Genomic DNA, 57,671 nt, shown 5'->3' with positions numbered 1-57,671 from the left:
CAGATGGTCAGGGAGATGAGGCATTGGCGGCGTCTGGAGCCTTTCGGGGTTAGGCGGCAGCTCTTTAGGTCAGGAAGGCTCTAGCGGCAAAAGCCGGTCGCGAGCAATGCCGAATCGCGAAGGACGTGGTTGCCATTCGCCAATGCGATTGGCTCGCCGATAGACGGGGCGAAGAAATTCATGCCCAGATCGCCACAGGGATGCCAAAACGGTCGGTGAGCGGCGGATCCGGAAACGGCCTTGCCTCGCCGCTGGCGATGCGGCCGGCGATCAGCATCATCGCTGCGGCGTCGAGAAAGTCGTCGGCAGCAGCGCCTGGCGGCGGCGTCCGGTCGAGAAAGCCCCTGACATAACCGTGCCGGCAAAGCAGCGCCTTGCGTTCCGCCATGCCGGCCGGGTTGACGGCGCCCTTGATCTTCTTCGGCAAGCGCATCGCCTGATCCTCGTTCAGCCGGCAGAAGGCGACTTCCGGATGCGATTCGAAGACGCGGCGGCGCAGTTCGGGACGTGCGATCAGCACGGCATCGATCTCGCGGATCTTGGCAAAGATGCCAAAAGCCTGGATCGAGACGCCGCGCGGCGGATCGGAGGTCGCCTTGGCGACTTCGCTTGCCTGGCGATGCGCGGCATGCCACGCGTCGATCGTGGTGAAGCCGTCCGTATGCGCGTAAAGCGCCGCACGCGAGGGGATGGCGAAGACACTCGATTGCCTGTTGCCAAGCAGCGGCCGCACCAGAGCTTCCGGCCCGCGGCCGCCCTTTTGCGAAACATCGGGCAGGCCGATCGGCATGTCGACGGCGACTGTCGCATCGGCCGGCAATGCGTCGAGCAGTGCTGCGAAGCTTGGAGAAACGGCTGCCGAGGGAGCTGCGCCCGGATCGCGGCGAACGGCGATCCAGCCGGCCCTGCAGCCGTCGACGCCGACAACGGTCACGCTCTTTTGTCCCGCCCCGGATGCAGGAGATGGCGAAGCTGCACCATCGCCATCGGGTGCGACAGGCTCTGTGCATCGGTTTCGAGCTGCAATTCGTCGCCGCCGCGCTTGGCGGTGCGCGCCAGGATCTCGTAGACCGCCGCCGTGGTCGACTGCAGTGCCTTGATCGCCGGTTGGCCGGACAGGATGCGCGCCAGATAGACGGCCGCCGTCAGGTCGCCGAGCCCGTTGGGCGGCTTGTCGATGAGGCGATGCTCGGCGAGCAGCGCCTGGTTGCCGTTGAGCAGCAGATTGCCGGTGCCGCCGGCCATCATCGCCGGCGCCGAAGTGACCAGCATGGTCGACGGCCCGGCCTGAAGGGCGGCCGCCATCACCGCTTTGAGGTCGGGCAGCGGCGCTCCCGCCATCCATTCCAGCTCGTAGCGGTTGGGCGTGGCGATGTCGGCGATCGACATCAGCCGGTCGCGCATCGCAGTGGCGGTCGTCTCCGGCACATAGAGCCCGCCCGAATCGCCCATCACCGGGTCGCAGATATAGACGGCGTCCGGCGTCTTCGCCTTGACCGCGCCGACCAGCGAGGCGACGGCGTCGGCCTGACCGCCTTCGCCGAGATAGCCGGACAGCACCGCGCCGACCTCGCCCAGCCATGGCGCGCGCTCAAGATCGGCCATCAGCGCCCTGAATTGATCGAGCGGCGGCACGATGCGCGTCGCCCGTCCATGGCCCGGATGCCAGGGCAGGATGACGGTCGGCACCGCCCACACCGGAAAGCCCAGCGTCTCGAGCGCAAAGACCGCGGCGCGGTTGCCGACCGAGCCGCGTGCGACATGGCTGGAAATGACGATGACCGCGCGCGGCGCGTCGTGTTCTTCGGTGCTCACGAGGTTCCTAACCCTGGATGATGAAAAGCACGAGCCAGATCAACAGGCCAATGCCGACAATGAGCCCCAGCGCCCGGCCGATGCGCGTGCCCCAATATTCGATCGGGTCGGCCCGGTCGGCGTCTGCAGCAGTGACGTCATCGCGCGCACCCTTCGCGGTCCGCGCAACGGACGAGGCCGGGTCGGTTTCACTTGCCACGCGCTCGATGATGCGGCGCGATTCGTCGTCGCTGTCCTGGCGTCCCGCCATGGCTATGCCCTGTTTTCGCAGCGACTTTAACCTGTTCGCCCGGTCAATCACAGGGCCTGAGAGTGAATGCCAAAGCACCAGCAGCGCCCCAGGTTGAGGTCATGTTCTTGCGCGCGGATTGTGGTAATGCTTCGCCCGTCAGTCTTGTTGAGGGATTTTCCATGCCTGCCCTTTCCTCCCCTTTCGTCTTCCGCAACCTGCCGGCCTTGCTGATGATGGCGATCGTGCTGCCGCTGCTGGCCGGCTGCGGCTACAACACAATTCCGACGGCGGAGGAAAACGCCAAGGCCGCATGGAGCCAGGTGCTGAACCAGTACCAGCGCCGCGCCGATCTCATTCCCAACCTGGTCGAGACGGTCAAGGGCTATGCGGCGCATGAGAAGGATACGCTCGATGCCGTGGTCGAGGCGCGCGCCAAGGCGACGCAGGTGACGGTGACGCCCGACACGCTGAGCGATCCGGAAGCGGTCAAAAGATTCCAGGACAGTCAAGCCGGCCTGACCAGCGCGCTGTCGCGGTTGCTGGCAGTGGTGGAGAATTATCCCGACCTCAAGGCCAACCAGAATTTCCTGGCGCTGCAGGCGCAGCTCGAAGGCACCGAGAACCGCATCTCGGTCGCCCGCCGCGACTATATCGAGGCGGTGCGGGAGTATAATCTGACGCTGCGGACCTTCCCGTCGGTGATTTGGGCGACCCTGTGGTTCCGCGGCAATCAGCCGTTCGCCAACTTCACCATCGAGGAAGACAAGATGCAGACGCCGAAGGTCGATTTCGGTACGCAGCAGGGCGGGTGATCGGCGCTTAGCGAGCGCAGTTCCATTGACCTTGTACTCCGTCCCACCCCCCTCTGTCCTGCCGGACATCTCCCCCTCAAGAGGGGTGGGACGGAACGCAAGCCCTGCATTCCTGCCGGTTGCTCTAGCCCTTCTCTACTTAGCCCTCTTCCTCCCCCTCGCCACCCTTGCCGCCGAATTGCCTGCCCTGACCGGGCGGGTCGTCGACAATGCCGGCATCATCGACGCCGCAACCGAGGCGGCGCTGACCCGCAAGCTTGCGGATTTCGAGGCCGAGAGCTCTGACCAGATCGTCGTCGCGACGCTTCTTGGCCTCGACGGCGAGGAAATCGAGCCCTACGCCAACCGGCTGTTCCGCGCCTGGAAGCTCGGCCAGGCGGGCGAGGACAATGGCGTGCTTTTGCTGGTCGCCAAAGACGACCGCAAGATGCGCATCGAGGTCGGCTACGGGTTGGAAGGCACGCTGACCGACCTGCACACCAGGCTGATCATCGAAAACGACATGGTGCCGGCCTTCCGCGCCGGCGATTTCTCCGGCGGCATAATGAAGGCCGTCGACGACATGGTCATGGTGCTGGAAGGCAATCCGGAAGAGCTGGAAGCGCGCGGGACCCGCAACCAGCAGCCGCCGTTCAACACCGACGATCTGTTCTTTGCGATCTTCATAAGCATCTGGGCGATCATCTTCTTCGGCAGCATCGCCGCCTCCATCCTGCCGCCGATCTTCGGCCGGAAGATCGGCCCCGGTCGCTATCGCTGGCTGGGCATGATTTTCGAGCCGGGCCGGCAATCTTCTGGCGGCTGGTCGTCCGGCGGGGGCGGCTGGTCGTCGGGCGGAGGCGGCTCAGGCGGTGGCGGGTTTTCGGGCGGCGGCGGCTCGTCCGGTGGCGGCGGATCTTCAGGAAGCTGGTGAGACACGACATGGCAACTCGACCGATCAGCCCCGAGGATCATGACCGCATCGCGAAAGCGATCCGCGTCGCCGAATCGAACACCGACGGCGAAATCTACTGCGTGGTCGCCTATGCCAGCGACGGCTATTTCTTTCCGGCGGCCTTCATGGCGACGCTGGCGATGCTCGTCGTCAGCCTCGCCGTCAGCTACGGGCTGGAAGCGTGGTGGCTGTCGATCCGCGTGCCGCATTTCGTCATCGCCCAGCTTCTGGCGATGGCCTCGATACTTGTGCTGTTGTGGGCGCTGCCCGGCTTGCGCATCCACCTGGTGCCGAGACGGCTGCGTTACCAGACCGCGCACGCCAATGCGATAAAGCAGTTCCTCGCCCGCAACGTCCACCGCACCACGGCGCGCACCGGTGTGCTGGTGTTCGTTTCGATCGCCGAGCACTACGCCGAAGTGATCGCCGACAGCGGCATCGACAGCCGCGTCGGCCAGGATGTCTGGGACGGCGTCGTCCGCGACCTTACCGCGCATGCCCGCGACGATCGTCTCGCCGACGGCTTCATCAAGGCGATCGAAGCGACGGCTGCGGTGCTGGCCGAGCATTTCCCGGTTTCTTCCGGCGACAGCAACGAACTCGACGACCATCTGGTCGAAATCTGAGTCGCTACGAACGGTTTTTTCAGCACTCAACGGCACGTCTATCGTCTGTGCGAAAGCTTGGGAGCCGCTGACCGGACTCTTGCAATCGGGCGATGCGGGTTTATGGTTAACCAATCATGAAGACGCTGAGCATCGACATCAGGAAAGCCGAGCCGCGCGACGCAAGCGCCATCGCCGACGTGCATCTGCTGGCCTGGCGCGGCGCCTACTCCGGCATCATCCCGCATCGCACGCTGACATCGATGATCAACCGCCGCGGCGCCGACTGGTGGGCGAACGCCATCCGCCGCGCCGCCACCGTCCTGGTTGTCGAGATCGGCGGCAAGGTTGCCGGCTACGCCACGATCGGCAAGAACCGCGCCCGCGAGCTCAAGCAGCAGGGCGAGATCTACGAACTTTACGTGCGCCCGGAATATCAGGGCATCGGGCTCGGCAGCCGGCTATTCTCGGCAGCACGGGCGCGACTGGCAGACCACGGGCTGAAAGGCATGGTGGTGTGGGCGCTGGAGGACAACCAGAACGCGCTCACCTTCTATGCCGGCGCCGGCGGCCGCGACGTCGCCGAGGGAGTCGAGGTTTTCGAGCAGAAGGCTCTGAAGAAGGTCGCCTTCGTCTGGGAGTGACGGCTCGATACCCCTCTCGCCAGCACCCTCAGCCGATTTCAGTACCATTCGCCGCATTGCACCATGCGCCGCTGCCCGCTATCGGTTTCCAATCGAAAGAGGGACAAAAGCCATGCGTATCGAAGCCATCGCCATCGGAAAGAACCCGCCGGAGGACATCAACGTCATCATCGAGGTGCCGATCGGCGGCGAGCCGATCAAGTACGAGATGGACAAGGAGGCCGGCACGCTGTTCGTCGACCGCTTCCTGCACACCTCGATGCGCTATCCCGGCAATTACGGCTTCGTGCCGCACACGCTGTCGGGTGACGGCGACCCGATCGACGTGCTGGTCTGCAACACGCGGGCGCTGGTGCCGGGTTGCGTCATCAATGTGCGGCCGATCGGCGTGCTGGTGATGGAGGACAATTCCGGCCTCGACGAAAAGATCATCGCGGTGCCGTCGCCCAAGCTTACGCTGCGCTACGAGAACGTCACCGAATACACGCACCTGCCCGACATCACCCGCCAGCAGGTGCAGCACTTCTTCGAGCACTACAAGGATCTCGAACCCGGCAAATGGGTCAAGATCGAGGGCTGGCACGACGCCGCCTACGCCAAGAAGATGATCGTCGAGGCGATCGAACGGGCCAAGGCAAGCAAGTAGCCCAGCGCCTGAAATTTGCGGGCAAACTTCAGGCGTAGCGCCGCCCCTCATCCGCCTGCCGGCACCTTCTCCCCGTGAACGGGGAGAAGCCCGCTGACCTCGACCTTGGCGCCCATTCAGCAACGGTGGTAATTGGCGAAACCATTGATGGCTGCGTCTTTCTCCCCGTCACTATACGGGGAGAAATGCCCGGCAGGGCACTGAGGGGCAGCGCTGACCGACGTTACTTTTCAATGCGACGCGCTCCTAATTATCGACGCGGCCGAAAGCGGGTGCGTTGCCGATAACCACACGCTTGTCCTTGCCGCAGGCAAAGGTCCGCGCCTTCTCGTCGGCGAGCTTGCGTGCCTGGTCGTTGGCGCCGGGGTTGCCGGTGGCCAGCACCAGGCCGACGGTGCAGCCTTCATAGGTCTCCGGTTGGCCGACCTTGGCGACGATCAGCACGTCGGTCGGTTTGTTCTCCACCTCGGGATTGCTGATCGAGCGCCGATGAATGACCGCAAACGGGACGGCGCGATCGCCGTTCGTCTCGATGCGCCACTCGAGTTTGGATGCCGCCGAGTTGAAGGCGACAAAACTTTCCCAGACTGGGGTCATGTTGCTGGGCGGAAAACCATAAAACAGCGATTCCCGCGCGTCGTCGTAGGCGATCAGCACCGGGTAGCCGCGATAGCCCGAACAGGCGAGACTGGCCCAGTCGCCGTCGCCTTCCTCCGCTTGCGCGTAGGTCACGCAGTCCTTCTTCCAGTCGAGATCGGTGTAGGCGCTGGAAATGGCGCCGGCCCGGGCAGGCTGGCAGAGGCCGGCGAGGGCAAGCGGGATCAGCAAAAGAGCACGCATCGCGGGCAACTCCGTTTCGGGGCTGCCGCACGGTATCGTCAAACGCTATTTCTTCAAGCTCGCTTCGATCAGCAGGTCGGCATTGCTGGCCACAGACTTCGCCGGTCCGCCGGCCCCGAACAGCTGGCCACTGATATAGGCGCCTTCGATCAGAAGCAGCAGCCCGTCGCCCAGCGTATCGGCGTCGCCGGCACCCATTGCCGCCGCCATGGCGCGCAGGCGTCGGCGCAATTCCTGCTTGTTGGCCTCGCTCACCACGCGGGCCGGGTGGCCACGTTCGGGATATTCGACGGCCGCATTGGTCATGCCGCAGCCGCGATAGTCGGGCTTTTGCGTGCGCTTGCCGATGCGGGTCAGGAAGGCGGCGATCTGCGCGCGCGGATTGCCGGGATGGGCAGCCACCGCCGCGTCGAAGCGGGCCCAGAACTCGAGGTCGTATTGCCGCAGATAGGACGCGGCCAATTCGTCCTTGGAGGGAAAGCTGCGATAGAGGCTGGGCTTGGTGACGCCAGCGCGCCGCACGATCTCGTCGACGCCGATCGCCCTGATGCCTTGCCGGTAGAACAGGTCGCGGGCAACGCGAAGGATTTTTTCGCCCGCGCGGGGCCGTTCATCCGCTTTGATCGTTGGCTCAATGCTTTTCATTCTTGGACGTGCCGTTGCCTGCTTGACAATGTTACCGATCGGTACGTATGCTCCCATGCATTGAAACGTACCGGTCAGTAACATGATAGCTCGATCCCGCCCGTTTGGCCAGCGCTATGCTTTCGTCGTGGTGGCCGTCATTTTCCTGTGCCTGCTGATCGCGGCGGGCCTGCGGTCGGCGCCGGCCGTCATGATGCTGCCGCTGGAGGAGAGTTTCGGCTGGCGGCGCGATGTCGTCTCGCTCGCCGCGGCCATCGGCATCTTCCTCTACGGCCTGACCGGGCCGTTTGCCGCGGCACTGATGGAACGGATCGGGCTGCGCCGCACGCTGCTGGCGGCGCTGGTGCTGATGTCGGGCTCGACGGCGCTCAGCCTGTTGATGACCCAGCCCTGGCACCTGCTTCTCACCTGGGGCGTATTCTCCGGCGTCGGTTCCGGCGCGGTCGCCACGGTGCTCGGCGCCACCATCGTCAATCGCTGGTTCAAGACCAATCGCGGCCTGGTGATGGGGCTGATGTCGGCCTCGGCCGCCACCGGCCTGCTGGTGTTCCTGCCATTGCTCGCCGCGCTCGCCCAGTCGGGCGGCTGGAAGCCTGTCGCCATCGCCATTGCGGTCGCCACCGCCTGCCTGGTGCCGCTGGTCTGGCTGCTGGTGCCGGAACGGCCGTCCGCGATCGGCATGGTGCGCTACGGCGCGGACGTCGACGACGTGCCGCCGGTTGCGCCGGCCTCGCAGGGCAATTTCCTCACCCACACGTTCAGCACGCTGCGTCGTGCCGCCGGCACGCGGGTGTTCTGGTATCTGTTCGCCACTTTCTTCATCTGTGGCTTCACCACCAACGGACTGGTCGGAACGCACCTGATCGCGTTTTGCGGCGACATGGGCATCGGCCAGGTGCAAGCCGCCGGCCTGCTGTCGCTGATGGGCATCTTCGACCTGATCGGCACGACGCTGTCGGGCTGGCTCACCGACCGTTTCGACCCGCGCAAGCTGCTCGGCGTCTATTATGGCATCCGCGGCCTGTCGCTGATCTATCTGCCTTATTCCGGCTTTTCGTCGACCAGCTTGATCATCTTCGCCGTGCTCTACGGATTGGACTGGATCGCCACCGTGCCGCCGACGCTCAGGCTGTCGAACGAGGCGTTCGGCGACCGCAGCGGGCCGATCGTCTTCGGCTGGATCGTCGCCGGCCATCAGGTGGGTGCAGCGGCGGCTGCCTTCTTCGGCGGCACCATGCGTGAATTGCAAGGCAATTACGAACTTGCCTTCCTCATCGCCGGCATGACGGCAATAGCCGCAGCCTGCATCTCGCTGTTGATCAACACCAGCCGTCCGGCCTTCGAGCCGAACCCGCAGGCGGCTTGAGCTGTGACGGCCGAGCGCTAATCTCCCCCTTGAGGGGGGAGATGGCCGCGAAGCGGCCAGAGGGGGTCGGTCCGACCGGGCTCGGCCCCTTATCGCCGACGCAGGAGGTTGGCGCTCCACGCGACACGACCCCCTCTGTCGCCTTCGGCGACATCTCCCCCTCGAGGGGGAGATTCGCCAGCCTGTTGATCGTCAGAAAACCTTCATGGTTTCGAGATGTGCGTGAAACATTGAGGCTGGACCTTGGCGGCGACGTTTAAGCCATCCAGGAGACAGCCATGAACAAGATTTCGCGCCGCGCTTTTGTCACGTCGGCGAGCGCCGCCGGCCTCGTCGGCGTATCGGGCCTCGCGCTTCCCTATTATTCGCGCGCCAATCAGCGGCCCGCCTTCACCCATGGCATCCAGTCGGGCGATGTCGACGCAACCAGTGGCGTGGTGTGGACGCGGACCGACCGCCCTTCGCGCGTCATGTTCGAAGTCTCGTCGACGGAGAATTTCGCCAATCCCTTGCGCCTTGCGCCGCTCGATACGTCGCCGGCCAGCGATTACACCGTAAAGCGGCTGCTCACCGACCTCACCTCCGACCAGGACATCTTCTACCGCATGGTCGCGGCCGATCTTGCCGACATCAACGCCGTCTCCGAGCCGATCGTCGGCCGCTTCCGCACGGCGCCGGCCTCGAAACGCGACATCCGCTTCGCCTGGTCGGGCGATACCGCCGGCCAGGGCTGGGGCATCGACGACACCGGCATGAAGACCTATGCCACGATCGGCAAGCATACGCCCGACTTCTTCCTGCATTCCGGCGACACCATCTATGCCGACGGCCCGATGAAGGACGAGGTCGAGCTGCCCGGCGGCAGCAAGTGGAAGAACAAGGTCCTCATCGACGAAAAGCGCAAGGTTGCCGAGACGCTGGACGAGTACCGCGGCCAGTGGAAGTACAACATGATGGATAAGAACGTGCTGGGGCTAAACGCCATCTGCCCGACCTTCTACCAGTGGGACGATCGCGAGGTGGTCAACAACTGGTCGGATTCGAAGAACCTGAGCGCCGACGACCGCTACTCGGAAAAAAACATCCATGTGCTGGCGGCACGCGCGGCACGTGCCTTCCACGAGATGACGACGATCCGCTACGAGCCGTCGGAACCGGGCCGCGTCTATCGCAAGATCGCCTACGGGCCGCTGCTCGACGTGTTCTTCCTCGACATGCGCTCCTATCGCGGCGCCAACGGTCCTGGCATGCAGGATACGGTGACGCCGCAATCGCGCATCCTCGGCGAACAGCAGATGAAGTGGCTGAAGCGCGAACTGGCAAACTCCAACGCGACCTGGAAAATCATCGCCGCCGACATGCCGCTTGGTCTCGTCGTCTGGAACGACGCCACCAACAAGGCCGGCGCCGAGGCCGTCAGCAATGGCGACAATGGCCCGGCCAAGGGCCGCGAACTGGAAATTGCCGACCTCCTTCGCTACATAAAGAATGCCGGCATCACCAACACCGTCTGGCTGACCGCCGACGTGCACTACACGGCGGCGCATTACTACAATCCCGACAAGGCGCAGTTCCAGGACTTCAATCCGTTCTGGGAATTCGTCTCGGGTCCGTTACACGCCGGCACCTATGGACCCAATGATTTCGACATGACCTTCGGCCCGGAGCTGAAATTCATCAAGGCGCCCACCGCCGAGCAGGGGCAGAACCTGCCACCCTCGGCCGGCCTGCAGTTCTTCGGCCTCGTCGACATCGATGGCGCCACTGAACAGATGACGGTGCGGCTGATGGATCGCGACGACAATGAACTCTACAAGGTCACGCTCGACCCGGTGCATTCGGCGTGAGGGGACTGGGTCACTTTGTATCAATCCTGGGTGACGTCGCGCTGCCCCTCATGGCCCTGCCGGGCATTTCTCCCCCTAAACGGGGAGAAAGTGGCCCGCATCGAAGATTTCGCTAATCGCGAACGTTGCAGAAGGAGAGCCGACATTTCGCGCAGCGGGCTTCTCCCCGTTTACGGGGAGATGAGGGGCTGCGCCGGCGTTGGCAAAACTTCAGGAAGGGTCGATCCGACCTTTCCGACAATGTGCGGAAAGCAGTCCTAATCCGGATAGCAAACGGTCGGAATATTGGGCCAAACAGCGCTGTCGCAGTTGGCGGCCTCCTGCCTTTGCTTGAAGGCGGCGCTGACCGGCCCGGTCACCACCGGGTCGACGCCATCGGGAGCGTCGGCAAACAACTGCTCCGCCGTTCGGGTGTCGGACGGCGGGGCAGGCTCCTTCGACGTCGCGGCCGACTGTGCCACGCCTGCCGCAAGCAGAACGGCGAGCGCAGCCCATGCAAGGATTGGCCGGTATCTGATGCCCGTTTTGCTCATGAAATTTGAACTGTCCCGACCGTGAAAGGTTCCGCTTTGGTTAATAATTCAATTTCACACCAAGACGCTTAAGATTTGGTGACCATCTATTTGGTGGCACGCCTCCTCTTTCGCAATTGCGAAAAACCCTGTATGAGCCGCCCAACCGAAAGAGGCAGCGCCTTTTGGCCTGCTGCCTGCAACGCTCCCGAGACCACAACATGAAAATTCGTAATATCGCGATCATCGCGCACGTCGACCATGGGAAAACCACCCTCGTCGACCAGCTCCTGAAACAGTCAGGCTCGTTCCGCGACAACCAGCGCGTTGCCGAACGCGCCATGGATTCGAACGACCTCGAAAAGGAACGCGGCATCACCATCCTGGCCAAGGCGACTTCGGTCGACTGGAAGGACACCCGCATCAACATCGTCGACACCCCCGGCCACGCTGATTTCGGCGGTGAAGTCGAGCGCATCCTCTCGATGGTGGATTCGGCCATCGTGCTGGTCGACGCCGCCGAAGGGCCGATGCCGCAGACAAAATTCGTCGTCGGCAAGGCGCTCAAGGTCGGATTGAAGCCGATCGTCGTCATCAACAAGATCGACCGGCCGGACGCCCGCCACGTCGAGGTGGTCAACGAAGTGTTCGACCTGTTTGCAGCGCTCGACGCCACCGACGAGCAACTCGACTTCCCGATCCTTTACGGCTCGGGCCGCGACGGCTGGGTTTCGGAAAACCCCGAAGGCCCCAAGGACCAGGGTTTGGCGCCGCTGTTCGACCTCGTCATCAAGCACGTGCCGGCGCCGACCGTCCACCCCGGCCCGTTCCGCATGATCGGCACCATCCTGGAAGCCAATCCGTTCCTTGGCCGCATCATCACCGGCCGCATCGAATCCGGCACGCTGAAGTCCAACCAGGCGGTCAAGGTGCTGCATCATGACGGCACCCAGGTCGAAACCGGCCGTATCTCGAAGATCCTGGCTTTCCGCGGGCTCGAGCGCCAGCCGATCGACGAGGCGCAGGCGGGTGACATCGTCGCCATCGCCGGCCTGTCGAAGGGCACCGTCGCCGACACGTTCTGCGACCTGTCGGTGACCGAGCCGCTGCATGCGCAGCCGATCGATCCGCCGACCGTGACGATGTCGTTCCTCGTCAACGATAGCCCGCTGGCCGGCACCGAGGGCGACAAGGTGACCAGCCGCGTCATTCGCGACCGCCTGCTGCGCGAGGCCGAAGGCAATGTCGCGCTGAAAATCGAGGAATCGCCTGACAAGGATTCGTTTTTCGTCTCCGGCCGCGGCGAATTGCAGCTTGCCGTGCTGATCGAGACGATGCGCCGCGAAGGGTTCGAGATTGCCGTGTCGCGGCCGCGCGTCGTCATGCAGAAGGGCGAGAACGGCGAGTTGCTCGAGCCGGTCGAGGAAGTCGTCATCGACGTCGACGAAGAGCATGCCGGCGTCGTCGTGCAAAAAATGTCGGAGCGCAAGGCCGAGATGGTCGAATTGCGCCCGTCGGGCGGCAACCGCCAGCGTATCGTCTTCCACGCGCCGACGCGCGGCCTGATCGGCTACCAGTCGGAACTGCTGACCGACACCCGCGGCACAGCAGTCATGAACCGGCTGTTCCATGCCTACGAGCCTTACAAGGGTGAGCTGCCGGGCCGCACCAACGGCGTGCTGATCTCCAACGAACAGGGTGAATCAGTGGCCTATGCCATGTGGAACCTGGAAGACCGCGGCCCGATGGTCATCGATCCGGGCGTCAAGGTCTATCAGGGCATGATCATCGGCATCCATTCACGCGACAACGACCTCGAAGTGAACGTGCTGAAGGGCAAGAAGCTGACCAACATCCGCGCCGCCGGCAAGGATGAGGCGGTGAAGCTGACGCCGCCGATCCGCATGACGCTGGAACGCGCGCTGGCCTGGATCCAGGACGACGAGCTGGTCGAAGTGACGCCGAAGACCATTCGACTGCGCAAGCTCTATCTCGACCCGAACGAGCGCAAGCGTTTTGAGAAATCGGCGAAAGTGGTCGGCGCGGCGTAAGGCGACGTCTCATTGAAGGGGGTCGGCGCTGCCCCTCATCCGCCTGCCGGCATCTTCTCCCCGTGAACGGGGAGAAGACCGCGGAGCGCACCCTCGGCGTTCATTTCTTGCAACGCTGGTAATTGGCGGAACCGTCGATGACAGCGCCCTTCTCCCCGTTGACGGGGAGAAGATGGCGGCAGCCAGATGAGGGGCAGCGCCGACGCCTGTTTAGGGGGCAAAGTTCTCTGCAAGCTGCAGGGGTGCCAAACCGCCGCTGATCGGGTATCCTTGGGCTCTCTGACGCTCGAAGGCACTCACATGCACGTCACCTCGCTTTTGATCTTCGCCGCCGCCCTTTTCGTCGCCGCGGGCTCGCCCGGCCCGTCGATTGCCGCCCTGGTGGCGCGGGTTATCGCAAAGGGCTTTCGCGACGTGTTTCCATTCCTGCTCGCCATGTGGATCGGCGAGGCCATCTGGCTGTCGCTGGCGGTGTTCGGGCTGGCGGTGGTGGCGCAGACCTTCCATCTTGCCTTCGTCGTGCTGAAATGGGTCGGCGTCGCCTATCTCGCCTACCTCGCCTGGAAGATGTGGACGGCCCCGGTCGAGGCGCGCGAAGGCGAGATGCCGCGCGAGGAGTCGGCCGTCAAACTGTTCTTTGCCGGCATGGCGGTGACGCTCGGCAATCCCAAGATCATGATGTTCTACCTAGCGCTGCTGCCGACCATCATCGATCTCGCCTCAGTGACGGTCGTCGGCTGGATCGAGCTGACGCTGACCATGGCCGTGGTTCTGGTCGCCATCGATCTGGCCTGGGTGCTGGCGGCAGCGCAGGCGCGAAAACTCTTGAAGAGCAGGCGGGCGATGAAGATCGCCAACCGCGTCAGCGCCACCACCATGGCCGGTGCCGCGGCGGCGATTGCGGCTCGATCCTGAGCCGGTGCGTCAGCCCATTTCGATGATCGGCGCGATCTCGACGCTGAAACCCGGGTCCTTCAGGATAGGACAATCCTTGGCCTTGGCGACGGCATCGTCGATGTCGTTCGCTTCGATGATTGTGTAACCGGCGGTCGGATTGCTGCCGCCATTGTTCTCGACTTTGCCGCCGGGCAGCACGGTCTTCGACATGCCGACCGGATTGCCACCGTCGACCACGGCCGAGCCAAGCTTGCCGTACCAGCCGTTCCAGGCATCCATCGCCGCTTGCCGTTCGGCGTCGTCGGTCGGCATCTTGCCGGAGCCGTGATAGACATAGAGAAATTTCGCCATGTTCTCCTCCGTTGATCTTCCGTTGATCGGCGGGCGTCGAACCGACATGCGGTCACGCCGCAGGGCGATCATCGGACCAAACCGAAAAACAAGCAACGAGAATGCGAATCACTAATGTGAGGTCCGGTTGGCTCGCAACCGCCATGCTCTCACCGCGCCATCGCGTGGTATGTCGGTGAAGGCGCGCAGCTTCGTCTCATCGAAAGCGTAGGCCAAAAGCACATTGGGAACGAGGCCGAGCCTCTCCTCGCATTTGGCGAAATAGGCTTTCGTCGCTTCGCTCAGTTCCGCAGGCGCGAGGTCAAGTGCGATGATTTTGTCTTTTATGGCGGATTTTCTCCTCATTTTCGGTGACCCACCGGCGAATCCCGACATTTCGTCGCAAGCGGTCAAACCTTTGTCGCCAAATATCGGTCATCTGCTACCATAGTCGCAAAACATATGAGGGAGGGATTTAGCGACATGGCCGGCCTGAAATCTGCAAGCCAGTTGAAAAAGATAAGCACGGCCAAGGGCAGCGAGAAACCCGGCAGGCTTGCCGATTACCTGCTGGCCCGTGCGCCGGCCGAAGATGTGGCCGCCTATGAGGTCACCGCACTCGAACGTGCCGCCGATCTCGCCGGACGCGCCGTCGCCAGGCACAAGAAGGGCGATTGCGTCGTCGCCATAGAGGTTGATTCCGGTGTCGTGCGCCAGGGCAGGCCGATGACGGTGATCACCGTCGTCAACGACAACATGCCGTTCCTGTTCGATTCCATCCTCGGCGAGATCACCGAGAGCGCTGGCGAACCGCTGCTGGTTACCCATCCGGTCATCGTCGTCAGGCACGGCAAGAGCGGCGTCGACGAAATCCTCGGCGATGGCGGCTTCGCCAAGGGCGATCACAGTCATGAACGGCTGAGCGTCATCCACGTCCATATCGGCCGTCTTTCGTCCGAGCAGGCCGAGGCATTGGCTGACCGGCTGAAGAAAATATTGGGCCAGGTGCGCGCCGCCGTCACCGACTGGAAGCCGATGCTGGCCCGCCTCGACCAGGCAATCTCCGAGTTCCGCTACGCTCCGGTGCCGCTCGACAAGGCCAACGTCACCGAAGCGATCGCCCTCCTCGAATGGCTGCGCGACGACAATTTCACCTTCCTCGGCATGCGCGAGTTCAAATATACCGGCGGCGAGAAGAGCGGCACCCTGGAGCGCACCGAAAAGCCCGGCCTCGGCATCCTCTCCGATCCCGACGTGCTGGTGCTGCGGCGCGGCACCGAAGCGGTGTCGACGACGCCGGAAATCCGCGCCTTCCTGCACGGGCCGGAACCGCTGATCGTCACCAAGGCCAATGCCAAATCGTCGGTGCACCGCCGCATCTATCTCGATTACATCGGCGTCAAGACCTACACCGCCAAGGGCGTGCTTGCCGGCGAGCTGCGCATTGTCGGCCTGTTCACCTCGACTGCCTACACGCGCTCGGTGATGAAGATCCCCTATCTCAGGTCGAAAGCCGAAACCATCATCGCCAAATCCGGTTTCAACCCTGAAGACCACTCCGGCAAGGCACTGATCAACGTGCTGGAGAGCTATCCGCGCGACGAGCTGTTCCAGGTTCCGGTGCCGATCCTGCGCAAGCACGCCGAAGCCATTCTGGGGCTGATCGAGCGGCCGCGCGTCAGGGCGCTGGTGCGCGCCGATCAGTTCGACCGTTTCGTCTCGATCCTCGTTTTCGTGCCGCGCGACCGCTACGACAGCGTCGTGCGCGAGAAGATCGGCACCTATCTGAAGACGATGTTCCAGGGCCGGCTTTCGGCCTACTACCCGGCCTTCCCGGAAGGCGGGCTGGCTCGTGTCCACTTCATCATCGGGCGTTCCGGCGGCAGGACGCCGAAGGTCGACCAGGCGACGATCGAGGCAGCGATCCGCGCCATCGTGCGGACCTGGGACGACATTCTGCGCGAGACCGCCGAAGAGACCGGCGCCGATGCGGCGCTCACGGCGATCGCCTCGCGCTTCTCGGGAAGCTATCGCGACAGCTTCTCACCGGCGGAGGCGCTGGCCGATGCCGGGCGCATCGCCAGGATCAGCGCGGCCAATCCGATCGCCATCGACTATTATCGTCATGCCAACCAGGAACCGCATCAGGCGGCGCTGAAGATCTATCACCATGGCAGCCCGGTGGCGCTGTCGCGACGGGTGCCGGTGCTGGAGAACATCGGTTTCCGCGTTATCAGCGAGCGCACCTTCGAGGTCGGGGACGAGGCTTCCGACATGATCAATACTGATCAGCCGGGCATGGTCTTCATCCACGACATGGAGCTCGAAAACAGCTACGGCAAGCCAATCGACCTAAGCGACCGCGGCGCGCTGTTCGAAGACGCGTTCCTTTCCGTCTGGCGCGGCGACATCGACAATGACGGCTATAACGGCCTTGCCCAGACCGCCGGCCTGTGGTCGGGCGAGGTTTCCATCCTGCGCGCCTACGGCCGCTATCTGCAGCAGGCCGGCATCCCACAGAGCCAGGATTTCATTGCCGCCGCGCTCAACCGCTATCCGGAGATCGCGCGTGGCCTGCATGAGCTGTTCGTCGCCCGCCTCGGACCGACGGCGCAGACGGAAGGGGCGGTCGCGGCCAGGCACCTCAAGGCCAAGATCAGGGATGCGCTGGAAGAGGTTCCCAACATCGACGACGACACCATCATCCGTCGCTACCTCAACCTGATAGAAGCCTCGCTGCGCACCAATCATTTCGTTCCCGATCTGAAGGAGAAGGGCCAGTCGCTGGCGATCAAGCTCGATTCGCAAGCGGTCGACGGCCTGCCGGCGCCGCGGCCGTGGCGGGAGATCTTCGTCTACGGCTCCGAGGTCGAGGGCGTGCATCTGCGCTTCGGCCCGGTCGCGCGCGGCGGCCTGCGCTGGTCGGACCGCGCCCAGGACTACCGCACCGAGGTGCTCGGTTTGGTCAAGGCGCAGCAGGTCAAGAACGCGGTGATCGTGCCGGTTGGCGCCAAGGGCGGTTTCTATCCGAAGAAGCTGCCGATGGGCGCCGGCCGCGACGCCATCTTCGAAGCCGGCGCGTCCGCCTACAAGAATTACGTCTCCAGCCTGTTGTCGATCACCGACAATATCGGCCTGGACGGCGTCATTCCGCCGGCTGAGGTCGTGCGGCGCGACCAGGACGACCCCTATTTCGTCGTCGCCGCAGACAAGGGCACGGCGACCTTCTCCGACACCGCCAATGCCATCAGCGAGAAGCATGGCTTCTGGCTCGACGACGCCTTCGCCAGCGGCGGCTCGGCCGGCTACGACCACAAGAAGATGGGCATCACCGCCAAGGGCGCCTGGGAAGCGGTCAAGCGGCATTTCCGCGAGATGAACCGCGATATCCAGACCACACCCTTCACCGTTGTCGGCGTCGGCGACATGTCGGGCGACGTGTTCGGCAACGGCATGCTCCTGTCCGAGCAGACCCGGCTGATCGCCGCCTTCGACCATCGTGACATCTTCATCGATCCCGCTCCCGACATGGCGGTTTCGATGGCCGAACGCCGGCGCATGTTCGCCCTCGCCCGTTCGAGCTGGCAGGACTACGACAAGACAAAACTGTCCGAAGGCGGCATCATCGTCTCGCGCAGCCAGAAATCGATCACGCTGCCGCCGGCCGCGGCCGCGGCGATCGGCCTCGGCAAGACGACCGCCTCGCCGGTCGAGATCATGAGCGCCATCCTCAAGGCGCCGGTCGACCTTTTGTGGTTCGGCGGCATCGGCACCTATCTCAGGGCATCGACGGAAACCAACCAGGACGCCGGCGATCGCGCCAACGATGCTATTCGGGTGACTGCGCTCGAAGTGCGCGCCAAGGTCATCGGCGAGGGTGCCAATCTTGGCGCGACGCAGCGGGCCCGCATCGAGTTCGGGCTGAATGGCGGGCGCTGCAATTCCGATGCCATCGACAATTCGGGCGGTGTCAACTGCTCGGATGTCGAGGTCAACATCAAGATCGCGCTGGCTTCCGCCATGCGCAAAGGGGCGCTGACCCGCCCAGCGCGCAACAAGCTTCTCGCCGAAATGACCGACGAGGTGAGCGCGCTGGTGCTGTCCAACAATTACGAGCAGACGCTGGCGCTGTCCCTTGCCCGCAAGCGTGGCCTCGCCGATATCGCCCATCAGAGCCGTTTCATGGCAGCGCTCGAGACGCGCGGCCTGCTCGACCGCAATGTCGAAGCTCTGCCGTCGCCGGCAGCCCTTGCCGAGCGCGAGGCGCGTGGCGAGCCGCTGACCAGGGCCGAGCTCGGCGTGCTGCTGGCCTATGCCAAGATCGTGCTGTTTTCCGACATCGTCGCCAGCGACGTGCCGGACGATCCGCATTTCGACCGTGACCTGATGGGCTATTTCCCGGACCGTATGGCGAAGAAATTCGCGGCCGAAATCCATGGCCATCGCCTGCGCCGCGAAATCATCGCCCGTGTCGTCGCCAACGATCTGGTCAATCGCGGCGGCCCACCCTTCATCAACAGGCTGCAGGAAGTAACCGGCCGCAGCGCCGCCGACGTGGTCCGGACCTTTGCTGTGGTGCGCGACGGCTTTGGCTTGCCGGCGCTCTATCGCCAGATCGACGCGCTCGACAACCAGATCGACGGACAGGTGCAGCTCGACCTTTATCAAGCCGTCAGTCGGCTTACCTATCTCGCCAGCGGCTGGTATCTCAAGAACGATACCAGTACCGCTCCGCTGAGCCAACGGATCGCCGAATTGCAGAACGCCCGCAAGGCACTGGAGCCGAAGCTCACTTCGCTGCTTCCGGCGTTCTCGCGCGAGCGGATAGAGGAGCGGCGGCATGGTCTGGCTAAGGGCGGCGCGCCCGAACAGCTGGCAGAACATCTGGCGCTGACCGATGTGGTCGGCGTCGTGCCAGACATCGCGCTGACGGCCCGAACGGCCAACGCCGACATCATCGCCGCCGCCAAGGCGTTTTTCGCGGTCAGCGATGCCTTCCGCATTCCGCGCGTCGAGGATGCGGCGCGCTCGATCGCGCCGTCCGACTACTACGATCAATTGGCGCTTTTCCGCGCCACCGACATGATCGGCGCAGCCAGGCGCGGCATCGCCGTGGCGGCGCTCACCGGCCATGCCGGGGCGGCGGACCCGGTGGCGGCATGGCTGGAGGCCGGCGGCGAGAGGGTCGGGCGCATCCGCGAGCGGCTGCAGGCGCTGACCGAGGGCGGCGACATCACCGTGTCGCGGCTGTCGGTGGCATCGGGGCTGATCAGCGACCTGACGTCGCTGTGAGAAGTCTTCCACATCGCGCGCGATTGCCGGCAGGAACTGCGCTATAGAGCGAAACGGTGCCCTGCTTCGGGGCACCGTCTGCGGGAGGGCATATGGCCGAAATAGCAGTGCAGCGGACGTCGGAACGCGGCATCTGGGGATGGATGCTGTTCGACTGGGCGGCGCAGCCGCTCTTCACGGTTATCACCACCTTCATCTTCGGTCCCTATTTCGTCTCGCGTATGGCAAGCGATCCAGTCATGGGCCAGGCGGCCTGGGGCTACGGCATTGCCGCCGCTGGACTAGTCATAGCTGTGCTGTCGCCGGTCCTCGGCTCGATCGCGGACCAAACCGGCCCGCGCAAACCCTGGATCGGCTTTTTCGCGGTGATCCAGATCGCTAGCCTGTGCATGCTGTGGTTCGCCGCTCCCGGCTCCAACGTTTTCCTGGTCGTGCTGTTCTTCTCGCTGGCTTCGGTAGCGGCGGAATTCTCGACGGTGTTCAACGATTCGATGATGCCGCGCCTAATGCCGAAGAGCGAGATCGGCCGCATCTCCAACATCGCCATGGGCCTTGGCTATCTCGGCGGCATGATCGCGCTGATCTTCGTGGTCTTGTTCATGGCCGGTTCGCCAGAAACCGGCAAGACGATTCTCGGCCTTAGCCCGGTCCTTGGCCTCGACCCGCGGCTCGGCGAGGACGCGCGGGCAAGCGGACCAATGGCAGCGGCGTGGTATCTCTTGTTTATCCTGCCGATGTTCTTCTTCACGCCCGATGCTATGAAAGGCATCCCCCTTCGGCCGGCGGTGCGCGAGGGCCTTTCGGAACTGAAGTCGACGCTGGCCGAAGTACGCAAGCGCAGCGGCATCTTCCGCTTTCTCGTCGCCCGCATGATCTATCAGGACGGCGTCAACGCGCTTCTGGCGCTCGGCGGTACGTTCGCGGCGGCAATGTTTCTCTGGTCGATTCCCGAGATCGGCCTGTTCGGTATCATCCTCAATATCGTTGCCATCATCGGCTGTCTTGTTGCCGCCCGTCTCGACACGGTGCTCGGCTCCAAGGGTGTGGTCATGATCGCGCTTGTCATGTTGTCGGTCGCCACGATCGGCATCGTCTCGACCGGGCCAGGCTTCACGCTGTTCGGAGCGCTGCCGCTGTCCACCGCCGATTCGGGTGGCATGTTCGGCACGGCGGCGGAAAAGGCCTACATTCTTTACGGCTTGCTGATCGGACTAGCCTTCGGACCGGTCCAGGCGTCGTCACGCTCTTACATGGCGCGCAGCGTCACCCCAGCCGAGTCGGGCCGCTATTTCGGCCTCTATGCGCTGGCCGGACGGGCTACGAGTTTCCTCGCTCCATTCATGGTGGCGACCATCACCGCCGCCAGTGGATCGGCGCGCCTCGGCATGGCGGCTATCATCCTGTTCCTCGGCGTCGGCCTGGCGATCCTGGTCCGCACTCCGTATCCGGCGGACAACCAGCCGGTGGAGTGAGCTGCACTTCCCTTCTCCCCTTGTGGGAGAAGGTGGATCGGCGCGTGGCGCCGAGACGGATGAGGAGTGCTGGAAGAAACTCAACGTGAAAACATAAAGGATTTGAAGTGTTTACGCCTTCGTCGTAGCACTCCGTCCAGCACCCCTCATCCGACCGAGCTTCGCTCGGCCACCTTCTCCCACAAGGGGAGAAGGCAAGAAGCCTAATGCCTGAAATGCCTGACGCCAGTAAACACCATGGCGATGCCGTGGGCGTCGGCGGCGGCGATGACATCGTCGTCGCGCATCGAGCCGCCCGGCTGGATGACGGCGGTGGCGCCGGCTTCGATCGCCGACAGCAGCCCGTCGGCGAACGGGAAAAAGGCATCCGAGGCGACGACAGAATTCTTGGTCAGCGGCTCGGCCAGGTCGGCTGCCTCGGCCGCGTCGAGCGCCTTGCGCGCGGCGATGCGCGAGGAATCGACGCGGCTCATCTGGCCGGCGCCGATGCCGACGGTGGCACCGTCCCTGACATAGACGATGGCGTTCGACTTGACGTGCTTTGCGACGCGGAAAGCGAATTTGAGATCGGCCATTTCGGCCGTTGTCGGCGCCCGCCGGGTCACCACTTTCAGATCGAGGTCGTCGACCACCGCATTGTCGCGGCCCTGGACGAGCAACCCGCCGGAAACGGATTTCACAGTGGAGCCGGCCGCGCGCGGATCGGGCAAGCCGCCGGTGACCAGCAAGCGCAGGTTCTTCTTGGCGGCGACGATGCGGATTGCTTCGTCCGAGGCGCCCGGCGCGATGATGACCTCGGTGAAGGTTTTGACTATCTCTTCGGCGGCCTCGGCATCGAGGGTGCGGTTCATCGCGACAATGCCGCCAAAGGCCGAGACCGGATCGCAGGCAAGCGCCTTGGCATAGGCCGCCTTCAGCGAAGCGCCCTCGGCGACGCCGCATGGGTTGGCGTGCTTGATGATGGCGACGGTGGCGGAGCGGGCCGGATCGAACTCGCCGACCAGTTCGAAGGCGGCGTCGGTGTCGTTGATGTTGTTGTAGGAAAGCTGCTTGCCCTGAAGCTGGCGCGCCGTCGCGACGCCCGGTCGCTTGTCGCCATCGACGTAGAAGCCGGCGCTCTGGTGCGGGTTCTCGCCGTAGCGCATCACCTGGTCGAGCCTGCCGCCGAAGGCGCGCCAGGTGGGATGCTCGATCTCCAGCGCTTCGGCGAACCAGCCGGAAATCGCCGCATCATAGGTCGCGGTGCGGGCGAAGGCCTTGGCCGCCAGCTTCTTGCGGAAATCCAGCGAGAGCGAGCCGAAATTCATCTCCAGCGCGTTGAGCACCGAGGCATAGTCCTCGGGATCGGTGACGATGGCGACGTAAGCGTGGTTCTTGGCCGAAGCGCGGATCATCGCCGGGCCGCCTATGTCGATGTTCTCGACGATCGAGGCGTAAGCGGCGCCGGAGCGGCGGACATCCTCGAAAGGGTAGAGATTGGAGACGACGAGATCGATCGGCTCAATACCATGATCGCGCATCGCCGCGGCGTGTTCGGGATCGTCGCGCACGCAAAGCAGCGCGCCGTGCACGGACGGATGCAGGGTCTTGACGCGGCCGTCCATGATCTCGGGAAAGCCGGTGAGTTCGGAGACGTCGCGCACAGCCATGCCTGCCTCGGCGATCGCCTTTGCCGTGCCGCCGGTGGAGACCAGCTCGACGCCGGCCGCGGCCAGCGCCCTGGCGAAATCGATGAGCCCGGTCTTGTCGAAAACGGAAAGCAGCGCGCGACGAACGGGAACGAGGTCGGGCGCGGGAATGTTCTTGGCGGCGACGGCCATGGGCTGGCGGCCTTTCACGGCTGGTTGGGACAGTGTCCGCGCGCCGTAGCACATGAGGCCTGGAAATCAAACTGCGGGACTAACCGCAGTCTCAGCTTTTTGCCGGATGACCGGCGATGGCCGTCCGTGTCAGTTGCCAATGGACTTCGGAAATCTCTGACGCCTTGAAGGCCAGCACGATCTGCCGGCTGCGGCGCGGGCCGCCAAGACCGGCGAAATAAATGGATTCTTCGACCTCGGGCGCCACCTCGGTGCAGGTGAACACCCATGTGTCGGCTTCATCGGCGGTCAGCACCAGACGGTCGTGCTCGTCCTTGAGCAGGCCTATGTCGGGATGGATGTGGAAGCGCACGGTGACGAAATCGCGGCCGTTGTTGCGGATCGCAGCATTGCCCGGCCGCAGAAGGCGATCCCTGCCGGCGAGCACATTGCCGTTCGTCGACAATTTCAGTTCGCGCTCATGCAGCAAGCCGAAGCGCGCGACATAGCCGTCATGGCGAGCCAGAAAACCCTGTGTGCCTTGCTGGTCGGTGCGCTTGCAAGGCACATGCTGCGGGCCGCCGATCAACGGCGTGCCGAGCAGATCGTTGACGCGCAGCGAGTGGCTGAAACGCGCCGACGAGGTGTCGTTGATGGTGGCTGTCGAATGGGCGGCCGTGGCGCGGGCAAGCGGCCGGAATTCGGCGGCGCCATAGGTGTCCACGCCGGCGTTGACGACATAGTGGCGGCGGCCGGAAGACAGCTCGAAGGAAAGGCATCCGGCGTGCGCCGCGTTGGAAACATCGATGCGCGGTGGCGGGCCGGTGTCGGCGATCACGGTGACGCCGCCCATGGAGAGGCGCTCGTAGCCCGAATGCGGTGCGTGCAGCAATGGCGCGCCGGCGGTGTCGTCGTGGCGCAGAATGGTGGCGATGCGGTTGTGGATGGTCGCGCCCATGCCGTTGAAGCGGGCGAGGCTGCCGTCCTGGTGGCGAAAGAAACGCAGCGCCGGCAGCATGCGATCGATGGCGCCCATCAGCGCCGCCGGCGGCGTTTCGGCCTGATTGGCATAGGTCTGGCGCAGCGGCAGAAGGTCGGCGAGGATTTCAAGCACGGCCATCGGATTGCGCGAAATATGGCCGCCATCCGGCAGAATCTGACGGTCGAGTTCCTCGGCGAGGTTGCGGGTCGCGCCGCGCAGCGCCGATGCCGGCGCCGGTAGCGACAGAGCGGCAAAGGCAAGCGCGATGCGGGCGCGCAGCCTGTCCTTGCCGTCCGGCATCTCGCGTGCCATCGCCCTGAGATAGCGGATCTGCATGGCCAGCGATTTCAGGAAGGCCCGGTAGAAGGGAAATTCAGCACCCTGCAGCACCACCGAGGAATGCTGCAGCCAGGCAATGACGCGCTTGGCCGTCGTGCCGGGCTCCCAGGCGACACCGGAAATATTGCTGCCATGGATGGTGATCCAGTCGGAGACCAGCGCGCGGGCATTGGCGGCGGCAAGCTCGGTGCCGGCGGCGCGCATATGGCGCAGCCAGCGAAAGCCGTGCAGGGCCATTTGCCAGCCGGGATTGGCCACGGCAATCTGGAAGGGCGACTTGCCGCCGGTCTCTACCAGATGTCCCGACAGCGGATAGCGGCCATAATAAATCTCGAGCGCAATCTGTCGGTCGGCCAGGCGCAGGTCTGGCGGAGCGATCAACACGCGTTCCGGTGTGCGGCCGGAGTAGCGCCAGCGATGGATCGGCCCGCCACGCAGGCGCCGGCGCGTCTTGCGCCAGAACTCCTTCGCGACAAGCGTCCATAGACGCGTCGTGCTGCCGGCAGCGATCGCCAAAAGCCCTCCTCATAGCGCCCAATCCGAAGACAAGCTTATGTGATTCAAGAACTTATGCGAAGGTGAATTCCACGGAGGCCTTGAAATTCAGCCTGTTTTCCGCAGGATTCTTCCTAAAACAGTCTTCAAATTTTCAGCGTTGGCCGGTTCTGCGCATGCGGGCGGCGAAGAAGCCATCCAGGCCGGACCTTTCCGGTGAGCCGAGCTCCAGATCTGCGGGCGTAGTGCGCAGCGTGCCCTGCGGCGTCAGGAACGGATCGATGCCGGCGATCTCGCCCGGGCGGAGCGGATCGTCGACAATGTCAGCCGTCCCGGCGAGGAAGGCGCGGTGAAGCGCCTCGCCTTCGAGCGGGTCTAGCGAGCAGTTGGAAAAGACGATGCGCCCGCCAGGCCTGACCAGGCTGACGGCGCGGGCGAGCAGCCTGCGTTGCAGATCGGCGAGTTTTTCGATGTCGGCCGCCGTCTTCGTCCACGGCACGTCGGGATGCCGCCGCACCGTGCCGGTCGAGGAGCAGGGCGCGTCGAGGAGGACGGCGTCGAACAGTTGTTCCGGCTCGTATTTGAGCAGATCGGCCTGGACAACCTCTGCGGACAAACCGAGCCGTTCGAGATTTTGCGAGAGCCGCGCCAACCGGTTCTTCGAGGAATCGATCGCGGTGACCGTGGCGCCGCCGAGAATGAGCTGAGCGGTCTTGCCGCCGGGGGCGGCGCAGAGATCGGCGACGCGCAAACCCCTCACGTCGCCGAAAAGCCGGGCCGGAAGGCTGGCGGCGGCATCCTGGACCCACCAGGCGCCGTCTTCAAAGCCGGGCAGTTCAGTGACCGAGGCGCTGAGTTTCTCCACGCGCACAGTGCCGGTCGGCAGCACGATGCCGCCGAGCCGCTCGGCCCACAGTGCAGGATCGGTCTTGACCGTGAAGTCTACCGGCGCCACGTATCTGTGGGCGGCGAGGATTTGCCTGGCTTTCTCAGTGCCATAGGCGGCTTTCAGCCGGTCGGAAAACCATTTCGGCGCTTCGTCGGTGGCGGCAAGCGCTGCAGCGAGTTCGGCCTGCTTGGATCGCGCCAGCGTGCGCAGCACGCCATTGACGAGACCGGAGAAGCGCACCGTGCGCGGATCGGACTTGGCGTGGGTCACGGCAAGGTCGACTGCGGCGCTGTCGGGAATATCGAGGAACAGGATCTGCGCCGCTGCTACATGCAGAATATGCGAAAGCGCGGTGGCGTTGGGTGGCAGCGGCTTTTCCAGGCGGCGGGCCAGCAACCCTGATATGGTCATGCGGAAGCGCAGCGCAGTGACCAGTATAGCGCGCACCAGCGCCCGGTCGCGCAAATCGAGCGCCTTGTATTGCGGATGGCCGTTCTCGTGGTCGGTCAGCCCGTCCAGCGGCGTCCTCGCATCGATGACGGCGGCCAGCAATCGTGCCGCGGCCTTGCGCGCGGCCAGGCCGGCAACAGATTCGCCGGGGCTCGCTGCATTGTTTTCATGATCGCCTGAAATTCGGTGCCGGCGTTTCGCTTCGCTCACGACCACGGACCCTTGGGTCCGGTCGGATTGCGGCCCCAGGGATTGGACTTCGGCCTGGCCGGTTCAGCCGGCTGCTCAGCTCTCTCCCACGGGCCCGAAGGCCGCTGTTCGTCTGCCTGCCGCGACATCGGCGTTTGCGGCCGCGCGGAGGCGGATGCGCCACCGGCCATGTCCTGCGCCATCGCCTGCAGGGCGGCAATGCGGTTGTCGGTGCTCGGGTGGGTCGAAAACAGGCTGTCCATGCGCTCGCCGGAAAGAGGATTGATGATGAAGAGGTGGGCAGTTGCCGGATTGCGCTCGGCATCCGGGTTGCGGATGCGTTCGGCGCCGCGAGCGATCTTGTCAAGGGCCGAGGCAAGCCAGAGCGGCTGTCCACAGATCTCGGCGCCGCGCCGGTCGGCCTCGTATTCGCGGGTGCGGCTGACCGCCATCTGCACGATCATCGCGGCAAAGGGCGCCACGATCATCGCCACCAGCACACCGATAATGCCAAGGGAATTGTTGTTGTCGCGGTTGCCGCCGAAAAAGAAGGCGAAATTGCCGAGCATCGAGATCGCGCCGGCAAGCGTGGCGACGATCGTCATGGTCAGCGTGTCGCGGTGCTGCACATGGGCGAGCTCGTGCGCCATCACCGCCGCGACTTCCTCGTGCGATAGTTGCTGCAACAGTCCGGTGGTGGCGGCGACCGCGGCATTCTGCGGGTTGCGGCCGGTGGCGAAAGCGTTGGGCTGCGGGTTGTCGATCAGATAGGTTTTCGGCATCGGCAGGCCGGCCTGTCTGGCGAGGCTCTGCACGATGGCGTAATATTCCGGGGCGTTCCTTTCGTCGACCTCGACGGCGCGATTCATCGACAGCACCATCTTGTCGGCGTTCCAATAGCTGAACAGGTTCATCGCGGCGGCAATCAGCAAGGCGATCACCATGCCGCCCGATCCGCCGATCAGATAGCCGACGCCCATGAACAGCGCGGTCATCGCTGCCAAAAGCATGGCGGTGCGAAGTGTGTTCATTGTCTGCTCCGTTTCTGCCGGCCTTTCGGAAAAAGGGTCGATCCTTGTCGGCTCATCGCTATATGATGGGAAACGTGTGGCCCTGTTTCAATTGGGGCCGGTTTCAATCGCCGGGAATATCGCATGATCGACGAAGCCAATATATCAGGCGAAACCAGCAATGCAGACGCCGGCCCCGGTCACGACGTGCCGCAAAGGACGCTGACACCGGCAGCCCGCCGCGCTTTGGCGGAAGCGGAAGCACGGCGCGAACACTATCGCCAGCAGGAAGCCGCGATGCCCCGGGAACTCGGCGGCCGTGGCGGCAGGGAACCCGGCCGCTATGGCGATTGGGAAGTGAAGGGCCTGACCAGCGATTTCTAAGGGCCAGCGATTTCTAAGGGCCAGCGATTTCTAAGGGTATGTCGATATTCAGGTGATGCCGGCCTGCGAACAGCCGATTCCTGCGCTTCTCACGGACCTGAAAGTCCGCTCCGTTCCGGTTCTCGGAACCCACCTAGTCTGGTCGCTTCGCGCCCGTCTTCGACTCCGGCTCGGCCTGACCTGAATCTCAACATACCCTAAGCCGCAGCGCGCTCCGCGCCGAGGACAATCCAGCCGCGGTCGTCGACGGTGACGCCGATCCCCTCATAACCGGCGATCGCAGCATGCCGCGTTTGCAACGGATGCTGGTGCGTGGCGCTGATCACCACGACGGTGGCTCCCGCGGCCTCGGCCGCCGCTATCCCGGCGGGCGCATCTTCGAAAACGAGGCAGTCGCGCGCGTCGACGCCCAGCCGCTCGGCCGCCAGCCGGAAGCAATCCGGCGCCGGCTTGCCGCGGGAAACGTCCTCGGCCGCGACAAGAGTGGCGGGAAGCGGGATGCCGGCGGCCGCGATGCGCAGCAGAGCCAACTCGCGCGGCGCCGAAGTGACGATTGCCCAGCGCTCGGGTGGCAGCGACGCCAGAAACGCCGCGGCGCCGGCGATTGGAAGGATGCCGTCGATATCGGCCACCTCGGCCTGCAGAAGCGCATCGGCTTCACGCATCGGGTCAACGCCTGGAAGCGCCAGCCGAGCGATGGTCTCGATCGCCCGCACGCCGTGGATCGTTGGCAGGAATGCGGCAACGTCGAGATCTTGCCGGCGTGCCCAGTCTGCCCAGACCCTTTCTGCCGCGGCAATCGAATTGACCACCGTGCCGTCCATATCGAACAGCAAGGCTGCGAATTTTCTGCCTGCGAACATCTGCTATCCCAAGTTGTTTCGGAAGGAACCAAAGCCTGTCGATCGACCGTAACGTCGCACCGGCGGCATGGGAAGGCACGAGATCGCCTTTTTCGACAGACCAGGGAACCACGGCCGGCCATCTCGCGTTAATCCAATCGTCTTCCACGACACTCACAAGAGGGGAACCGCAATGCTGATTCGGCTCGGCTACGAAATCGCCATCGACTGTGCTGAATCCACTCCGGTGATTTCGCTGCTCGAGATCCACAAGCAGCGCCAGGCCGACATCAAGCGGCAAACGCGCGTGCTGACCTCGCCTTCCGTCCCAACCAGGCTCTATCACGATCTTTATGGCAACACCTGCCGCCGCTTCACCGCGCCTGGCGGAGGCTTTCGCATTCTTTACGACGCCGTCGTCGAGGACAGCGGCGAGACCGACGAGGTCAACACGCTGGCCAGGGAAGTGCCGGTGGCGGAGTTGCCCGACGAGGTGCTGTGTTATCTGCTCGGCAGTCGCTATTGCGAAACCGATCATCTCAGCGATCTGGCCTGGCAGGTTTTCGGGCCTGTTCCATCCGGCTGGGCCCGGGTGCAGGCGATCGTCGACTATGTCCACAACCGTCTGTCGTTCGGCTACGGCTATGCGCGCCCGACCCGCACGGCGGCGCAGGCGCATGAGGAGCGCGTCGGCGTCTGCCGCGACTTCGCTCATCTGGCGATCACGCTCTGCCGCTGCATGAACATCCCAGCCCGCTACGTGAACGGTTATCTCGGCGACATCGGCGTGCCGGTCGACCCGGCACCGATGGATTTTTCGGCGTGGCTGGAAGTGTTCCTCGACGGCAAGTGGTACACGTTCGACCCCCGCCACAACATGCCGAGGATCGGCCGCGTCGTCATCGCGCGCGGCCGCGACGCGACCGACGTGCCGCTGCTGCACAGTTTCGGCCCGCACCGGCTCAGCCTGTTCAAGGTCTGGACCTACGAGCAGGAAAGCAATCTGTTCAACCCGCCTCATCGCGGGGTCGACAGGACGGCCAGCGCGCAGATGCTGACATAGCGGCGCAGCGCGTCCAGCGCGTCCGGCTGTTACGATCATCGGGCTGTCCTACGGATATGATGCGCCTGATCCGCTTCGGCACAGACCCTCTGTGCCGGATCGGGATCGGGCTGTTGTGCTCCACGGCAGACGTCGGGATCATGGTAAGCGCTTGGTAAACGAAACTGCCGCAGCGGCTTGTCGTTTACCAGTTGTTTACATTGCCGCATTTCGAAACAAAGTAAAAACAATGGCTTGACGATGAGCCGCTGGCTTTTGCTGCGTTGACGACGCCGTCCGGCCGGAATCCTGCAATGCGGCCTTCACACGGCTTCGAGGTCGTGGCGAATGGAGGCGAAAGCATGCGGCGTTTTGGGGGTCTTGTTCACGCGATCGGCGGCTTTGCCCGAGATCGAAGCGGAAATTTGGCGGTTCTGTTCGGCATGGTCGCGTCGGTGCTGGCGCTTGGCGTCGGCTTTGCCGTCAATGTTTCGCAGCTCTACAACACCAAATCGAGCTTACAGGGCGTGGTCGATGCGGCGGTGACCTCGACGGCACGCGACCTGACCACCGGCGTCATCAACGAGGCCGACGCCAACAAGTCGGTGCAGGCGTTTCTCGATGCCAACAGCCGAGCGGGCATGCTGCAGGCTGATCGGATCGTCCTCGACAAATTGACCATCGACAAAATCGCCAAGACGGTTCAGGCGGAGATCCATGTCGATCTTGGCCTCTATTTTCCAATCTTCGGCATGGGCGACATGAAGCGCATTGCCGCATCGACGACGGCAGTCTATTCGGACAAGACGATCGAAGTGGCGATGATGCTCGACGTCACAGGTTCAATGGCCGGCCAGAAAATAATCGACCTGAGGACGGCCGCAGCGAACGCGGTCGACAGCTTTCTGGGCGGTCAGGACCCCGCCAGCCCCCGAGTGCGAGTCTCCATCGTGCCCTACGCCAATTCGGTGAATGCCGGCGCGCTTGCCGGCAGCAGCGTCTACGTCGAAGCCTCGACCAGCCAGCGCAAACAGGCGCCCGGCAATGGCGCTATACAGTATGTCTCCGGCTTAACGCGTCCGGACAATTGCGCCACTGAGCGCAAGGGCACCTATCAATATTCGGATGTAGGTCCCGACATCAGCATGATCAATCGCGATTACCTGTTGTCGTTCTTCGCCTGGCCGACCGGCACGGCTGCCTGCCCGGTCGCCGCGTTGAAGCCGCTGACGGCGGACGCCGTGGCGCTCAAGAACGTCATCAAGAACTTTGTCGCATCGGGCGGCACCGCGGGCCATATCGGCGTGCAGTGGACCTGGTACATGCTTTCGGAAAACTGGGGCAGTGTGATGAACGCGTCGCAGCGGCCGGCCAAGGCGGATCCGAAAAAGGTCGCCAAAATCGCGATCCTGATGACCGACGGCGAGTTCAACCTGTCCTATTTCGATGCCAGTACTGTCGGTGAGGTCTACAATGATGCCGGCAAGGAACCGACCCGCACGGCAGCCAAGACGCTCTGTACCGCCATGCGCGACAAGGGCATCGAAATCTTCACCATCGGTTTCGATCTCAACGAGGAGAATGCCCAGGCGACACTGCAGAATTGCGCGAGCCCGGATACCGGCAAGATCAAGCACTTCTATCAGGCCGCGAACGGGACGGAGCTCAACCAGGCTTTCCAGGACATTGCGCGCAACATCGAAAGCCTGGCATTGACCAAATAGAGGGCATTGACTAGGCAGGATCCGGACAAGGAAAAGGCCGCCGCTTCTTTCGAAGCCGGCGGCCTTCCGTGTTTCCGTCCATGGCGCGGCTCATGGCAGCGACGTGACTTAAAGTGCTGGTGCGTCCTTTGCGCATCCAAAGGACGCGCGGCGCTCCAGGCGTCGCCAGCCGCGCATCTCGCGCCTTAACGGGAAGACTGCTTCCCGAAAGTGCAATCCGCTGAGGCCACGTTCTGGAAAACGAAATCACTCGACATCGGATCACCTCCTTTCGATTTGTTGAACACGCCCTCATGATGGGGTGTCGATCTGCAAATGGCAAGGCGCCATCGTGAAAATGCGGTGCGCGTTTGGCGCTAACTGCTTGCGGCTATCCGATCGGACAGGCAATGTCGCTGCCGGACCGCCAGGGGCTGAGCAGGAGGAACGCGGATGGAGGCAGCCGAGAGAGCCGCACGGATCGTTCGAACGGTTATCGAGACGTTGAAGCCGGGCTTCGCGGTCAAGCTGTGGAACGGCGAGCGGATCGGCCCCGCCACCGGCCCCGTGGTCACCATCAACGACCAGGACATCGTCTGGCAGGTGATGCGGCGGCCCAACCTCTCGACGCTGATCGAAATGTGGATTTCCAAGACCATCGACGTGGAAGACGGGTCGCTGTTCGATTTCTACGCTCTGCCTGCGCAGGGCAAGCTCAGGGCGAAGCTCAAGTCGTTGCCCAAGCTCGCGGTCCTGCGCGACCTGCCAGCCGTGCTGTTTTCGCGAAAACAGATGACGGCGCGGACCGACCTTTCCGGGCGCAACCCCTTCGTCAGCGGGTCGAACAGGCAGGCAATCCAGCACCACTACGACATTTCGAACGCCTTCTACCGGCTCTTCCTCGACGAACGCATGGTCTATAGCTGCGGCTATTTCACCGATTTCGCCAATGGCATCGACCAGGCGCAGAAGGACAAGCTCGATCATATCTGCCGCAAGCTGCGGCTGAAGCCCGGCGAAAGGCTGCTCGACATCGGCTGCGGCTGGGGAGCCATGCTCATCCATGCCGCGAAAAATTACGGCGTCGTCGGCCATGGCGTCTCGCTGTCGGAAGCCCAGACCCAGCTCGCCCGCGAGCGCATCCGTGCTGAGGGACTGGAGGATCGCATCACCATCGAGATAAAGTCCTATGCCGAGCTGTCCGGCTCCTTCGACAAGATCTCGTCGATCGGGATGTTCGAGCATCTGGGGCTGGCCAACCACGCCGCCTATTTCTCGACCATTCGTCGCCTGCTCAAGCCGGGCGGCATCTATCTGCATCACGCCATCACCCGGCGCGACAAGGGCAGCATCAAGAAGACCTTGCGCAAGGGCCCGGAATTCAAAGCGCTGATCAAATACATCTTTCCCGGCGGCGAACTCGACACGATCGGCATGACGCTCGGCAATCTCGAAGCGCACGGCTTTCTTGTCTACGATGTCGAGAATTTGCGCGAGCACTACGCCCGCACCTGCCGTCTGTGGGCCGAGCGCCTCCACGCACGCTTCGATGAAGCGATCGCCGAGGTCGGCGAAGCCAAGGCGCGCCTCTGGCTGCTTTATCTCACCGGCTGTTCGATCACTTTCGAACGCGCCTCGGCGCAGATTTTCCAGACCGTCGTCACCAAGCGCGCGCGGGGCCCGAGCGGACTGCCGCCGACGCGGGCGGACCTTTATCGGTAGAGCGGGAGCGAGCGATCTCATCCGATCGGGTTTCCGCCGAACGTCGACCGGATGTTTCTTATGCCCGCTTGTTCTGCCGGTTGGCGATGAGGTCGTCGACGACCGCCGGGTCGGCCAGCGTCGAGGTATCGCCGAGCGCGGCAAAATCGTCCTCGGCGATCTTGCGCAGGATGCGACGCATAATCTTGCCCGAGCGGGTTTTCGGCAGGCCCGGAGCGAACTGAATCTTGTCGGGCGTGGCGATGGCGCCGATGTCCTTGCGGACGTGGGCGACAAGTTCCTTGCGCAACTCCTCGTTCGGCTTCTCGCCAGCCATCAATGTGACGTAGCAGTAGATGCCCTGGCCCTTGATGTCGTGGGGGTAGCCGACGACGGCGGCTTCGGAGACTTTCTCGTGCGAAACCAGCGCGGATTCGACCTCGGCCGTGCCCATGCGGTGGCCGGAGACGTTGATGACGTCGTCGACGCGGCCGGTGATCCAGTAGTAGCCGTCGGCGTCGCGGCGGCAGCCGTCGCCGGTAAAATACTTGCCCTTGTAAGTCGAAAAATAGGTCTGCACGAAGCGCTCGTGATCGCCATAGACGGTACGCATCTGGCCCGGCCACGAATCGGCGATGCAGAGATTGCCGCTGGCAACGCCTTCCAGCACCTTGCCATCGCCGTCGACCAGTTGCGGCTTGACGCCGAAGAACGGCTGCGTCGCGGAACCTGCCTTGAGCGGGGTGGCGCCGGGCAGCGGCGTGATCAGGATGCCGCCGGTCTCGGTCTGCCACCAGGTGTCGACAATCGGCACCTTGCCGTTGCCGACGACATCGAAATACCACTCCCAGGCTTCCGGGTTGATCGGCTCGCCGACCGTGCCGAGCACGCGCAGCGATTTGCGCGAGGTTTTGGTGACATGGGCGTCGCCGCCACCCATCAGCGCGCGCAAAGCCGTCGGCGCGGTGTAGAAGATGTTGACCTTGTGCTTGTCGATGACCTCCCAGAAGCGGGATTGCGACGGATAGTTCGGCACGCCTTCGAACATCAGCGTGGTGGCGCCGTTGGCGAGCGGCCCGTAGACGATATAGCTGTGGCCGGTGACCCAGCCGACATCGGCGGTGCACCAGTAGATGTCGCCGTCGTGGTAGTCGAAGACATATTGGTGGGTCATCGAGACATAGACGAGATAGCCGGCGGTGGTGTGCAGCACGCCCTTCGGCTTGCCCGTCGAGCCCGATGTGTAAAGGATGAACAGCGGGTCCTCTGCCTTCATCTTCTCCGGCTTGCATTCCGCCTCAACTGTCGCGATCTCGTCATGGTACGAGACGTCGCGCCCCGGAGCCCAACCAACCTTGGCGCCGGTGCGGCGCACGACCACGACCTTGTTGACCATCACGAAGTTCTTCGCGGCGATGTCGATCGCCTTGTCCGTGTTCTCCTTCAAGGGAATGGACTTGCCGCCGCGCAGGCCTTCATCGGCGGTGATGACGAAAGTCGATTCGCAGTCGACGATGCGGCCGGCCAGCGCGTCCGGCGAAAAGCCGCCAAAGACCACCGAATGGATGGCGCCGATGCGCGTGCAGGCAAGCATCGCATAGGCGGCTTCCGGGATCATCGGCATGTAGATGGTGACGCGGTCGCCTTTCCTGACGCCGTGCTTCTTCATCACATTGGCGAGCCGGCAGACATGCGCGTGGAGCTCGTTATAGGTGATCTTCCTGTCGTCGTAGGGATTGTCGCCTTCCCAGATGATGGCGGTCTGGTCTCCGCGCTTCTTCAGATGCCGGTCGATGCAGTTCCACGAAACATTGGTCTCGCCGTCCTCGAACCATTTGATCGAGACCTTGCCGTCGAAGGAGGTGTTCTTGACCTTGCTGTAGGGCTTGAACCAGTCGATGCGCTTGCCGTGTTTGCCCCAGAACTTGTCCGGGTTCTTCACGCTGTCGGCGTACCATTTCAGGTAGGTGTCATTATCGATCAGCGCATTCTTCTTCCACGCCGGCTGGACGCGATGGACATGAACCTCGGACATATCTTTGCCTTCCTCCCGAAACCAGGCCGCCCGGCTTGCTCGCCGAGCGGCATCGCGGCGAAGCGGCCGCGAATTCGCGCGCATTATTAACAGTTCCGCGGTGACGGCAACATTAGACGTTGGATTCGCGCGGCGGGATGCCGCAGAGGTCGTTTTCGCCACTATCAGCACTCGACCACGATCGCTGCTAACTGCATGTTTTTGTGTCGTAAATCCGGCCTTTAACTACGAAATATCAATAGACGATTAAGCAAATAGCGCGCACAATTTCAAATTGGGAGGAAAGGAGAATCAACCAGGGGACCGCGATGCGCGACCATTCCGAAATGGACCTGATGCTCAAGGGCTACGGCTTGACCACGGCCAAGATCCTTTATCATTTTCCCGATCACCCGCATCTGCTGCAGAGCTTCATCTGGCAGGACTACGACATCGCTCCGAAATTTCCGGTGCTGATCCGGTTCATCGAATTCTGGCAGACCAAGCTCGATGGTCCGCTGCATTCGGTGAGCTATACGCACCAGAAGCTGATCGCGCCCAATGAGTGGCGGAAGCTCGATGGCGAGTTCGTGCTGCATTAGGGCAACGGCGCAGGATGTCAGCTTACAATCGTATTGGGTGCTGAGGTCGGCGCTTTGCGGTGTCCGGCAGGACAGAGGGCCCGCGCGCATTAGACCGCAGGTGGGCTCAGCCGGGCAAAACCCTCCTGCCGGCGATACGGAAAATACGGATAGGCTGCGGTCACCGCACTTGCCGCGTCGAGCGTCTTGATTTGGTCGGATGTCAATGACCAACCGACGGCACCAAGATTCTGGCGCAGCTGTTCCTCGTTGCGCGCGCCGATAATGACAGAGGCGACGGTCGGCCGCTGCAGCAACCAGTTGATGGCGATCTGCGGCACGGTCTTGCCGGTTTCGCTGGCCACGGCTTCGAGCGCATCGACAACCCTGTAGAGCAGCTCGTCTTCGACCGGCGGCCCGAAGCTTGCGGTGTCGTGCAGCCGGCTTTTTTCCGGCAGTGGCTCGCCGCGGCGGATCTTGCCGGTCAGGCGGCCCCAGCCGAGCGGGCTCCACACCAGCGCGCCAACGCCCTGGTCGAGGCCGAGCGGCATCAACTCCCATTCATAGTCGCGCCCGACCAGCGAATAGTAGACCTGATGGGCGACGTAGCGCGGGTAGCCGTGCTTGTCCGCCAGCCCGAGCGATTTCATCACTTGCCAGCCGGAAAAGTTGGAGACGCCGACATAGCGCAGCTTGCCGGCACGCACGAGACTGTCCAGCGTCGACAGCACCTCCTCGATCGGCGTTGCGGCGTCGAAAGCGTGCAGCTGCAGCAGGTCGATGTAATCGGTGCCGAGACGCTTGAGCGCGTCCTCGACCGCCTTGATGAGGCGCGAACGGGAGGAGCCGGCATCATTGGGCCCGTCGCCCATCGGCAGCGAGGTCTTGGTCGAAATCAGCACGGCATCGCGGCGGCCCTTGACGGCCGCGCCGAGCACTTCCTCGGAGGCGCCGTTCGAGTAGACGTCGGCGGTGTCGAACAGATTGACGCCGGCCTCCAGGCAGATGTCGACCAGCCGCCGCGCTTCCGTCGCATCGCTGTTGCCCCAGGCGCCGAACAGCGGCCCCGAACCGCCGAAGGTTCCAGCGCCGAACGAGAGCGCCGGGACCTTCAGGCCCGAGGCGCCAAGACGTCGATAATCCATCTTTTTCTCCTGTGATGTCTAAGGGGTTCGTCGGGTTGCTATGAGCGGGCAGATGCCGGTTCTCCAAGCGCCGGGCGATCGAGGCGCAGCGCCAGCCACGCCACGGCGAGCGCCGAGAGCGGCAGCAGGGCGGCGACCCAGGTGACGGCGCCAAGGCCGGGGCCATGAGCGATGACCATGCCGCCGAGCCAGGCGCCGGCGGCGTTGCCGAGGTTGAAGGCGGCGATGTTGAAGGACGAGGCGAGGCTCTGGGCGGCGCCTTCAGCCTTTTCCAGCACCCACATCTGCAGCGGCGCTACGGTGGCGAAGGCGGCGGCGCCGAGCAGGCCGACATAGATGACGGCCATCGCCCGGCTGTGCAGGGCAAAGGTCATCGTGCCGAGCACCAGCGCCAGCACAACGAGACTGCCGAGGACGGAAGGCACCAGCCAGCGGTCGGCGAACTTGCCGCCGGCGAGATTGCCGGCGATGAGGCCGCCGCCGAAGACAAGCAGGATCGGCGACACCGCCGCTTCCGCAAAACCGGTGATCTCGGTCAGCAGGGGGGCGATATAGGTGAAGACGGCGAAGACGCCGGCATAGCCCAGCACGGTGACGGCGAAGCCAAGCAGAACCGGGGCGCGGCCGAGCAGGGCGAGATCGCCGCGCAGGTCGCTCTTTTCCAGCGCTGCCGGGCTGCGCGGCACCAGCAGGAGAATGATGGCGAAGGCGACGATGCCGACCAGGGTTACAGCCCAGAAGGTCGCCCGCCAGCCGAAGGCCTGGCCGAGCCAGGTGCCGAAGGGCACGCCGAGGATGTTGGCGATGGTCAGGCCGGTGAACATCAGGGCGATCGCCGAGGCCTTCCTGTTGGGAGCGACCAGCCCGGTCGCAACCACCGCACCAACGCCGAAGAAGGTGCCGTGGGCGAAGGCGGTGAGCACGCGGGCAGCCATCAACGTCCAGTAGTCGGGGGCCAGCGCGCATGCGAGGTTGCCCAGCGTGAAAACCGCCATCAGCGCCAGAAGCACGGCCTTGCGCGGCCAGCGGCCGGTGGCGATCGTCAGCAGCGGCGCGCCGATGACGACGCCCAGCGCATAGCCGGAGATCAACTGGCCGGCGGCCGAGATCGAGACGCCGAGATCGGCGCTGACGTTGAGCAGCAGGCCCATGATGACGAATTCGGTGACACCGATGCCGAACGCACCGGCGGCGAGAGCATAAAGTGCAAGAGGCATTGCGGTTCCTACTCCGATGACAGCAGTTTTGACGACAGGACGCCGTGTCCTCCTGCGCCCCGACCCGGAAGATCGTGTTGCCATGTGCTGTGAACCAGCCTTGCGTCGGGCACATTGTCTGTGAAATAGATTCACGAATGGCGAGGCCTGACATCAACCGCTCCGGCGAGATCGAAGTGTTTGTCCGTGTCGTCGAAGCGGGCAGATTTTCGGCTGCGGCGCGGATGCTGCGGATGACGCCGTCGGCGGTGAGCAAGCTGATTGCGCGGCTTGAGGCGCGGCTTGGCGCGCGGCTGATCAGCCGTTCGACGCGCAAGCTCCAATTGACTCCAGAAGGCGCGGCCTTCTTCGACAGCGGCGTGCGCATCCTGGCCGACATGGCGGCAGCCGAGCGCGAGGCGGCGGCCGGTGCTGCGCCGCGCGGCCGGCTGCGGGTCAACAGCTACGTGCCGTTCGGGCAGCACCGGCTGATCCCGCTCTTGCCGCGCTTTCTCGAACGCTATCCGGAAATCGCCATCGATCTGGTTTTGACCGACAATGTCATCGACTTGATGGAGGAGCGCGCCGATGTCGCCATCCGCGCCGGGCCGCTCGGCGAATCACGTTTGGTGGCGCGCAAGCTCGGGCAGAGCCGGCTGGTCGTCGTCGCCGCGCCATCGTACATCAGGACGCATGGCGCGCTCCAAACGCCGGCCGATCTCGATCATCACAACCGGATGGGTTTCTGCTTCGTGCGCCATGTCGACGGCTGGCCCTTCGTCGCTGCGGCCGGCGACGCCTTCATCGTCCCGATCACCGGAAACGCGCTGGTCAGCGACGGCGAGGCGATGCGGCTGATGGCGCTTTCGGGCACTGGCATCGCCCGGCTGGCGCGCTGGCATGTCAAGCCCGACATCGCCGCCGGCCGGCTGGTCCCGCTTCTGGAGGACTTCAACCCCGGCGACGAGGAGCTTACCCACGCTGTTTACGTCGGCCAGGGCAAACATTTGCCGGCGCGAGTGCGGGCCTTTCTCGACTTTCTGGTCGAGACGGTCCGGCTGAGCTGAGCCCAAGAAAGATCGGGAGCCCGCCGGCTCCCGAAATCGAAGATGAGATTGAATTACTTTTTCGCCGCAAAGGGTGCCGGACGCCGGCCAGCCGCCTGGCGCTCGAGCATCCAGCCCGGATATTCGGATGGCAGCGCGCTGACTTCGTCGAGACGAGCAAGATCGTCGCTGTCGAGCTTCAACGCGGTGGCGGCAAGGTTCTGTTCGAGTTGCTCCATGCGGCTGGCGCCGATGATCACGCTCATCACGAACGGCTTGGCCAAGACATAGCCAAGTGCCACCGTGGCGACGCTGACGCCGTGCTTGCCGGCGATCTCGCGCATGACGGCGACCGCCGCCCAGGCGCGGTCTTCATTGACGGGCGGGAAATTGAAGCTGGCGCGGCGGCCCTCGCCATTGCCAGGCGCGCCGGGCCCGTATTTGCCGGAAAGCAGCCCGCCCGCCATCGGCGACCAGACCATCAGTCCAAGCTTCTCCTCGTTGAGCAGCGGCACGATCTCGCGCTCCAGATCGCGGCCGGCGATCGAATAGTAGGACTGGACCGTCTCAAAACGGGCAAAGCCCTTGCGTTCGGCGATGCCCAATGCCTTGGCGATGCGCCAGGCCGCCCAGTTCGAGACGCCGACATAGCGGACCTTGCCGCTGGTAACCAGATCGTCGAGCGCCCGCAGCGTCTCGTCGATCCGTGTCACCGCGTCGGTGCCGTGAAGCTGATAGAGATCGATATGGTCCAGTTGCAGCCGCTCGAGACTGCCGTCGACCGAATCCATGATGTGGCCGCGCGAGGAGCCGCGCTGGTTGGGGCCGTCGCCCATGGCGCCATGGACTTTGGTGGCGATGATCACGTCCTGCCGCTCGATGCCGAGATTGCGCAGCGACTGGCCGAGAAACCGTTCCGATGCGCCGAAGGAATAGACATCGGCCGTGTCGAAGAAATTGATGCCGGCGGCGAGCGAGCGCCGGACGATCCTGTCGACGCCATCCTGGTCAAGGCTGGCGATCAGGCCCCATTGGTTGTTTTGGTCGGCGGCGCCGAAGGTCATGGTGCCGAGACACAGTTCGGAGACAAACATCCCCGTGTTTCCAAGTTGACTGTAGCGCATGGTGCGGCTCCGGAAAGTTTTGGAATGACCCGGTCGATATAGGAACGATACGTTTCGTTTCTACTTGTTGGCGTAACGGCCGGGTGGCTCTGGACCAACAGTCCGCTAGCGGCTGCCGAAGATCGCCGAGCCGACCCTGATGCTGGTTGCACCGAAGGCGATCGCGGTTTCGTAGTCGCCGGACATGCCCATCGAAAGCGCCTCCACACCTGCCTCCGTGCCGAGCTTTTCCAGCAGCGCGAAATGCGGGCCGGGATTCTCATCGGCCGGCGGAATGCACATCAGGCCTTCGATGGCGAGACCATGGACCTCGCGGCAGCGCGTAACGAAGGGTACGGCTTCGCGCGGCTCGATCCCTGCCTTTTGCGGTTCCGAGCCGGTGTTGACCTGAACGTAGAGTTTTGGTGACCGGCCTTGCCTGGCGATTTCCTTGGCGAGTTCGGCGGCGATCTTCTCGCGATCGACCGTCTCGATGACGTCGAACAGGGCGACTGCTTCCTTCGCCTTGTTCGATTGCAGCGGACCGATCAGGTGCAGCTCGATGTCGGGGAAGGCTTGCTTCAGCGCTGGCCATTTGGCTTGTGCTTCCTGGACGCGGTTCTCGCCGAAGACGCGCTGGCCGGCGTCGATGACCGGGCGGATATCGTCGGCGCTGAAGGTCTTCGAGACCGCGACCAGCGTCACCGCGCCGGCTTGCCGTCCTGCCTCGCGCTCGGCGGCGGCGATCCTCGCCTTGACCGTGAAAAACTGTTCGACGGCGCTCGCCATGCCTATATCCTGACTCTGGTTTTTGTCCTGGCCGGGGCGTCGCAGTTGACGGGTCCGGCAATCCATGGTGAACACCGCGACGACATTTCCTGAGCCGCCGGGCATGTCCGGCTGTTCGCGCATGCTTTTTAAGTGAAAAACACCCAATGGCAACCGAACGATACAATCCGCGCGCATCAGAGCCCAAATGGCAGAAGGCCTGGGACGCCAAGAAGCTGTTCGAGGCTGACAACGACGACCCGCGTCCGAAATACTACGTGCTCGAGATGTTTCCGTATCCGTCGGGGCGCATCCATATCGGCCATACCCGCAACTACACGATGGGCGACGTGGTGGCGCGCTACAAGCGGGCCAAGGGTTTCAACGTGCTGCACCCGATGGGCTGGGACGCCTTCGGCATGCCGGCCGAGAACGCGGCGATGCAGAACAAGGTCCATCCCAAGGACTGGACCTATCAGAACATCGCCGCCATGCGCGAGCAGCTCAAGGTCATGGGCCTGTCGCTCGACTGGGCGCGCGAATTCGCCACCTGCGATGTCGACTACTACCACCGCCAGCAGATGCTGTTCCTCGATTTCGTCGAGAAGGGGCTGGTGACGCGCAAATCCTCCAAGGTCAACTGGGATCCGGAGGACATGACGGTGCTTGCCAACGAGCAGGTCATCGACGGACGCGGCTGGCGCTCCGGTGCGCTGGTCGAACAGCGCGAGCTGACGCAGTGGTTCTTCAAGATCACCGACTATGCGCAGGACCTGCTGGACTCGCTGGAAGGCCTCGACGAATGGCCGGAAAAAGTGAAGCTGATGCAGGCGAACTGGATCGGCCGTTCGGAAGGCCTGCTGATCCGCTGGCCGCTGGCCACTCCAGTTGACGGCGAAGATGAGCTGGAGGTCTACACGACGCGGCCCGACACCATCTTCGGCGCCTCCTTCATGGCGGTCGCAGTTGACCATCCGCTGGCCAAGAAGGCGGCCGAAAACAATCCGGCGCTGGCCAAGTTCATCGACGAGGTTCGCCACATGGGCACTTCGGTGGCGGCGCTGGAAACGGCCGAAAAAAAGGGCATGGATACCGGTATACGAGTCGTCCATCCGTTCGACGCGAACTGGACGCTGCCTGTCTATGTCGCCAATTTCGTGCTGATGGAGTACGGCACCGGCGCCATATTCGGTTGCCCGTCCGGTGACCAGCGCGACCTCGACTTCGCTAACAGATATGGCCTGCCGGTCATTCCGGTGGTGATGCCGGAAGGCGAGATCCAGGGAAACTTCCAGATCATCGACGAGGCCTATGTCGGCGACGGCGTGATGATCAATTCGCGCTTCCTCGACGGCATGAAGCCTGATCAGGCGTTCGACGAAGTGGCCAAGCTGCTGGAACAAAAGACCGTCGGCAACCGGCCGATGGCCGAGCGCAAGGTCAACTTCCGCCTGCGCGACTGGGGCATTTCGCGCCAGCGCTACTGGGGCTGCCCGATCCCGATGATCCATTGCGAGGATTGCGGCGTCGTGCCGGTGCCGAAGGCGGACCTGCCGGTCAAGCTTCCCGACGACATCGAGTTCGACCGGCCCGGCAATCCGCTCGACCGCCATCCGACCTGGCGGCACGTCAAATGCCCGCAATGCGGCAAGGATGCACGCCGCGAAACCGACACGATGGACACGTTCGTCGATTCGTCCTGGTATTTCGCGCGCTTCACCGCGCCCTGGGCGAACGACCCGACCGATCCCAAAGCAGCTACCGAATGGCTGCCGGTCGACCAGTATATAGGCGGCATCGAGCATGCCATTTTGCACCTTCTCTATTCGCGCTTCTTTACCCGCGCCATGCGCGAGACCGGCCATGTCGATCTGGCCGAGCCATTCAAGGGCCTGTTCACGCAAGGCATGGTGGTGCACGAGACCTATCGGGTCGGCAGTGGCGCGAACGGCCGCTGGCTTGCGCCCAGCGAGGTGCGGCTGGAGGACGTCGACGGCAAACGCCGCGCCCTCGAAATCGCGACCGGCGAAGAGGCGGTGATCGGCCCGCTCGAAAAAATGTCGAAGTCGAAGAAGAACACGGTGAGCCCCGAAGAGATCACCGACGGCTACGGCGCCGACACCGCGCGCTGGTTCATGCTGTCGGACTCGCCGCCCGAACGTGACGTCGAATGGACCGACGAGGGCGCCGCCGGCGCGCACCGCTTCATCCAGCGTATCTGGCGCCTGGTGTCGACAGCCGCCGAATCGCTCGCCGGAATCCAGCCGGCAGCGGCGAAGCAGGGCGAGGCAGGGACTGTTTCCAAGGCCGCGCACAAGATGCTGAAATCGGTGGGCGAGGACATTGAAAAGCTCGCCTTCAACCGCGCCATCGCCCGCGTCTACGAACTCGCCAATGCGCTCAACACGCCGCTCAACGAGGCGGCCGAAGGCAAGGCCGATCCGGCGCTCAAGGCTTCTTGTCGGCAAGCCGTTGACATCCTCGTGCATTTGATTGCGCCGGTCATGCCGCATCTGGCCGAGGAATGCTGGCAGGCGCTCGGCGGCACCGATCTGGTCGCCGAACGGCCCTGGCCTGTCTTTGATCCGTCGCTTGTCGTCGACAGCGAGATCGTGCTGCCGGTCCAGGTCAACGGCAAGAAGCGCGGCGATTTGACAATTGCCCGCGACGCGGACCAAGGTGCCGTCGAAAAAGCGGTTCTGGCTCTCGACTTCGTGCAGAAAGCGCTCGAAGGTAAGGCACCGCGCAAGGTGATCATCGTCCCGCAGAGGATCGTCAATGTCGTTGCCTGATCCGAGGAAGACAGAAGTGACGCATTTGCTGCGCCGTGCCGCGCTGTATGGGCTGGTCGCTTCGGTTGCGCTGGTTTCGGCCTGCACGGTGCGCCCGCTCTATTCGAGCGCGCCGCTGTCGGCCGGTTCGCAAGTTGGCGCTGCCGCCGAACTCGGGTCCATCTCGGTCAAGCCGGTCAACACGCGCTACGCCCAGCAGGTCCGCAACAATCTGATTTTCGCGCTCGGCCAGGGTGCGGGCGAGCCGGCGTCGCCCGCCTATTCGCTCGATCTCGGCGTTACCGAACTTGTTGAATCCGCTGCAAAGGTGCAGGTCACGACCGATGACGACGAACCAACCGCGGGCACGGTGACACTGACCGCGAATTATGTGCTGACCGACGCCAGGACCGGCACGACGATCGCGACCGGCAAGCGCTCGATAGCGTCGTCCTTCGACCGGCCCCGTCAGGAGTTCGCCTCCTACCGGGCGCAAATCGACGCCGAGAACCGCGCGGCGCGCGAACTGGCGGACCTGCTGCGCCTGTCGATCGCCCAGGCTCTGGTCAAGCACGGCAAGACGGTGGCGGGTTAGCGCCGTTCGGCCTGGATCGAGACGTTCCGGCTACCGCCGAGGCCTGATTGCTGGCGCAAAAAAAGGCCGATTGCTCGGCCTTTTTTACGGGAACACGGGCGTTTTGATTTCAGCCGATCTTCTTGATTTCAGCCGATTTTCTGGCCGGTCTTGGCCCAGTCGGCGAGGAACTGCTCCAGGCCCTTGTCGGTCAGCGGGTGCTTGACCAGCGCCTTCAGCGTCGCCGGCGGCGCGGTGATGACGTCGGCGCCGATCAGTGCGGCCTGCTTGACGTGGTTCACCGTGCGCACCGAGGCGGTCAGGATCTCGGTCTGGAAATCATAATTGTCGTAGATGGTGCGGATATCGGCGATCAGCTCCATGCCGTCCCAGCCGCTGTCGTCGATGCGGCCGACGAAGGGCGAGATGAAGGAGGCGCCGGCCTTGGCGGCGAGCAGCGCCTGGGTAGCCGAGAAGCACAGCGTGACATTGACCATGCGGCCGTCCGAGCGGATGTCCTTGCAGGCCCTCAGGCCGTCGAGCGTCAGCGGCACCTTGATGCAGACGTTGTCGGCGATCCTGGCCAGGATCTTGGCCTCCGCCATCATGTCCTTGTATTCGGTGGCGACGACTTCGGCCGAGACCGGTCCCTTGACGATCTCGCAGATCTCTCTGGTGACTTCGGCGATCTTGCCGCCGGATTTGAGGATCAGCGAAGGATTGGTGGTGACGCCGTCGAGCAGCCCCAAATCATTCAGTTCACGGATTTCCTTGACATCGGCGGTGTCGACAAAAAATTTCATGACGGTCTCCTGAAGATTTTTATCGCATCGGCCCGAAAATCGAATCGATTTTCGGAAGCACGATGCGAGGTTTAAAGTTCTAGAGCGTACTTTGTGCGTCCGGATGGACGCACGTCGCTCTAGTGCATGTCATGCACCTCTGGGGGTCGGACTTTGATCTAGACGAAAGTCGGGGCAAGGTCACGCCTCATGATCGAAGATTCGCCCTTTGTCGCGGCCGCACCGGTGCTGGTGCCGATGCCCGCCGAGCGGCCCTACACCTATGCCGTGCCCGCCGGCATGCGCGTGGTGCCGGGCTCGATCGTGCGCGTGCCGCTCGGTCCGCGCCAGGTTGCCGGCATCGTCTGGGACGGCGCCGTCGAAAAGGTCGATGCCAAAAAACTGCGCTCGATCGAGCAGGTCTTCGACTGCCCGCCGATCGACCGCGCCATGCGCCGCTTCGTCGACTGGATTGCGCAATACACGCTGTCGCCGCCCGGCATGGTGGCGCGCATGCTGCTGCGGGCGCCGGAGGCCTTCGACCCGGAACCGTGGATCGAAGGCCTGCAACGCACCTTGGCCAGACCCGACCGTGTGACGGATGCGAGGATGCGCGTGCTGGAGACAGCCGAAGGCGGGCTCGCCTGGACGCGGTCCGGGCTGGCGCATGCGGCCGGCGTGTCGTCGACGGTCATCGACGGGCTGAAGGCGCAAGGCGTGTTCGAGACCGTCATGATCCCGCCGCGACCGGTGGTCGCAGCACCCGACCCAGGCTACGCCCAGCCATCGCTGATGCCGGACCAGCGCGATGCAGCCGAGATGCTGCGCAGCAATGTCGCGGCCGGCGCATTCGGCGTCACGCTGCTCGACGGGGTGACCGGATCGGGCAAGACCGAGGTCTATTTCGAGGCGGTGTCGGCGGCGCTCGACCGCGGCAAGCAGGTGCTGATCCTGCTGCCGGAGATCGCGCTGACCCACGCCTTCCTCGAGCGCTTCCAGGAACGGTTCGGCGCCAAGCCGGCCGAATGGCACTCGGACCTGCCGCCAAGGATGCGCGAGCGTGTCTGGCGGCAGGTGGCGGAGGGTGGCGTGCGCGTCGTTGCCGGCGCGCGTTCGGCGCTGTTTTTGCCGTTCAGGGAGCTTGGGCTGATCGTCGTCGACGAGGAGCACGACCCCGCCTACAAGCAGGAAGACCGCGTCTTCTACAATGCCCGCGACATGGCGGTGGTGCGCGGCCACATCGGCGGCTTTCCGGTCGTGCTCGCCTCGGCGACACCGTCGGTCGAAAGCCGGGTCAATGCGAGCCAAGGCCGCTATAGCAGGGCGGTGCTTTCGGCGCGCTTTGCCGAGGCGGCGCTTCCCGACCTGAAGACGATCGACATGCGCCGCGCCCCGCCGGCACGCGGCGGCTTCCTGTCGCCGGTGCTGCTTGGCCATATGCGCCAGACACTGGAGAAGAAGGAACAGTCACTGCTGTTCCTCAACCGGCGCGGCTATGCGCCGCTGACGCTGTGCCGGGTCTGCGGCCATCGCTTCGGTTGCCCGGTCTGCTCGGCCTGGCTGGTCGAGCACCGCTTTCGCGGCCAGCTCGTCTGCCACCATTGCGGGCACAATGAGCGGCGGCCCGAGGCCTGCCCGGAATGCGGCACGCTCGACCATCTGGTCGCCTGCGGGCCGGGCGTCGAGCGCATCGCCGAAGAGGTCGTCGCGCATTTCCCCGACGCCCGCACCATCGTCCTGTCGTCCGACCTGATGGGCGGCGTGCGGCGGCTGAGGCTTGAGCTTGAAGCCATCGCAAATGGCGAGGCCGACATCGTCATCGGCACGCAGCTCGTCGCCAAGGGCCACAATTTCCCCAACATGACACTGGTTGGCGTGGTCGACGCCGACCTCGGCCTGGCCAATGGCGATCCGCGCGCCGCCGAACGCACCTTCCAGCTACTCAGCCAGGTGACCGGCCGCGCCGGCCGCACCGGCAAGAAGAGCCTTGGCCTGCTGCAGACCTTCCAGCCCGACCACCCGGTCATGCGGGCGATCGTCTCCGGCGACGCCGAGGCTTTTTACGAGCGCGAAATCGCTGAGCGCGAGCGGGCGGTGCTGCCGCCTTTCGGCCGGCTCGCCGGCGTCATCGTCAGTGCTGCGACGCGGGCGGAAGCGGAGGGCCATGCGCGGGGTTTGCGGCGCGCCGCACCTCAGGCCGCCGATCTGTTCGTGCTCGGCCCGGCCGAGGCGCCGCTGTCGCTGATCGGCGGCCGCCATCGCTTTCGCCTGCTGATCCAGGGCGAGCGGCGCGCCGACATGCAAGGGTTCATCCGCACCATGCTGGCCGAGGGACCGAAGCTGCGGGGCTCGGTGCGCGTGCAGGTCGACATCGACCCGCAGAGCTTTTTGTGAGGCGTTTGGAGTTAGTCTAGTCGGCCGCAGGCGGGTCTTGCAATATATTCCAGCACCACACCTCGAGCGCCTCACTCCCTGTGTGGTCTCATGTGGTCATAATGCATAGCGTTCCATAAAGGAGGAACAGCCCGTCATGAAGCTCTTGGTACGACGCGCATCCATACCGAGGCGGCGGTCGTGTTCGCGTTGGACTGATGCGCGCCCGTAATTCGTGACGCGCATCTGGCGCATGGCTCTTGCTTCGCTAGAATGCCCGAAATTTCGAAACAGCCATTTGCGAGGGGACAGTATGGAATTTGCGTTTCCGTGGCCGATGAGCCAGGGCGAGTGGCTGGCGTGGTCGAGCGCCGTCGTGACCTTGCTGTTCGGGCTGATGTTGTTCCTGGCGCCGGCACTGGCTTTCCGGATACTCAGACTGCAGGTCAAGCCCGAAAAGGCGGCGGCGATCGCCGAAGGGCGCGGCAGGATGTCAGGCTTCTATCTCGGCGTCGGCCTGTGCTGCATTCTGCTGGCGCAACCGCTGCTCTACATGGCGCTTGGCTTTTCCTGGCTGTTCACCGCCTTCGGTCGCCTGCTGTCGATGATGTCGGACAGCGCCAACACACCTTTCAACTGGGCGTCCATCGTGGTCGAACTGGTGCTGGCGGCGCTGCCGCTTGCCTTCGCTTTCGGCTTTGTGCCTTGAATCAAAGGCTAATTCGGGACCGGCGGTCGAACCGCGCCGCCGGATGCGACAATAGTGCCTGAAAACCATGCGGGGCGACGCATTGCGGTCTTAAAATGCCTGTGCTAGACGGCAATCGACTTTCGGCCGGGGATAGCGGAAGCCGCGTCTTCGTGCTTGGAAAAATGCAGTAAGGTCAAAGATTTAGCCAGAGTTTTCGCTCGCGCCAATAATCTGCGGCCTGTCAGACAAGAGAAAAGACGGTCCGTGGCCCAATCGTCATCGCCAATCTCAGGTGTCGCAGAGCGCTATGCGGGTTCGCTGTTCGAGCTCGCGCTCCAGGCGAATTCGGTCGGCCAGGTCGAGGCCGACCTCAACAGTTTCGCGGCGATGCTCGAAGGCAGTGCTGATCTGACCCGCCTGATCAATAGCCCGGTGTTCTCCAGCGAGGACCAGGCCAAGGCCATTGCGGCGATCGCCGACAAGGCAGGGATCACCGGCCTCACCGGCAATTTCCTGCGCGTCGTCGCCCAGAACCGCCGTCTGTTCGCCATTCCCGGCATGATCAAGGCATTCCGCCAGATCGCCGCCGAGCATCGTGGCGAGACCGCCGCTGAAGTGACCTCGGCGCATGCGCTGACCGACGCCCAGCAAACCGAGCTGAAGGCGGCGCTGAAAAGCGTTGCCGGCAAGGATGTCGCGATCACCGTGACCGTCGATCCGTCGTTGCTCGGCGGGCTGGTGGTCAAGATAGGCTCGCGCCAGATCGATACGTCGCTCAAAACCAAACTCAATTCGCTCAAGCTTGCACTGAAAGAGGTCGGCTGATGGACATCCGCGCCGCGGAAATTTCCGCAATTCTGAAAGACCAGATCAAGAATTTCGGCAAGGAGGCCGAGGTCTCCGAAGTCGGCCAGGTTCTGTCCGTCGGTGACGGCATCGCCCGCGTCTACGGCCTCGACAATGTCCAGGCCGGCGAGATGGTCGAATTCCCCGGCGGCATCCGCGGCATGGCGCTCAATCTCGAAGCTGACAATGTCGGCGTCGTCATCTTCGGCGCCGACCGAGACATCAAGGAAGGCGATATCGTCAAGCGCACCGGCGCCATCGTCGATACGCCGGTCGGCATGGGCCTGCTCGGCCGCGTCGTCGATGCGCTCGGCAACCCGATCGACGGCAAGGGCCCGATCCTGGCGACCGAGCGCAAGCGCGTCGACGTCAAGGCGCCCGGCATCATTCCGCGCAAATCGGTGAACGAGCCGATGTCGACCGGCCTCAAGGCCATCGATGCGCTGATTCCGGTCGGCCGCGGCCAGCGCGAGCTGGTCATCGGCGATCGCCAGACCGGCAAGACCGCGATCATCCTCGACACAATGCTCAACCAGAAATCGGTGCACGAGCACGGCCCGGAGAAGGAAAAGCTCTACTGCGTCTACGTCGCCGTCGGCCAGAAGCGCTCGACCGTTGCGCAGTTCGTGAAAGTTCTCGAAGAGCGAGGCGCGCTCGATTATTCGATCATCATCGCCGCCACCGCTTCCGATCCGGCGCCGATGCAGTTCCTGGCGCCGTTCACCGCCTGCACGATGGGCGAATATTTCCGCGACAACGGCATGCACGCGCTGATCAGCTACGACGATCTGTCGAAGCAGGCTGTCGCCTATCGCCAGATGTCGCTGCTGCTGCGCCGCCCGCCTGGCCGCGAAGCCTATCCGGGCGACGTCTTCTACCTTCATTCGCGCCTGCTGGAGCGGGCCGCCAAGCTCAATGACGACAATGGCGGCGGCTCGTTGACGGCTCTGCCGATTATCGAGACCCAGGCCAACGACGTGTCGGCCTATATCCCGACCAACGTCATCTCGATCACCGACGGCCAGATCTTCCTGGAAACCAATCTGTTCTTCCAGGGCGTCCGCCCGGCGGTCAATGTCGGCCTGTCGGTGTCGCGCGTCGGCTCCTCGGCGCAGATCAAGGCGATGAAGCAGGTCGCCGGCTCCATCAAGGGCGAGCTCGCGCAGTACCGCGAAATGGCGGCCTTCGCCCAGTTCGGCTCCGACCTCGACGCCGCGACGCAGCGCCTGCTCAACCGCGGTGCACGCCTGACCGAACTCCTGAAGCAGCCACAGTTCTCGCCGCTCAGGGTCGAAGAACAGGTCGCGGTGATCTTCGCCGGCGTCAACGGCTATCTCGACAAGTTGGCGATCGACCAGGTCAGCAAATTCGAGCATGGCTTGCTCAGCCACATGCGCTCGGCCGGCAAGGAGGTGCTCGACGGCATCCGCAAGGAGAAGGCGCTGTCGGACGATCTGCGCGCCAAGCTGAAGGCGGAGATCGACACCTTCGCCAAGACCTTTGCTTGAACGACGGCCGGACGGACGGGATCAGGTTTGAAGCATGCCTTCACTAAAAGACCTTCGTAACCGTATCGCCTCGGTCAAGGCGACGCAGAAGATCACCAAGGCGATGCAGATGGTCGCCGCGGCGAAGCTGCGCCGCGCGCAGGAGGCGGCGGAAGCAGCGCGCCCCTATTCGGAGCGCATGGGCGCGGTGCTGGCCAACATCACCCAGGCGATCGGCGGCGGCGGCGAGGCCCCGGCGCTGATGACCGGCACCGGCAAGGACGACGTGCATCTGCTCGTCGTCTGCACCGCCGAGCGTGGTCTGTGCGGCGGCTTCAATTCGCAGATCGCACGCCTTGCCCGCGACCACATCCGCAAGCTTTTGGCCGACGGGAAACAGGTCAAGATCATCTGCGTCGGCAAGAAGGGGTTCGACATCCTGCGTCGCGACTATGCGGCGCTGATCCTCGAGCGCGTCGACTTGCGCGAGGTGAAGACGCTGGGCTTCGTCAATGCCGATGGCATTGCCAAGAAGGTCATCCAGCTCTTCAACGAGGGCGGCTTCGACATCTGCACGCTGTTTTACTCGCAGTTCAAATCGGTGATCAGCCAGATCCCGACAACCCAGCAGATCATCCCGGCAGGCGTGCCTACCGCTACCGCCGAAGCGACGGACGGCGGCAGTGCCGTCTATGAATACGAGCCGGAGCCGGGCGAAATCCTCTCCGATCTCATTCCGCGCAACATTTCCGTACAGGTTTTTCGCGCCCTGCTCGAAAACGCCGCCGGCGAGATGGGCGCCAAGATGAGCGCCATGGACAATGCGACGCGCAACGCAGGCGACATGATCAACAAATTGTCGATCACCTACAACCGCCAGCGGCAGGCGCAGATCACCAAGGAATTGATCGAAATCATTTCGGGCGCCGAGGCGCTCTAGGCGCGCTCCCATGAAGGTCGGCGACCTTCAGGCGGATCGCGTGAGAAACAAAGAGACGAAAAGGGTAAAGACGATGGCGAAAGCAGCGACCCCCCAGAAGGCGGCCCCGAAGACCGCCGCGACGGCGGCAGCACCGGCTCCGGCAGCGGCAGCGAAGGCGGCTCCGGCCAAGAAGGCGGCAGCGCCCGCCAAGGCTGCCGCGGCGAAGGCGCCGACCGTTGCCATCAACAAGACCGGCTTGGCCGGCAAGGTTCGCCAGGTCATCGGCGCCGTTGTCGACGTTCAGTTCGGCGAACATCTGCCGGCGATCCTGAACGCCCTGGAAACGTCCAATGTCGGCAATCGTCTCGTGCTCGAGGTGGCTCAGCATCTCGGCGAGAACACGGTGCGCTGCATCGCCATGGACTCGACCGAAGGTCTGGTTCGCGGCCAGGACGTCTATGACACCGGCGCGCCGATCACCGTGCCGGTCGGTCCGGGCATGCTCGGCCGCATCATCAACGTCATCGGCGAGCCGGTCGACGAGGCAGGCCCGGTCGACGGCATCGAGATGCGCTCCATCCACCAGCCGGCGCCGACCTATGTCGAGCAGTCGACGGAAGCACAAATCCTGGTCACCGGCATCAAGGTTCTCGACCTGCTGGCACCCTATGCCCGCGGCGGCAAGATCGGCCTGTTCGGCGGCGCCGGCGTCGGCAAGACGGTGCTGATCCAGGAATTGATCAACAACGTCGCCAAGGCGCATGGCGGCTTCTCGGTGTTCGCCGGCGTCGGTGAGCGCACCCGCGAAGGCAACGATCTCTATCATGAGTTCATCGAGTCCGGCGTCAACAAGAAGGGCGGCGGCGAAGGATCCAAGGCGGCGCTCGTCTATGGCCAGATGAACGAGCCGCCGGGCGCGCGCGCCCGCGTCGGCCTGACCGGGCTGACTGTTGCCGAATATTTCCGCGACCAGGGCCAGGACGTGCTGTTCTTCGTCGACAACATCTTCCGCTTCACGCAGGCTGGCTCCGAAGTGTCGGCGCTGCTCGGCCGAATTCCTTCGGCCGTGGGCTATCAGCCCACACTAGCCACCGACATGGGCGCGCTGCAGGAGCGCATCACGACGACGACCAAGGGCTCAATCACCTCGGTGCAGGCGATCTACGTGCCGGCCGACGATCTGACCGATCCGGCGCCGGCGACCTCGTTCGCCCACCTTGACGCGACGACCGTGCTCAACCGCGCGATCTCGGAAAAGGGCATCTATCCGGCCGTCGATCCGCTCGATTCGACCTCGCGCATGCTCGACCCGATGGTCGTCGGCGAAGAGCACTACCAGGTCGCCCGCCAGGTGCAGTCGATCCTGCAGCGCTACAAGTCGCTGCAGGACATCATCGCCATCCTGGGCATGGACGAGCTGTCGGAAGAGGACAAGCAGACGGTGGCCCGCGCCCGCAAGATCGAGCGCTTCCTGTCGCAGCCCTTCTTCGTCGCCGAAGTGTTCACCGGCGCGCCGGGCAAGCTGGTCGATCTCGCCGACACCATCAAGGGCTTCAAGGGCCTCTGCAACGGCGACTACGACCACCTGCCGGAAGCCGCCTTCTACATGGTCGGCGGCATCGAAGAAGCGGTCGAGAAGGCACAGCGCCTGGCGGCCGAAGCGGCGTGATTGGTGAATGGTCAATAGTGAATTGTGAATGGGGAGCAGCGGACAGGAAATCGAGGCTGAGTGAAGGTCTTTCGGACCATTCACCATTCACCATTCACCATTCGCTGAGTTGATCATGCCTGAAGCTTTCAAATTCGAACTGGTCTCGCCGGAGCGCCTGCTGGTTTCCGAGCAGGTCGAATCCGTCGTCATTCCCGGCGCCGAAGGCGAAATGACCGTCATGGCCCATCACGCGCCGGTCATGACCACGATCAAGCCCGGCGTCGTCACGGTGAAGACCGCAGAAGGCAAGGCAGAGCGCTACGTCGTGTTCGGCGGCTTTGCCGACATTGTTCCGGCCGGCTGCACGCTGCTGGCCGAATCGGCTGTAGCCGTCGGCGACATCGACCGCGCCGACCTCGCCCGCCGTATCCAGGAAGCCAGGGAAGACGTCGCCGACGCCAAGGACGACGAGACGCGCAGCAAGGCCGAGCAGTTCCTTAGCCAGCTCACCACACTCGAAGGCGCGATTTTGCCGGCATAGGGCGGGGCGCCCTCTTGCCTTCTCCCCTTGTGGGAGAAGGTGGATTGGCGCGCAGCGCCAAGACGGAAGAGGGGTGTTGGACGGAGTGCTGTCGGCGCCAAGCTGGAGCACCCCTCATCCGACCTCGCTTCGCGAGGCCACCTTCTCCCACAAGGGGAGAAGGTAAGTGCCTCAGCCCGTTCGCGATCTACCGCGCGCATGGCGCGTTGCAGGCCGGCCTCAGAGCTTTTCGCCCTCAATGCCCAGCGCTGTGAAAGCAGCAGCCACGCCGCCCTGGCGCAGGCGTTCGAGATGGGCGGCCGCGAGGTCGATCAGCGTCAGGCGCTCGGCACCGCCCTTGGCGAAGCCGGCCAGGTCGAACACCGCCACCACCGCTTCGCCAGCCGACAGATGCCGAGTGTCGAGTGCGGCCAAAGCCAAGTCGAGCGGGTCGGTGAAGTGGTTTTCCGGCAAGGCTTTGCCGCGCGCCTCGCAAGCCGCGATCCAGGCGGCCACCACCAGCATCAGATAGGCGGGCGGGGCACCGTTACTCATCCGCTCCATTGCCGAGGCAATGATGCGCTGAGGCAGTTTCTGGCTGCCATCATTGGCGATCTGCGCCGTCCGATGGGCGAGCGCGGTGTTCGAATAACGCTTGGCGAGCTGGGCCGTGTAGTCGGTCGTATCGAGCCCGGCGTCTTTCGGCAGTGTCGTGATCGCCTCGGCCCACAATCCGTCGACGAATTGCCGGATCGCCGGATCGGCGAAGGCGCGGTCGACCGTCTCATAGCCGCTGAGCAGGCCAAGATAGGCGATCGCCGAATGCGAGCCGTTGAGCAAGCGCAGTTTCATGTCCTCGAACGGCCCGACGTCACCGACCATGGTGACGCCGAACCTTTCCCAGGCCGGCCTGCCCGCCGGGAAATCGTCTTCGACCACCCATTGGCAGAACGGCTCGGTCATGACAGGCCAGGCGTCGACGACGCCGAGCTGGCCCGATATCCGTGCCCGGTCGGCATCGGTGGTCGCCGGCACGATGCGATCGACCATGCTCGACGGAAATGCCACCTCGTCAGCGATGTGGCGGGCGAGATCGGTACCGCGCAAAGCGCCGAATTCGACCAGCAGCCGGCGCAGCGTGGCGCCATTGGCAGGGAGATTGTCGCAGCACAGCACGGTGAATGGCTGGATACCGGCGACGCGGCGGCGCGCAAGCGATTCGGCCAGAAAACCATGCGCCGTCCGCGGCATTTGCGGGTTGGCCAAATCGTGGACGATGTCGGGATGGGCTGTGTCCAGTCCGCCACCCGCCGCCCTGAGATAGGCTTTTTCGGTGATCGTCAGTGTGACGATGGCGGTGCGCGGATCAGTCAGCGCGGCCAGCACCGCACCGGGATCTTCCGGCGCCACCAGCATCGACAGGATCGAGCCGACGACGCGCAGGCTTTCGCTGTCGCTGCTCCTGGCCGCCAGCGTGTAAAGTCCGTCCTGCGGCGCCAGCGCGTCGCGTGTGTCGGCGCTTCGCAGCGAGACGCCGACAATGCCCCAATCCGTCTCTCCTGCCTCCAGGCAGTCGTCGACATAGGCTGCCTGATGGGCGCGGTGGAATGCGCCGACGCCGAGATGGACGATGCCGGGTACGACACGGTTGCGGTCGTATCCGGGGACCGCGACCGAGGCCGGCAATGCCTGCCGCGTGCTGTTGGAAAGGCGTCTGTCTGTCATCGTGCGATGGGTCTGATCGAGCTCGTGCCGGGCGTGGCAGGCATGCGGCGTAACATCCGTTTCGTTCCCGCACAATGGGCTGACGTTGCGTTAAAGTCATCATACAACAATCTATTTTTTGTATGTTGACATTATTTCTTTCCGACCCTACCGATGGCCGGGTTGGGAGGAACGACGTGGCCGCATTGACCGATCCGGATCTGCTGTTTCCGTCGGAGGCGCGTCCGCTGTCGTTCGCCCGCGATCTTTACGCAGCTGTCAAGGATCTGCCGATCGTCAGCCCGCACGGTCACACCGATCCGCGCTGGTATGCGCTCAACGAGGCGTTTTCCGATCCAGCGCAATTGCTTGTTGTGCCGGACCATTACATCTTCCGCATGTTGTTCAGCCAGGGCGTCCGGCTCGAGGATCTCGGCGTGCCAACGCTCGACGGCTCACCGGTGGAGACCGACGGCAGAACGATCTGGCGGCGCTTCGCCGAGCACTATTATCTGTTCCGCGGCACGCCGACGCGGCTGTGGTTCGACCATGTGCTTGCCCATCTGTTCGGCATCGAAGAGCCGCTGACGGCCGCAACCGCCGACGGCCATTACGACTCGATCTCGTCCTTGCTGCAGTGGGAGAATTTTCGCCCGCGAGCCCTGTTCGAGCGCTTCAACATCGAGGTCATCGCGACGACCGAAGGCGCGCTCGACGATCTCAGATGGCACCAGATGATCCGCGACAGCGGCTGGGAGGGCCGCGTCGTCACCGCCTATCGGCCGGACGCCGTCGTCGATCCCGATTTCGAAGGCTTTTCTGCCAATCTCGATCGGCTCGGCGACATCACCGGCTGCGACACCGGCAGCTGGGCCGGCTATCTCGATGCGCATCGCCAGAGAAGGGCCTTCTTCAAAAGTTTTGGCGCGACCGCGTCGGATCACGGCCATCCGACAGCGGAGACCGCCAATCTGTCGGATGCCGCCGCGCAGGAGCTGTTCAACCGCATCCGCCGGGGCTCGGACGACGAGCGTGAGCGAAAACTGTTTCGCGCCCAGATGCTGACCGAGATGGCCAAGATGAGCCGCGACGATGGGCTCGTCCTGCAGATCCATCCCGGCTCCTGGCGCAATCATTCGCCTGCCGTCTTCCACAAGTTCGGCAGGGACAAGGGTTTCGATATCCCGACCAGAACCGACTATGTGACGGCGCTGAAGCCGCTGCTCGATTGCGTCGGGCTGGAGCGCGACGTCACCGTCATCCTCTTCACGCTCGATGAGACCAGCTATGCGCGCGAACTGGCGCCGCTCGCCGGCGTCTATCCGGCGCTGAAGCTCGGGCCGGCCTGGTGGTTCCACGACAGCCCGGAGGGCATGCGCCGGTTCCGCGAGATGACCACCGAGACAGCCGGCTTCTACAACACCGTCGGCTTCAACGACGACACCCGCGCCTTTCCATCCATCCCGGCTCGCCACGATGTGGCGCGTCGGGTCGATTGCGCCTTTCTTGCGCGTCTCGTCGCCGAGCACCGGCTCCGCGAGGACGAGGCGCACGAGCTGGCGCAGGAACTTGCCTATACGCTCGCGAAAAAGGCGTACCGGCTCTAACGGCGCTTGCCGCCATCGTTCAAACGGGAGGAACCAATGCTGCATTTTTCTAGACTGGCGGGAGCTACGCTACTGGCCGCCGCACTGATGGCCGGAACGGCAAGCGCCCAGACGGTCCTGCGCTCGTCCGACACGCACCCGGACGGCTATCCGACGGTCGAGGCTGTCAAATATTTTGGCGAGCTGGTGAAGGAGCGCACGGCCGGCCGCTATTCGGTCGATGTCTATCATTCCGCGCAACTCGGCGAGGAAAAGGACACGATCGAGCAGGTGCGCTCCGGCGTGATCGACCTCAACCGCGTCTCGATGGCGCCGTTCAACGGACTCATCCCCGAAACCACCGTGCCCTCGCTGCCCTACATCTTCCGCTCGGAAGACCATATGCACAAGGTCATGGACGGACCAGTCGGCGACCAGATCGCGGCGGCGTTCGAACAGGTCGGGCTGGTGCTGCTCGCCTTTTATGACGGCGGCGCGCGCTCCTTCTACAATTCGAAGAAGCCGATCAACACTGTAGCCGATATGGCCGGCTTGAAATTCCGCGTCATCCAGTCCGACATCTTCGTCGACATGGTGGCCGCACTCGGCGCCAACGCGACGCCGATGCCGTATGGCGAGGTGTATTCGGCGATCGAAACCGGGGTCATCGACGGCGCGGAGAACAATTTTCCGAGCTACGACACCGCCAAGCATGCGGAAGTCGCCAAGCACTATTCGCTCGACGAGCACACGATGGTGCCGGAAGCCTTTGTCATGGCGAAGTCGAGCTGGGACAAGCTGACGCCGGAAGACCAGGCGATCTTCAAAGCGGCCGCCAAGGAAAGCGTCGCCAAACAGCGTGAGCTGTGGGCCGCCAAGGTCAAGGAATCGCGTGCCAAGGTCGAGGCGGCCGGTTCGCAGATCACGACGCCGGACAAGCAGCCCTTCATCGACGCGATGGGACCGGTCTACGAAAAGCACGTCAAGGACGACAAGCTGAAGGCGATGGTCGAAGCCATTAGGGCCGTGCAGTGATCAGCGGCGGCGCGGGCATTGACCGCCCCCCCACTTGCGGGGCGAACCACTGACCACCCGCGAAGAACAGAGACCGGCCCGGTGCGGCATCGCGCGCGTGTTTTAGCGGGG

At 63.9% G+C, this 57,671-nt stretch carries 48 protein-coding genes and 1 pseudogene (1 of these 49 cut by a window edge); 28 read left to right on the top strand and 21 right to left on the bottom strand.

Translation table 11 applies throughout. The features are described 5' to 3' along the window. The 4 genes from AC0L2M_RS27575 to AC0L2M_RS27560 all read right to left on the bottom strand — a co-directional run. A protein-coding gene (locus AC0L2M_RS27575) for a carbonic anhydrase (RefSeq protein ID WP_023800486.1) crosses the window boundary here: on the bottom strand, window positions 1-24 show its beginning. The gene continues 621 nt to the left of window position 1, outside the view; 24 of the gene's 645 nt are visible here — the first part of the coding sequence; the start codon lies at window positions 22-24; its stop codon lies beyond the left edge, outside the window. Between the two features lie 154 nt (window positions 25-178). Then, window positions 179-934 carry a DUF429 domain-containing protein gene (locus AC0L2M_RS27570; RefSeq protein WP_473536407.1) on the bottom strand — a complete coding sequence of 252 codons (756 nt, stop codon included), beginning with the start codon at window positions 932-934 and terminating at the stop codon, window positions 179-181. Next, window positions 931-1,815 carry a pyridoxal kinase PdxY gene (pdxY, locus tag AC0L2M_RS27565; RefSeq protein WP_473536406.1) on the bottom strand — a complete coding sequence of 295 codons (885 nt, stop codon included), beginning with the start codon at window positions 1,813-1,815 and terminating at the stop codon, window positions 931-933. The genes AC0L2M_RS27570 and pdxY overlap by 4 nt, the downstream gene beginning before the upstream one ends. Before the next feature lie 7 nt (window positions 1,816-1,822). Further along, complete coding sequence (locus AC0L2M_RS27560) at window positions 1,823-2,065, bottom strand: hypothetical protein (protein ID WP_128248090.1); 243 nt, start codon at window positions 2,063-2,065, stop codon at window positions 1,823-1,825. 161 nt (window positions 2,066-2,226) lie between these two features. Between AC0L2M_RS27560 and AC0L2M_RS27555 the strand changes: the two genes are divergently transcribed. From AC0L2M_RS27555 to ppa, 5 genes are all read left to right on the top strand, one after another. Then, the gene (locus AC0L2M_RS27555; RefSeq protein ID WP_473536405.1) at window positions 2,227-2,859 is read left to right on the top strand and encodes a LemA family protein; all 633 of its coding nucleotides are present in this window, start codon (window positions 2,227-2,229) and stop codon (window positions 2,857-2,859) included. 85 nt (window positions 2,860-2,944) lie between these two features. Continuing rightward, window positions 2,945-3,772: a TPM domain-containing protein gene (locus AC0L2M_RS27550; protein WP_473536404.1), complete on the top strand. Its 828-nt coding sequence runs from the start codon at window positions 2,945-2,947 to the stop codon at window positions 3,770-3,772. Window positions 3,773-3,780: 8 nt separating this feature from the next. Further along, complete coding sequence (locus AC0L2M_RS27545) at window positions 3,781-4,419, top strand: TPM domain-containing protein (protein ID WP_473536403.1); 639 nt, start codon at window positions 3,781-3,783, stop codon at window positions 4,417-4,419. A 116-nt stretch (window positions 4,420-4,535) separates the two neighbouring features. Next, complete coding sequence (locus AC0L2M_RS27540) at window positions 4,536-5,042, top strand: GNAT family N-acetyltransferase (RefSeq protein WP_023800479.1); 507 nt, start codon at window positions 4,536-4,538, stop codon at window positions 5,040-5,042. Between the two features lie 112 nt (window positions 5,043-5,154). Beyond that, window positions 5,155-5,688 carry an inorganic diphosphatase gene (gene ppa / locus AC0L2M_RS27535; RefSeq protein ID WP_023800478.1) on the top strand — a complete coding sequence of 178 codons (534 nt, stop codon included), beginning with the start codon at window positions 5,155-5,157 and terminating at the stop codon, window positions 5,686-5,688. Between the two features lie 246 nt (window positions 5,689-5,934). On the opposite strand, the gene AC0L2M_RS27530 is transcribed toward ppa, so the two are convergent. Further along, complete coding sequence (locus tag AC0L2M_RS27530) at window positions 5,935-6,528, bottom strand: hypothetical protein (protein WP_023800477.1); 594 nt, start codon at window positions 6,526-6,528, stop codon at window positions 5,935-5,937. A 45-nt stretch (window positions 6,529-6,573) separates the two neighbouring features. Then, window positions 6,574-7,173: a TetR/AcrR family transcriptional regulator gene (locus AC0L2M_RS27525; protein ID WP_473536402.1), complete on the bottom strand. Its 600-nt coding sequence runs from the start codon at window positions 7,171-7,173 to the stop codon at window positions 6,574-6,576. Between the two features lie 82 nt (window positions 7,174-7,255). On the opposite strand from AC0L2M_RS27525, the gene AC0L2M_RS27520 reads away from it, so the two are divergent. Next, window positions 7,256-8,539, top strand: a complete 1,284-nt coding sequence (locus AC0L2M_RS27520; protein WP_473536401.1) for an MFS transporter — start codon at window positions 7,256-7,258, stop codon at window positions 8,537-8,539. A gap of 278 nt (window positions 8,540-8,817) precedes the next feature. After that, the gene (locus AC0L2M_RS27515; protein WP_473536400.1) at window positions 8,818-10,386 is read left to right on the top strand and encodes an alkaline phosphatase D family protein; all 1,569 of its coding nucleotides are present in this window, start codon (window positions 8,818-8,820) and stop codon (window positions 10,384-10,386) included. 257 nt (window positions 10,387-10,643) lie between these two features. Here AC0L2M_RS27515 and AC0L2M_RS27510 read toward each other — a convergent pair whose 3' ends face one another. Next, window positions 10,644-10,919 (bottom strand): hypothetical protein, encoded by a 276-nt coding sequence (locus AC0L2M_RS27510; RefSeq protein ID WP_128168604.1) that lies wholly within the window; start codon window positions 10,917-10,919, stop codon window positions 10,644-10,646. Window positions 10,920-11,119: 200 nt separating this feature from the next. On the opposite strand from AC0L2M_RS27510, the gene typA reads away from it, so the two are divergent. Both typA and AC0L2M_RS27500 read left to right on the top strand, forming a co-directional pair. Then, a complete protein-coding gene (typA, locus tag AC0L2M_RS27505; protein WP_027154593.1) occupies window positions 11,120-12,949 on the top strand; it encodes a translational GTPase TypA in 1,830 nt (609 codons plus the stop codon). A 300-nt stretch (window positions 12,950-13,249) separates the two neighbouring features. Continuing rightward, window positions 13,250-13,864, top strand: a complete 615-nt coding sequence (locus tag AC0L2M_RS27500) for a LysE family translocator (RefSeq protein WP_023800471.1) — start codon at window positions 13,250-13,252, stop codon at window positions 13,862-13,864. A 9-nt stretch (window positions 13,865-13,873) separates the two neighbouring features. Here AC0L2M_RS27500 and AC0L2M_RS27495 read toward each other — a convergent pair whose 3' ends face one another. Beyond that, window positions 13,874-14,197 (bottom strand): YciI family protein, encoded by a 324-nt coding sequence (locus AC0L2M_RS27495; RefSeq protein WP_023800470.1) that lies wholly within the window; start codon window positions 14,195-14,197, stop codon window positions 13,874-13,876. A gap of 159 nt (window positions 14,198-14,356) precedes the next feature. Next, window positions 14,357-14,524: pseudogene (locus tag AC0L2M_RS27490) on the bottom strand (peroxidase-related enzyme); the annotation flags it as partial. A gap of 135 nt (window positions 14,525-14,659) precedes the next feature. Between AC0L2M_RS27490 and AC0L2M_RS27485 the strand changes: the two are divergent. Continuing rightward, the gene (locus tag AC0L2M_RS27485; protein WP_473536399.1) at window positions 14,660-19,468 is read left to right on the top strand and encodes an NAD-glutamate dehydrogenase; all 4,809 of its coding nucleotides are present in this window, start codon (window positions 14,660-14,662) and stop codon (window positions 19,466-19,468) included. Window positions 19,469-19,560: 92 nt separating this feature from the next. Then, window positions 19,561-20,940 carry an MFS transporter gene (locus AC0L2M_RS27480; protein ID WP_473536398.1) on the top strand — a complete coding sequence of 460 codons (1,380 nt, stop codon included), beginning with the start codon at window positions 19,561-19,563 and terminating at the stop codon, window positions 20,938-20,940. 203 nt (window positions 20,941-21,143) lie between these two features. Here AC0L2M_RS27480 and purH read toward each other — a convergent pair whose 3' ends face one another. The 4 genes from purH to htpX all read right to left on the bottom strand — a co-directional run bounded on the left by purH (window position 21,144) and on the right by htpX (window position 27,114). Next, window positions 21,144-22,760, bottom strand: coding sequence for a bifunctional phosphoribosylaminoimidazolecarboxamide formyltransferase/IMP cyclohydrolase (purH, locus tag AC0L2M_RS27475; RefSeq protein WP_128168600.1), 1,617 nt, complete (start codon window positions 22,758-22,760; stop codon window positions 21,144-21,146). A 91-nt stretch (window positions 22,761-22,851) separates the two neighbouring features. After that, a complete protein-coding gene (locus tag AC0L2M_RS27470) occupies window positions 22,852-24,576 on the bottom strand; it encodes a heparinase II/III family protein (RefSeq protein WP_473536397.1) in 1,725 nt (574 codons plus the stop codon). A 133-nt stretch (window positions 24,577-24,709) separates the two neighbouring features. Beyond that, complete coding sequence (locus AC0L2M_RS27465; RefSeq protein ID WP_473536396.1) at window positions 24,710-26,110, bottom strand: RsmB/NOP family class I SAM-dependent RNA methyltransferase; 1,401 nt, start codon at window positions 26,108-26,110, stop codon at window positions 24,710-24,712. Beyond that, window positions 26,101-27,114, bottom strand: coding sequence for a zinc metalloprotease HtpX (gene htpX / locus AC0L2M_RS27460; protein ID WP_473536395.1), 1,014 nt, complete (start codon window positions 27,112-27,114; stop codon window positions 26,101-26,103). Before htpX ends, AC0L2M_RS27465 begins: the two co-directional genes overlap by 10 nt. Before the next feature lie 123 nt (window positions 27,115-27,237). On the opposite strand from htpX, the gene AC0L2M_RS27455 reads away from it, so the two are divergent. Next, window positions 27,238-27,477, top strand: coding sequence for a DUF1674 domain-containing protein (locus AC0L2M_RS27455; protein WP_287063409.1), 240 nt, complete (start codon window positions 27,238-27,240; stop codon window positions 27,475-27,477). 197 nt (window positions 27,478-27,674) lie between these two features. Here AC0L2M_RS27455 and AC0L2M_RS27450 read toward each other — a convergent pair whose 3' ends face one another. After that, window positions 27,675-28,340: an HAD-IA family hydrolase gene (locus tag AC0L2M_RS27450; protein ID WP_287171786.1), complete on the bottom strand. Its 666-nt coding sequence runs from the start codon at window positions 28,338-28,340 to the stop codon at window positions 27,675-27,677. Between the two features lie 172 nt (window positions 28,341-28,512). Between AC0L2M_RS27450 and AC0L2M_RS27445 the strand changes: the two genes are divergently transcribed. The 3 genes from AC0L2M_RS27445 to AC0L2M_RS27435 all read left to right on the top strand — a co-directional run bounded on the left by AC0L2M_RS27445 (window position 28,513) and on the right by AC0L2M_RS27435 (window position 32,786). Then, entirely contained in the window at window positions 28,513-29,382 is an 870-nt protein-coding gene (locus AC0L2M_RS27445) for a transglutaminase-like domain-containing protein (protein WP_023800101.1), read from the top strand. A 341-nt stretch (window positions 29,383-29,723) separates the two neighbouring features. Then, complete coding sequence (locus AC0L2M_RS27440) at window positions 29,724-31,085, top strand: pilus assembly protein (protein ID WP_128168594.1); 1,362 nt, start codon at window positions 29,724-29,726, stop codon at window positions 31,083-31,085. Window positions 31,086-31,517: 432 nt separating this feature from the next. After that, window positions 31,518-32,786, top strand: coding sequence for an SAM-dependent methyltransferase (locus AC0L2M_RS27435; protein WP_023800100.1), 1,269 nt, complete (start codon window positions 31,518-31,520; stop codon window positions 32,784-32,786). A gap of 58 nt (window positions 32,787-32,844) precedes the next feature. Here the strand turns inward: AC0L2M_RS27435 and acs are convergent, their stop codons facing one another. Beyond that, complete coding sequence (acs, locus tag AC0L2M_RS27430; protein WP_473536394.1) at window positions 32,845-34,800, bottom strand: acetate--CoA ligase; 1,956 nt, start codon at window positions 34,798-34,800, stop codon at window positions 32,845-32,847. Between the two features lie 308 nt (window positions 34,801-35,108). On the opposite strand from acs, the gene AC0L2M_RS27425 reads away from it, so the two are divergent. Then, window positions 35,109-35,381, top strand: a complete 273-nt coding sequence (locus tag AC0L2M_RS27425; protein WP_027154578.1) for an usg protein — start codon at window positions 35,109-35,111, stop codon at window positions 35,379-35,381. A gap of 89 nt (window positions 35,382-35,470) precedes the next feature. Here AC0L2M_RS27425 and AC0L2M_RS27420 read toward each other — a convergent pair whose 3' ends face one another. Together AC0L2M_RS27420 and AC0L2M_RS27415 are read right to left on the bottom strand one after the other, a co-directional pair. Then, complete coding sequence (locus AC0L2M_RS27420; RefSeq protein WP_473536393.1) at window positions 35,471-36,505, bottom strand: aldo/keto reductase; 1,035 nt, start codon at window positions 36,503-36,505, stop codon at window positions 35,471-35,473. Between the two features lie 38 nt (window positions 36,506-36,543). After that, window positions 36,544-37,722 carry an MFS transporter gene (locus tag AC0L2M_RS27415; RefSeq protein WP_473536392.1) on the bottom strand — a complete coding sequence of 393 codons (1,179 nt, stop codon included), beginning with the start codon at window positions 37,720-37,722 and terminating at the stop codon, window positions 36,544-36,546. Window positions 37,723-37,859: 137 nt separating this feature from the next. Here AC0L2M_RS27415 and AC0L2M_RS27410 point away from each other — a divergent pair, with 137 nt between their 5' ends. After that, complete coding sequence (locus tag AC0L2M_RS27410; protein WP_473536391.1) at window positions 37,860-38,768, top strand: LysR family transcriptional regulator; 909 nt, start codon at window positions 37,860-37,862, stop codon at window positions 38,766-38,768. Window positions 38,769-38,821: 53 nt separating this feature from the next. Here the strand turns inward: AC0L2M_RS27410 and AC0L2M_RS27405 are convergent, their stop codons facing one another. Next, window positions 38,822-39,871: an aldo/keto reductase gene (locus AC0L2M_RS27405; RefSeq protein WP_473536390.1), complete on the bottom strand. Its 1,050-nt coding sequence runs from the start codon at window positions 39,869-39,871 to the stop codon at window positions 38,822-38,824. A 105-nt stretch (window positions 39,872-39,976) separates the two neighbouring features. Further along, window positions 39,977-40,639 (bottom strand): YggS family pyridoxal phosphate-dependent enzyme, encoded by a 663-nt coding sequence (locus tag AC0L2M_RS27400; RefSeq protein WP_473536389.1) that lies wholly within the window; start codon window positions 40,637-40,639, stop codon window positions 39,977-39,979. Window positions 40,640-40,785: 146 nt separating this feature from the next. On the opposite strand from AC0L2M_RS27400, the gene leuS reads away from it, so the two are divergent. Together leuS and AC0L2M_RS27390 are read left to right on the top strand one after the other, a co-directional pair. After that, window positions 40,786-43,410 carry a leucine--tRNA ligase gene (gene leuS / locus AC0L2M_RS27395; protein WP_473536388.1) on the top strand — a complete coding sequence of 875 codons (2,625 nt, stop codon included), beginning with the start codon at window positions 40,786-40,788 and terminating at the stop codon, window positions 43,408-43,410. Beyond that, window positions 43,397-43,984 carry an LPS assembly lipoprotein LptE gene (locus AC0L2M_RS27390; RefSeq protein ID WP_236384720.1) on the top strand — a complete coding sequence of 196 codons (588 nt, stop codon included), beginning with the start codon at window positions 43,397-43,399 and terminating at the stop codon, window positions 43,982-43,984. Before leuS ends, AC0L2M_RS27390 begins: the two co-directional genes overlap by 14 nt. Window positions 43,985-44,112: 128 nt before the next feature. On the opposite strand, the gene fsa is transcribed toward AC0L2M_RS27390, so the two are convergent. Further along, window positions 44,113-44,766, bottom strand: a complete 654-nt coding sequence (gene fsa, locus AC0L2M_RS27385) for a fructose-6-phosphate aldolase (RefSeq protein ID WP_027154569.1) — start codon at window positions 44,764-44,766, stop codon at window positions 44,113-44,115. 189 nt (window positions 44,767-44,955) lie between these two features. On the opposite strand from fsa, the gene AC0L2M_RS27380 reads away from it, so the two are divergent. From AC0L2M_RS27380 to AC0L2M_RS27350, 7 genes are all read left to right on the top strand, one after another. Further along, on the top strand, window positions 44,956-47,139 hold the full coding sequence (locus AC0L2M_RS27380) for a primosomal protein N' (protein WP_473536387.1): 2,184 nt from the start codon (window positions 44,956-44,958) through the stop codon (window positions 47,137-47,139). 292 nt (window positions 47,140-47,431) lie between these two features. Beyond that, window positions 47,432-47,827 (top strand): AGROH133_08824 family phage infection protein, encoded by a 396-nt coding sequence (locus AC0L2M_RS27375; RefSeq protein WP_023800088.1) that lies wholly within the window; start codon window positions 47,432-47,434, stop codon window positions 47,825-47,827. 246 nt (window positions 47,828-48,073) lie between these two features. Then, window positions 48,074-48,634 (top strand): F0F1 ATP synthase subunit delta, encoded by a 561-nt coding sequence (locus tag AC0L2M_RS27370; RefSeq protein ID WP_023800087.1) that lies wholly within the window; start codon window positions 48,074-48,076, stop codon window positions 48,632-48,634. Next, window positions 48,634-50,163 carry a F0F1 ATP synthase subunit alpha gene (gene atpA, locus AC0L2M_RS27365; protein WP_473536386.1) on the top strand — a complete coding sequence of 510 codons (1,530 nt, stop codon included), beginning with the start codon at window positions 48,634-48,636 and terminating at the stop codon, window positions 50,161-50,163. The genes AC0L2M_RS27370 and atpA overlap by 1 nt, the downstream gene beginning before the upstream one ends. 34 nt (window positions 50,164-50,197) lie before the next feature. Further along, window positions 50,198-51,082 (top strand): F0F1 ATP synthase subunit gamma, encoded by an 885-nt coding sequence (locus tag AC0L2M_RS27360; RefSeq protein WP_023800085.1) that lies wholly within the window; start codon window positions 50,198-50,200, stop codon window positions 51,080-51,082. A gap of 73 nt (window positions 51,083-51,155) precedes the next feature. Then, complete coding sequence (atpD, locus tag AC0L2M_RS27355; RefSeq protein WP_473536385.1) at window positions 51,156-52,733, top strand: F0F1 ATP synthase subunit beta; 1,578 nt, start codon at window positions 51,156-51,158, stop codon at window positions 52,731-52,733. A 115-nt stretch (window positions 52,734-52,848) separates the two neighbouring features. After that, a complete protein-coding gene (locus AC0L2M_RS27350) occupies window positions 52,849-53,256 on the top strand; it encodes a F0F1 ATP synthase subunit epsilon (protein ID WP_027154563.1) in 408 nt (135 codons plus the stop codon). A gap of 219 nt (window positions 53,257-53,475) precedes the next feature. Here AC0L2M_RS27350 and AC0L2M_RS27345 read toward each other — a convergent pair whose 3' ends face one another. Beyond that, a complete protein-coding gene (locus AC0L2M_RS27345; RefSeq protein ID WP_473536384.1) occupies window positions 53,476-54,960 on the bottom strand; it encodes a mannitol dehydrogenase family protein in 1,485 nt (494 codons plus the stop codon). Between the two features lie 176 nt (window positions 54,961-55,136). On the opposite strand from AC0L2M_RS27345, the gene uxaC reads away from it, so the two are divergent. Continuing rightward, entirely contained in the window at window positions 55,137-56,546 is a 1,410-nt protein-coding gene (gene uxaC, locus AC0L2M_RS27340; RefSeq protein WP_473536383.1) for a glucuronate isomerase, read from the top strand. Between the two features lie 36 nt (window positions 56,547-56,582). Then, on the top strand, window positions 56,583-57,560 hold the full coding sequence (locus tag AC0L2M_RS27335) for a TRAP transporter substrate-binding protein (RefSeq protein ID WP_287050659.1): 978 nt from the start codon (window positions 56,583-56,585) through the stop codon (window positions 57,558-57,560). Window positions 57,561-57,671 lie beyond the last annotated feature (111 nt).

The sequence above is a fragment of the Mesorhizobium sp. WSM4806 genome (assembly GCF_055811635.1).
Note: the sequence above shows the minus strand (reverse complement) of the source record. Positions and strands in the feature narration are given on the sequence as shown.

Coding starts and splice junctions, on each gene's coding strand:
- AC0L2M_RS27400 (WP_473536389.1), bottom strand. CDS start 40,639: ATGGCGAGCGCCGTCGAACAGTTTTTCACGGTCAAGGCGAGGATCGCC.
- AC0L2M_RS27530 (WP_023800477.1), bottom strand. CDS start 6,528: ATGCGTGCTCTTTTGCTGATCCCGCTTGCCCTCGCCGGCCTCTGCCAG.
- AC0L2M_RS27515 (WP_473536400.1), top strand. CDS start 8,818: ATGAACAAGATTTCGCGCCGCGCTTTTGTCACGTCGGCGAGCGCCGCC.
- AC0L2M_RS27500 (WP_023800471.1), top strand. CDS start 13,250: ATGCACGTCACCTCGCTTTTGATCTTCGCCGCCGCCCTTTTCGTCGCC.
- AC0L2M_RS27510 (WP_128168604.1), bottom strand. CDS start 10,919: ATGAGCAAAACGGGCATCAGATACCGGCCAATCCTTGCATGGGCTGCG.
- AC0L2M_RS27520 (WP_473536401.1), top strand. CDS start 7,256: ATGATAGCTCGATCCCGCCCGTTTGGCCAGCGCTATGCTTTCGTCGTG.
- AC0L2M_RS27485 (WP_473536399.1), top strand. CDS start 14,660: ATGGCCGGCCTGAAATCTGCAAGCCAGTTGAAAAAGATAAGCACGGCC.
- htpX (WP_473536395.1), bottom strand. CDS start 27,114: ATGAACACACTTCGCACCGCCATGCTTTTGGCAGCGATGACCGCGCTG.
- fsa (WP_027154569.1), bottom strand. CDS start 44,766: ATGAAATTTTTTGTCGACACCGCCGATGTCAAGGAAATCCGTGAACTG.
- purH (WP_128168600.1), bottom strand. CDS start 22,760: ATGGCCGTCGCCGCCAAGAACATTCCCGCGCCCGACCTCGTTCCCGTT.
- AC0L2M_RS27555 (WP_473536405.1), top strand. CDS start 2,227: ATGCCTGCCCTTTCCTCCCCTTTCGTCTTCCGCAACCTGCCGGCCTTG.
- ppa (WP_023800478.1), top strand. CDS start 5,155: ATGCGTATCGAAGCCATCGCCATCGGAAAGAACCCGCCGGAGGACATC.
- AC0L2M_RS27450 (WP_287171786.1), bottom strand. CDS start 28,340: ATGTTCGCAGGCAGAAAATTCGCAGCCTTGCTGTTCGATATGGACGGC.
- AC0L2M_RS27440 (WP_128168594.1), top strand. CDS start 29,724: ATGCGGCGTTTTGGGGGTCTTGTTCACGCGATCGGCGGCTTTGCCCGA.
- leuS (WP_473536388.1), top strand. CDS start 40,786: ATGGCAACCGAACGATACAATCCGCGCGCATCAGAGCCCAAATGGCAG.
- AC0L2M_RS27405 (WP_473536390.1), bottom strand. CDS start 39,871: ATGCGCTACAGTCAACTTGGAAACACGGGGATGTTTGTCTCCGAACTG.
- acs (WP_473536394.1), bottom strand. CDS start 34,800: ATGTCCGAGGTTCATGTCCATCGCGTCCAGCCGGCGTGGAAGAAGAAT.
- AC0L2M_RS27415 (WP_473536392.1), bottom strand. CDS start 37,722: ATGCCTCTTGCACTTTATGCTCTCGCCGCCGGTGCGTTCGGCATCGGT.
- AC0L2M_RS27545 (WP_473536403.1), top strand. CDS start 3,781: ATGGCAACTCGACCGATCAGCCCCGAGGATCATGACCGCATCGCGAAA.
- AC0L2M_RS27390 (WP_236384720.1), top strand. CDS start 43,397: ATGTCGTTGCCTGATCCGAGGAAGACAGAAGTGACGCATTTGCTGCGC.
- AC0L2M_RS27560 (WP_128248090.1), bottom strand. CDS start 2,065: ATGGCGGGACGCCAGGACAGCGACGACGAATCGCGCCGCATCATCGAG.
- AC0L2M_RS27435 (WP_023800100.1), top strand. CDS start 31,518: ATGGAGGCAGCCGAGAGAGCCGCACGGATCGTTCGAACGGTTATCGAG.
- AC0L2M_RS27445 (WP_023800101.1), top strand. CDS start 28,513: ATGCTGATTCGGCTCGGCTACGAAATCGCCATCGACTGTGCTGAATCC.
- AC0L2M_RS27540 (WP_023800479.1), top strand. CDS start 4,536: ATGAAGACGCTGAGCATCGACATCAGGAAAGCCGAGCCGCGCGACGCA.
- AC0L2M_RS27350 (WP_027154563.1), top strand. CDS start 52,849: ATGCCTGAAGCTTTCAAATTCGAACTGGTCTCGCCGGAGCGCCTGCTG.
- AC0L2M_RS27335 (WP_287050659.1), top strand. CDS start 56,583: ATGCTGCATTTTTCTAGACTGGCGGGAGCTACGCTACTGGCCGCCGCA.
- AC0L2M_RS27480 (WP_473536398.1), top strand. CDS start 19,561: ATGGCCGAAATAGCAGTGCAGCGGACGTCGGAACGCGGCATCTGGGGA.
- AC0L2M_RS27410 (WP_473536391.1), top strand. CDS start 37,860: ATGGCGAGGCCTGACATCAACCGCTCCGGCGAGATCGAAGTGTTTGTC.
- AC0L2M_RS27420 (WP_473536393.1), bottom strand. CDS start 36,505: ATGGATTATCGACGTCTTGGCGCCTCGGGCCTGAAGGTCCCGGCGCTC.
- typA (WP_027154593.1), top strand. CDS start 11,120: ATGAAAATTCGTAATATCGCGATCATCGCGCACGTCGACCATGGGAAA.
- AC0L2M_RS27360 (WP_023800085.1), top strand. CDS start 50,198: ATGCCTTCACTAAAAGACCTTCGTAACCGTATCGCCTCGGTCAAGGCG.
- AC0L2M_RS27375 (WP_023800088.1), top strand. CDS start 47,432: ATGGAATTTGCGTTTCCGTGGCCGATGAGCCAGGGCGAGTGGCTGGCG.
- AC0L2M_RS27495 (WP_023800470.1), bottom strand. CDS start 14,197: ATGGCGAAATTTCTCTATGTCTATCACGGCTCCGGCAAGATGCCGACC.
- AC0L2M_RS27380 (WP_473536387.1), top strand. CDS start 44,956: ATGATCGAAGATTCGCCCTTTGTCGCGGCCGCACCGGTGCTGGTGCCG.
- AC0L2M_RS27425 (WP_027154578.1), top strand. CDS start 35,109: ATGCGCGACCATTCCGAAATGGACCTGATGCTCAAGGGCTACGGCTTG.
- atpD (WP_473536385.1), top strand. CDS start 51,156: ATGGCGAAAGCAGCGACCCCCCAGAAGGCGGCCCCGAAGACCGCCGCG.
- AC0L2M_RS27345 (WP_473536384.1), bottom strand. CDS start 54,960: ATGACAGACAGACGCCTTTCCAACAGCACGCGGCAGGCATTGCCGGCC.
- atpA (WP_473536386.1), top strand. CDS start 48,634: ATGGACATCCGCGCCGCGGAAATTTCCGCAATTCTGAAAGACCAGATC.
- AC0L2M_RS27455 (WP_287063409.1), top strand. CDS start 27,238: ATGATCGACGAAGCCAATATATCAGGCGAAACCAGCAATGCAGACGCC.
- AC0L2M_RS27525 (WP_473536402.1), bottom strand. CDS start 7,173: ATGAAAAGCATTGAGCCAACGATCAAAGCGGATGAACGGCCCCGCGCG.